The following is a 56,007-nucleotide window of genomic DNA, read 5'->3' as shown; positions in this document are numbered from 1 at the left end:
TCCAAAGTTTTACTTTGGAGTTTTTAGCTTCCCACGTATTTAACAACAAGGTGAGGATTAATTTCTCCTTCTTCCTTTCCCTTATCCATTCTCTGTTTCATCTTGTGCATACCGATGACATCATTCGTATGAAGGTGAATTTCATTTACATATAACCCCTCTGTACAAAAAGCTTCTACAAAATCCAGTCCATTTTTTGCTCCCCACCCCATATTAAAATCAAGGGAAAGAATATTCACATCATAATCCCGAACCATTTGCAAAGCACATTCTACTGTAGTTGCGGGCACATACCCGAACGGGCAACTTCTTCGATCATCCATATATACGTTCATTTTCTATTCCCTCTCTAATTTGAATATGCGGCCAATACATAACATATTGCCCCAAGACTAATAAAAGGACCAAATGGAATTGGTTTTCGTACTTCTATACATTTTAATACGATACCCACCCCAAAGAAACAAAGACTGAAACAAGATGCTAAAAATAAAATGATAAAAACGCCTTTCACTCCTACTATAAACCCAAGTAACGAAAGTAGTTTTATATCACCTCCGCCAAGCCCTTCTGGATATATCTTTTGCATGCAATATAACAAAATGAATATAACACCACTACCAACTATACTATCTGTCCAAGTAACTAATTGTACAAAAACACTTTCAAGAATGAGTAAAACGGCAAACGAAATTAAAATACAATCAGGAATTAACATATATAAGTAATCTGTAACTGAAATAATAAGAAGTAGCGAAAAAAGGGATAAAATGATAATAAGCTCTCGTTCTATTCCAATCATATACACGGTAAGAAGAAATATACTTCCTGTTATACATTCAAATGCTACATACATAATTGGAATTTTCCTCTTACAATTCCGTACAACAGCCTCTTTGTATATAAAATGAAATGATGGGGATTAGTTCTTTTGGCCTTAGCACATATTTGCAATAATAACAATGTGAACGCGGGGTAATAATAGACGCACCTAATGGAACCCTCATCGCAACTAGCATAAAAAAAGAACCAAACACCATCCCTGCTAACAGTGCATATAAATAAGTGAACATCCCTTCCTCTCCTTTCCCAAAAAACATAGCAAAAAAAGGAGAGAACTTCTACTTCATATTATCCTTTATTCTACTAAAAAGCAGGCCATTTTCTGGCCTGCTTTCCCCTCTTTTATACGATGAAATATACTGCTTTTAATGGTCCATGTACTCCGACAACAAGATTCATCTCAATGTCAGCCGAGTTACTTGGCCCTGTAATAAAGTTAATACAAGATGCCGCTGTCTCCCCATTTTCTACGCGTAAGTTCATATCCTGAACTGCTTGTGTAATACGAGGCACAAGTGTTTCACGTGGAATAATAGCAAAATATACAGTCGGTAAAAAGTGTAAAGAACGTCCTTGCCCTTTATGACTTTGTACAACAATTGTACCAGATTCAGCTAATGTATAATCACTAAATGCAATACCAATATTCGCTTTTTCAGCTAAACACATATTTTCGTCTTTTCTCTCTGGATCCCATACGTTTACTTCAACGTCTCGCTTTGGAAGTTCTTCTTTAAATAAAGATGTTAAACCATATGCATCAAAACGATCATCTGCTGATAATAAAATAGGTCCACCGCCGTTTTCCATGATTACTTTTTGAAGGTCTTCACCTAATCGGTCATTTGTCGTTTCTACTACAGTTGTATGAATGTTTGTACATTGCTTTTTAAACACTTCTAGTAATTCTTCTTGTGAACAATCTTTTAACGTTTCTATATTCACATTACTTTTCCATACTGGTCGCTCTACATCTTCTGTTTTACGCGCGCGCCCAAGTTCTTTTGCAATGTTATCTAGAAAGGCATCACGGTTTTGAATTAATCCTGTCATTATTTATCCCCGCCTTTCTTATGATCTTTATACCAATCACGGAATCGCTCTTTACTTGGAGCTGGGAATTCCCGAATATCCGTCCAGTTTTTAAGTGGTCCAACACCTTTTGATACACGATTACCAGATGTAAATGGACTCATTGCCGCTGGTGCCATTTTTGACCCCATTTTATATAAAGCAGCTGAAGAAGCACCCATACTAAACATTTTCATCGCTAGTTTTTCTGCAAGTGGTGCACGACCTTCTTGCTCAACAATAACTTGACGATGTTTTAATAATAAATCATGCAATGGAATTTTTACTGGACAAGCTTCTGTACATGCTCCGCATAAACTAGATGCATAAGGAAGCTCTTTGTAATCATCATATCCACCTAGAAGCGGTGTTAATACCGCACCGATTGGTCCTGAGTAAATCGATCCATATGAATGTCCACCAACGTGACGATATACAGGACATACATTAACACAAGCAGCGCAACGAATACATTGTAATACTGAACGGAATTCAGATCCCAGAATTTGAGAGCGACCATTATCAACAACAACTAAATGGAATTCTTCAGGTCCATCAACTTCCTCTTCTTGAATTGGTCCTGCTACCGTTACATAACTTGTTAATTTTTGACCTACTGCACTACGACATAGTAAACCAACTAAAACATCTAATTCTTCCATTGTCGGAACCATACGTTCCATACCCATTACCGCAATTTGTGTTTTCGGAATTGACATAACAAGATCTGCATTACCTTCATTCGTTACTAGACAAAGAGAGCCAGTATTTGCAACAGCAAAATTACAACCAGTTACACCAATTTCTGCATCCATAAATTTCTCACGAAGTTGTTTACGAACAAACTTTGTCATTTCATACGGGTCATCAGAATTTTCATAGCCTAGCTTTTCTTTAAATACATCGCGAATTTGCGTTCTATTTTTATGAAGTGCAGGTGCAATAATATGTGAAGGTGGATCGTTATCTACTTGCAAGATATACTCTCCTAAGTCACTCTCTAACACTTCACAGCCAATCTCTTCAAGCGCATGATTCATACTGATTTCTTCTGTTACCATCGACTTTGATTTTACTACTTTTTTCGCTTGTTTCTTTTTGGCAACGTCTTGAATATACTTTGCTGCTTCCTCTTTCGTCTTCGCAAAGTACACGTGTCCGCCTCTTTTTGATACATTTTCACTTAACTGCATTAAATAATAATCAAGATTTTCTAACGTATGTTGACGAATTTGTTCACCTAGTTCTCGCCACTCTTCCCAGTTTCCTAATTCATCTGCGGCTTTTAAGCGATTCGTATATAAACGCGTTTGTGCAGAAGAAACTGCTCCGCGCATAAACGAATCTTGAATTCCATCACCAACGCGATCATTAAATTTTTTCTCACTGATTTTCATAGACATAGCTTATGTTCCCCCTTCATGAGCGACTATTCAGTACCTCAGCAATATGCATTACTTTTACTTCTTTTCCTAAACGCTCAATACGTCCGCCAATGTTTAACAAACACCCACAATCTGCACCGATTAAATAATCTGCACCTGTTTCCATTACACTATCTACTTTTTCGTCTACCATTTGCTCAGAAATTGGAGTCATCTTAACTGAAAACGTTCCCCCAAACCCGCAACAATTTTGCACGTTTGGTAAATCTCTCACAGTTAATCCTTTTACATTTGATAATAAAATTCCTGGTGCTTCTTTTATTCCGAGCATACGTGTCATATGACATGATTTATGAATAGTAGCTATCCCTGGTAAACTTGCACCAACATCTGTAACTTTTAAAACATCTACAATAAACTGTGTAAATTCATAGGTTTTATCAGCAACTTTTTGTGCACGTTTAGCCCACTTTGGATCATCTTTGAAAACATGCGGATACTCATGAAACATTGTCGCACACGAACCAGATGGCGTAACGATATATTCTGCATCTTCGAAAGTTTCAATCATATGTTTCATCGCTTCTTTTGCTGCTTCTACATGGCCACTATTATAAGCAGGCTGGCCACAACAAACTTGTGCTTCTGGAAATTCAATTTCACAACCTAAACGCTCCAACACTTCAACTGTTGCTTTGCCGACATTTGTTTCGAACATATCGACTAAACAAGTAACAAATAAAGTAACTTTCATAACTATTACTCCCCCTTTTTACAACTCCGCCAACAAACATATGGTCATCAGATGAATGAGTAGAGAAGAAATAGGCTCAACCATAGCCTATCCTCTCCCTCTTCTAAAGAAAACGCTTACTTAATCTTTCTCTATTTTATCAGAAAATTAAATTTTTAAAAGATTAAATTACGAATTTATATCGTTTTTACCTGTGACAATATGTTCTACATTTGTTAAATGATCTAGCATTGCTTGCTGCGCTAATTCTACATCTTGTTTTAACACCGCATCATATATAACTTGATGCTCTTCTATAAGTCGTTCTGATGTCGTTTGTTCACCATATAAAATAATGCGTCTTGATTCACCAATCGTTTCAGCAATCATCTCTGAAACATGATTCATGAGTTCAAGCAAAATGTTATTATGCGAAGACTCTGCAATTCCCATATGGAATTGAAAATCGGCTTTTTCGCCAGCCTTTTCATCTCCAATGCTCTTTGCCATTTCATCTAACCAATGTTTCATATTTTGTAAATTATCTTCCGTACGTTTTGCCGCCGCTACTCGAACTGCCCCCACTTCAAGCACCTTTCGTACTTCTAATAAATTCAAAATATCTTCTTTCTTCATTAATAATCTATTGTTTAATGATTTCGTTAATGAAGAAGAATCGAAGTTCTTCACATATGTACCTTCTCCTTGTTTCATCTCAATTAAGCCCATCGCTCTTAGCGCACTTAGCGCTTCACGAACAGCAGATCTACCAACTTGAAACTGCTCAGCTAATTGATGCACAGGGAGTAGTTTGTCACCAGGTTTTAACGTACCATTTTTAATCATTGTTAAAATAGCTTCAGATACTTCTTCGTAAATTTTTTTCGGTTTAATAGATTTGTACTCCAGTTAAATCACCTCAGTATCTTCCAAACAACAATTGAAACGATTTATAAGAACTTTGCATCATAACTATTTTAGACCGAATTGATAAGAAGTACAAATGTTTTGTTCATAAAATAGTCAAATTTTCGATATTTATTACATATTAATTTATATTTTTACGTATAAAGTGAAACTTTAATCAGTAGGGGTTTTGTTCATCCCCCACTGATTATTAGCCCTCACCAATCGGGCTTTTACGGACAGCAGGGCCTCCACCTAACTTCTTTGCTTCCGTTGAATTTTGAGGTGAGGGTCTTACTGTCCGGCAAATAGCGGGATAAATATTTTCTTCAATATAAAGAACATGTCCTAAAAATTAGAACATGCCCCCCTCATCCTGTACATTCAGTTTAATAATAACTGTTGTTCCCTTATCTTTTTCACTTTCAATTTTCCAATGTCCACCATGTATATGAACAATTTGTTTCACAATAGCAAGGCCTAAACCTGTTCCACCGTGTTGACGACTTCTCGCTTTATCAACTCGGTAAAAGCGTTCCCCAAGATTCTCCAAATGCTCTATATCAATGCCAATTCCTGTATCTTTTATTTTCAATTCACAGTAATCATCGATTTGCTCTAAAGTTATAACGATATTTCCGTTTTGATTTGTATACCGTATCGCATTATCTAACACATTATGAAGCACTTGTTGCATACGATCCTCATCAATCATGACAATGATCTCTGGATTTAAATTGGTTGAAATATGAAGTTCCTTTTCTATAAACTTAATCTCATACGTATCTAATACGTCTTCAATCAGCTGTGAAAAAACGATAGGTTGCTTCTTTAACGGAAAGTGCTCACCTTCTAATTGTGCTAAGTCTAACAAGTCATGAACGAGACGCTGCATACGACCTGCTTCTTTATGAATTAGCTGCGTTACTTTTTCCTGCTGCGGTCCCTTGGCAACGCCATCTAAAATAGCCTCGCTATACCCTTTTATATAACTAAGTGGTGTTCTAAGTTCATGCGAAACATTTGCTAAAAATTCCTTACGCTTTACATCTTCTGTTTCTAATGAATTGGCCATTTTATTAAATGCTTTTCCTAACCGTCCAATTTCATCCTCTGAAGAAACTGTAATCCGCTCCGAGAAATCTCCCGTAGCCAAATGATTTGCAACCCGTTCCATTTGCGAAAGTGGCTTCGTAATTGCAATTATAATTTTTCTTCCAACCCATATAGTAATTAAAATCATAGCAATTGCTAACGGTGCTAAAATAAGACCCATATCATAGATTAAATCTTTTATACTTTTTAAAGGAATATACGAATAGACAATTCCGACTAATTTTTTATTTTCCAATACAGGGATGACAACCCCCATAATATTACGGTCAAAATGTTCTTCATATCCTATTTTTGTCACAGTTTTCCCATCTAATAGCGTTTGCCTATCTCCTTCACTTATAAGGGAATGATGATGCACATCAAAAGGCAAACATGCACTTAAATCACGCGGATTAGACACGAAAATAACGTCTGAACTAGATATTTGATCAAACGATCTTACTTTCTCTTCAAAAGTTGATATTCCTTCGTGCTTATCATATTGGGCAGCAAGATTTTTTCCTTCCATTACTAATGAGCCTTTTAAATTATCAACGTATAGTTTTTCATACGAGTATAAAGATACGAAATAAAGAAAGGACACTGTTACACATACTGCACATACTACTGTAAGCCAAAGTTTTTGTACCATTGTAAACATACGTTACACCTCGAATTTATAGCCTACACCCCAAACAGTTTGAATGTAGTTTCCACTTTCTCCAAGCTTCAAGCGCATCGTTTTCACGTGCGTATCTACTGTTCTTGTACTTCCGGCATAATCATATCCCCATACCTTTTCAAGTAATTGCTCCCGGCTAAATACTTGTCCTGTATGCTGGCAAAGAAAATATAGTAAATCAAACTCTTTTACAGTAAGAGAAATCGACTCACCATCCGCCTCGATTCTTCTACTTTTTTCATTGATAAGAATTGGTCCAAATTGAATCTCTTCTTGCTGTTCTTGTTTTGTATATCTTCTTAGCACAGCTTCCATACGGGCAACTAATTCACCCGGACTAAACGGTTTTACAATATAATCATCTGCTCCCATACGTAAGCCGTTCACCCTATTCCACTCTTCACCTTTTGCGGTTAAAAATATAATCGGCACATCTGACGTTTTTCTAATTTCTTTACAAACTGAAAGTCCATCCATTTCTGGCATCATTATATCTAATACAACGAAATCATAATGATCCGTTTCTAGTTTTTTAAGAGCCTCTTTTCCATTCTCAGCTTCTCCCCACTCATATCCAAAGTTATCCAAATACATTCCAACAAGCTGCCTCATATCACTTTCATCATCTACAACTAGTACTCTATATTTATTCATTGTCCTTCCCTTCCCTCTCTATGAGTTGAAACGGTCCTTTTCCGACTTTAATTGTTTGTTTTATTTTCAAATTCTTCATATCCATAACGCACACTTCATCACTATCATAACTTGCTACATATCCTTCTGCTCCGCTCTCCAAAAATGCAAATGGATTTGATCCTACTTCTACAGAAGCTATTTCTTTATATGTGCTAATATCAAACTTTCTAAGTGTATTCGACCCATGACTTAATGCATATACGTACTTACTATCCTTCGTTATATTCACAGGCATAAATGGAGCATGTAAAGAACGTACCATTTCTCCATCCTGCAAAGAATATACTAACACTTTCTCATTTACTTGATTTCCATCACCATGTCCGCCAATCCATATTTCTTTCCCATCAGGACTAATCGTTGCTCCTGTTGATGCTGGTGGAATCATAAAGGATTGAACAACCTCTTTTTTCTTCGTATCAATTGTCGTTAGTTTCGTATCATAAAAGTTTAATACAGATAACCGATTATGATACTCTACCATCGTTATAGGTCCTTTGCCTGTTGAAACATTTCCTGTCTCTTTCCCATTTATCGTAAAGAACCTTACCTTTTGAACATTTTGATCGGCAGCAAATAATTGTTTTTTATCTTCTGATACGACCACATTTACAATGCCCTTTCCAGTTTTATATTTTCCCACTTGCCTTCCTTCCGCTAGTGAATATACATACATATATTCTAATTGCTTACCGTATACAAGTATTTCCTCACCATTTGGAAGCAGTGTGATTCCGGCCATTGGCTCATTTAGTTCCCATGTCGTGATTAACTTTTTATCTTTTTTATCAATAAAACTAATACTGCCTTCTTTTATATTCGTTGTTATAATAACATTTTTATCTTTAGCAATTGGTGTATACGAACTTCCTTGACACCCTACTAATAGAAATAAAAAACAGAGAAGAAAAACATACTTTCTCAAAAGATTCCCTCCATCTTCGGATGATTTCGTTATAATTGTAAAATAACAAATAAATGTGTGGAAAGTGTGAAATTTTCCTTTCTTACTCAATTTACATATATAATGTACAACAAATAGAATTTGAGGTGTGTCAATTATGCTATTTCCTGATTTAGCGAATAAAATTGTACGAGAAGTACGCAGACTAATTACAGAAAATATTATTATCATTAATATAGAAGGCGTTATTATCGCAAGTACAGATACAGAAAGAATTGGTCAATTTCATGAAGGTGCACTCCGCTGCGCCAAACAAAAGAAAACCGTCATCATTACAAAAGAAGATGAAAGGCGATTGCAAGGTGTAAAGGCTGGGATGAATCTTCCTTTATTATTTCATGATGAAGTAATTGGTGTCATTGGAATTACAGGAGAACCTGAAAATATTTCACGCTACGGCGAAATATTGCGTAAGATGACCGAATTATTAATTCATGAAAACTACTTTTTAGAGCAACTAGAACTTGAGCACCGTTCTTATGAAGCTTTCGTCTTTGATTGGCTTCAAAATACAGAGTGGTCCCCGAGTTTTCTTGATCGCGCCAAAACACTTGGCATTGATTTATATAAGAAAAAACAACTTATTTTGTTTTCTATTGGCAAAAATGACACGATGCTCCAGCGTAAAATATGGCAACACATACGTAATATTTTAACAAAAGAGCATCTATTTGTTCGTTGGGGAAATGATCGTTTTATTTTATTTACAGCAACGAGCTCCAAAGAGCAAACTTATCAATTTTTAAAACGGTTAAAACAAGACTGCGAAACTTTATTTTCTATTCCTTTATATATCGGGATTGGACAAACAGTTACCTCAAACAATATGAACATATGTTACGAACAAGCATTACGCGCTCTTTCTGTATCATTGGAAACGAAAAAAATTGTATTTAATGAAGATTTACGTTTAGAAATGTGTTTACAAGATATTTCTGCCGAAACGCGTGAACAATTTCTAGAGCGTACCATCGAAAACTTATTATCATTTCCTGAGCTTATGCATACTTTGCGCTTATTTATCGATTATAACCAATCTTATAAACAGACGGCTAAACAATTACATATACACATTAACACATTACATTACAGGCTAAAAAAGATTGAAGAACATACAGGACTTGATCCAAAACAATTCAAAGACTTAAACGTTTTATACTTCGCACTCCTCCTATTAGATGATCATACAAAAAAGAACGATAAAACAGATTAATCTTTAGATGATTATACATAGAAAGAATCCCTCGACTTTTTTATCATTATAATGAAAGCACTGTTACCACGTTGTTTATTATAACTAAACACGTTAACAGTTTGAGGGGGATTTCCAATGTTAGAAAAGCAAATTATTCATTCATTCGTATCTATTGTTGGCGAAGATAATGTAGATACATCCAATATGGGGCGTTTAACTTATAGTTATGATGCCACTCCAAACTTCCAAGCAATGCCTGATGCAGTCATTGCTCCTCGTAATACAAATGAAGTAGCTGAAGTGTTAAAAGTATGTAACACTCACAAAATCCCTGTATATGTGCGCGGGTCTGGAACAAACCTTTGCGCAGGTACATGTCCACTTGAAGGCGGTATCGTCCTTATTTTCCGCCATATGAACAATATTTTAGAAATTGATGAAGAAAACTTAACAATTACTGTACAAGCTGGAGTCATTACACTTGATATTATTAAAGCGGTAGAAGAAAAAGGTTTATTTTATCCACCAGATCCAAGCTCGATGAAAATTTCTACAATCGGCGGCAATATTAATGAAAACTCAGGTGGATTACGCGGTTTGAAATATGGCGTAACACGTGATTATGTAATGGGGCTTGAACTTGTCTTACCAAATGGCGATATTATTCGCACTGGTGGTAAATTAGCAAAAGATGTAGCTGGTTACGATTTAACTCGTTTATTTATCGGTTCTGAAGGAACACTTGGCGTGGTAACAGAAGCTATATTAAAACTTGTTCCTATGCCTGAAACAAAGAAAACAATGCTTGCATTATATGAAGATATTAATGAAGCTGCACGTGCTGTTTCTTCTATTATTGCAAATAAAATTATTCCAGCAACACTTGAGTTTTTAGACCAACCGACAATTGAAGTTGTAGAAGAGTTTGCACAAATCGGTTTACCAACTGACGTAAAAGCAATTTTATTAATCGAACAAGACGGCCCACCCGAAGTAGTCAATCGAGATATTGAAAACATGGCTAACGTTTGCCGCTCTATGAATGCAGTTGATGTTCGCATTGCAAAAGATGAAACAGAAGCAGATGCGCTTCGTACTGCTCGCCGTAGTGCTCTATCAGCGCTCGCACGATTAAAACCTACTACAATATTAGAAGATGCGACTGTACCACGTTCACAAATCGCTCCAATGGTTGAAGCTATTAATGCCATTGCAAAAAAATATAATATTCCTATTTGTACGTTTGGACACGCTGGTGATGGTAACTTACATCCAACTTGTATGACAGATGCTCGTAATGCAGAAGAAATGCACCGAGCTGAACAAGCTTTTGCTGAAATATTTGCGAAAGCAATTGAACTTGGTGGCACAATTACTGGTGAACATGGTGTTGGTGCAATGAAAGCTCCATATTTAGAAATGAAATTAGGTAAAGAAGGTATTGCAGCTATGCAAGGAATAAAGCAAGCTTTCGATCCAAACAACATTATGAACCCTGGAAAAATGTTCGCGAAAGACACTCGAAAAAGGGTGGTGGTTGAGCGATGACCACATTAAATAAAGAAAATATTCAAAAAGAATTTAAAGAACGATTAAGTGAAGATGAGCTACTTAACTGTATGCGATGCGGTTTTTGTTTACCTACTTGTCCTACCTACATTCAATCCGGATATAAAGAGTCACATTCACCGCGCGGACGTATCGCATTAATGAAAGCAGTCGTTGATGGTTTAATCGAACCAGATGAAGATGTTGAAAATACATTAAACGTTTGTCTTGGTTGCCGTGCTTGTGAGCCTGTTTGTCCATCTGGTGTAAATTATGGACATTTATTAGAAGAGGCTCGAGATATTATTAATCAAAATAAAAAATTCTCAATGCCAGTGAAAGCTGTTCGAAAAGTCGTTTTTGAAGGATTATTCCCCCATCAAAATCGAATGCGAACATTAACCGGACTAATCGGATTTTATCAACGTTCTGGTTTACAAACGCTAACACATAAAACAGGTATTATGAAGTTATTCCCTGAAACACTTACAACGATGGATCTCGTTTTACCAAAAGTCCCTAAAATGAAAGCAATGAAAGATCGTCCTTCATTTTTACCTGCAGAAAGTACAAAGAAAAAACAAGTTGCATTCTTCACAGGCTGCTTAATGGATACGATGTTTTTAGAAACAAATAACGCAACGCTGAAACTTCTTCAATTAGCTGGTTGTGATATTGTTATTCCGAAAACACAAAGTTGCTGCGGTGCATTGCATGGACATGCTGGTGAAAAGAGTGGAGCAAAAGAATTAGCAAAGCGAAATATAAAAGCATTCGAAGATTTAAACATCGACTATATTATTACGAATGCAGGGGGTTGCGGAGCTTACCTCGTAGACTATGATTATCTTTTAAAAGATGATCCGAATTGGGCTGAACGTGCTAAGCAGTTTGTTTCTAAGATTAAAGATGTTACTGCTATACTAGTAGAACTAGACTTCCATAAGCGAACTGACTTACGACTCACGCCGCAGGTTATTACGTATCAAGACTCTTGTCATTTACGCAATGTTATGCGCACATCTTCTGAACCTCGTATGTTACTAGAGGCTATCCAAGGTGCAACATATCGAGAAATGAAAGATGCGGACCGCTGCTGTGGCTCTGCTGGTATTTACAATATTGTTCATTCAGAGTTATCAATGGAATTTCTAGATTACAAAATGGACCGTGTGCATGAAACAGACGCAGCAACCATTGTTACTGCAAATCCAGGTTGTTTATTACAAATGAAATTGGGTATTGAGCGAGAAGAGCTTTCTCATAAAATGAGAGGAATTCACATTGTGGATTTATTATTAGAAGCAATTGAAACTAACTCGTAATAACTCGTAACATACGTAATATTAGGAAAACGGCTATCTCCTTCGTCTATGTAAAGAGATAGCCGCTTTTTTGTCTGCTACAACATTAAAAATATGTTACTTTATTATAAAAAAGAACAACAGAAACATTACAGTTTTGTAAAAATCAATCCATTATATTCCTCAAAAAATCGCTCAAACCATTGATACAATAGGATTCTTTATTTTCTATTTAGGTAAATTTATCCAAAAACCCCCTCTTAAAACCAAGTATAAAAACACTATAAATTCCTTTTATACTCTATATTTCTCTTATTTTTGCTCCCTTCTTCTCTTAGGATAAATTAGGTAATTTTAAAGTCTATGAATTTTTTTCCATCTTTTTTCTCGCAAATTGTATGCTACGATGAATTTGTCAGTCAGACAGGCTGTCAAAAACAAATCGTGTGAAAACAAATTAAAACTTTATATAGGGGGACACACATCATGAAAAAGCGTGTTTTATTATCTGTAGCTGCTGCAACAGCTCTTACTTTAGGAGTATCTTCTCTAGATGCACAAGCTGCAACAGTACAACCATCTAACATAAAGGTTCAAAATATTCAGCATTCAAAAGTGATGATGAAGCAAATGAGCCAACAAGAACTACAAGCATTCTTACAATCTATGGGAGTTGAATCATTAGCACAATGGCAACAAGGAAACTTCCAACCAAACTGCTTCATTCCTGGTCAACAACCTACTGAAAATGTTGTAACTGAGCAACCAACAGCTAAGCCAGAAACTCAAAAGCCTGCTGAGCAAAAACCTGCCGAGCAAAAGCCTGCTGAAGAAGTTCAAAAACCAGAAGCTCAAAAGCCTGCTGAAAACAACAATACGCAAAAACCTGCTGAACAAAAACCTGCTGAGCAAAAGCCTGCTGAAGAAGCAAAATCTTTAAGCGAGTTCGAACAACGTGTTGTTGAATTAACAAACGCTGAGCGTGCAAAACAAGGTTTACCAGCACTAAAAATCGATACTGAATTAAGCAAAGTAGCACGTATTAAGTCTGAAGACATGCAAAAAAACAACTACTTTGATCATAACAGCCCTACATACGGGTCTCCGTTTGACATGATGAAGAAATTTGGTATTTCTTATACATCTGCAGGTGAAAACATCGCTCAAGGCCAACGTACACCTGAAGAAGTGGTACAAGCTTGGATGAACAGCGCTGGACACCGTGCAAACATCTTAAATAACGGCTTCACTCACATCGGTGTTGGTTATGTAGAAAGCGGCAACTACTGGACACAACAATTTATTACAAAGTAAATAGATTAAAAGAGTCTTCTCATAATGAGAAGACTCTTTTTTAAGTTTCATAACTTTCTATTATGTATGAATAGAAAATATATAACATAAATAGCATAGATCCACAGCTTATTACACTAAGCAATACATAAAATCCCCACTCTAAGTTCAAAAACAATGAAAACAATATGCCACATGCCATCACTTGAAAAATCCGTCTACTTACTAAACGAATTTTTTGTAATTTAATTGGGTCTTTTTCTTTGCCTTTTATTTTCTTAAATTCTTTACTTAGCATAAAAAGAAACATACTAATCCCAATCGTTAATCCTGTTTGAAAGGATATCAAATCCTCAAAATTAATAAAGAGGATAAGCATATGAATAAACAACATAAATAACGTAATTTTCTTTATAAATCCGTCTATAATACCATGCTCTCTTTCATTAAACTTAAATATATTATGTGAAATAATATACAAAAATCCATATGAAAAAATAATAAAACAAGGAATAAATGCTACAACAACTTGTTTACTCATAAACTCGTTTGGCTCACCATTTACATTCCAATGTACTGCCATACGAGTTGGTAAATAGGGATAGAGACATAGAGTAACTAAAAGACAAGCGAAAAATATTCCAAGTACATACTTATATTTGATCAAGTGATTCTCACCTCTCTTTTCTCTTAACGGCTTCGCTCCTTTTAGAGAAATCCCTGCAAAAATCTACTTTTTTCAAATTAAAACTTATACTTTACGCATTTTCTTTTTGAAATTCTCTTATTTTATTATCTAACTTTGTAGGAAACGGCACATCAACTTCAATCGCTTCTTTCGTAATTGGATGCAAGAAATTTATCTTCATCGCATGCAATGCTTGACTAGACATATATTTTGTTTGTCCACCATATAATACATCCCCAACTAGTGGATTACCATTATGGCTCATATGAACACGAATTTGATGCGTTCTACCCGTTTCTAATTGTAACGTTACGAAAGTCGTGTTTTGCTTCTTAAAATACTTTTCTACTTTATAATATGTGATAGCTTGGTCACCTTTTGGAGAAATACGACGCCTTGTAGCATGATGGCGATCCCTTCCAATAGCAGCATCAATCGTTCCTTGTTTCTTCTTTACTTTCCCTTCAACGAGCGCTGCGTACGTCCTTTTAATTTTTCGTTCCATTAATAAACGATCCATAATTGCACCAGCAATTCTATGCTTAGCAAATACGACACCACCTGTCGTATCTTTATCTAAACGATGAATATGACGCACCTTCGTCTCTAAACCTTGCATTTGAAAATGAAAAGCAACAAGATTTGCAAGCGTCCCGGTTCCACCTTTTTCAGCAGGATGTGTGTCCATTTTCTCTGGTTTATTTACGATGAGTACGTGATCATCTTCGTATACTACATGCAATTCACCATATTCTGGATCCACACCGTACTCTTCCTCCGCAAACATATGAACTTGTAACTTATCGTTCTCTTTTAAAAGCTCGTTCCATCTTCTTTGTTCTCCGTTAACCGTAACACCTTTTCCCATACGAAGCTGATGTAATAGCTTTTTCGGTATTTCCCATTCTACTTTTAATACCGATTCAATACTTATACCATTCCATTTAGCTGGAACGGTAATTTCACACCATTCGCCCTTTTTCTTTGTTTCCATACTGTTTATCACCTTATTTCTATTGATTCTCTCATTGTAACGGAAAACACACTTTGGTGCACCGTCAAAAATAGAGGACAGTCTTATAATAGACTGCCCCTCAAGCTCTAAGTCTTTTCATTTCTAACAATACTTCTTCAGCTTTTTGTTCATACGATAAATCTTTAAAGAAATCCGCCAACCTTTTATAGTCATTGTAAGCATCTAATAAATCGTCCATCCTTTCTATTTTCATCACTTGTTGTTTTTGTTTCATTTTTACTGGATAACGATAACCTGATACTTCTTGTATTTTGTAATACTCATCCTCTACTTGAACGACCTTTACAAGTTCTTCCTCCTCTGCATCCATCGTATACCCGTCAAATTCTCTAAGTAGTTCATAAATGATATGAGTCCATTCATCTTTTGGATAAAATCCCTTTTCTAACCGATAACCGACAATGCGATACATATGCCCATCGTTTTCTGCAAACTGTACTGTATCATTTAACTTAAACTTAAAATAACGAAACATTGCCTTCACCTACTTGTATGTAATGTTCTTATCACATACTATTTGCAAAATGTAGGTCTTGCTATTCATAAAAAAATGCTCATCAATATGATGAGCATTTTTTTACGATGATTTTTCTCGTTTTTTTCGAAATGGTAACCACCAATTCCAGTCTCCAAATAACTTCATTAAGCTTGGAACGAGCATAAGACGAATAATTGTTGCATCAAGAAATATTGCTAATGCCACGCCAAGCCCCATCTGCTTTACTGGTAAAATATCAGTAAATGCGAATGCACCCGTTACAACAATCATAATTAATGCAGCTGATGTAATGATTCTACTTGTTGAAACGAGCCCTTCTAACGTTGCTTGATCGTTATCTCCTGTTTCTTCATAGAGCTCGTGAATACGTGAAATAAGAAATACTTCATAATCCATACTAAGCCCAAATACGAGGCCAAAAATGAAGATTGGTAAGACAAACAGAACCGGACTCGCTTCTAAACCGAAATGACCACCTTCAAATAACCAAACAACAATTCCAATGGTTGCACTCAAACTAAGTATATTCATAATAATTGCCTTAATTGGAATGAGTATAGATCGGAATGCAAATAATAATATAACAAAGGTCGATCCAAATATAACAGACATACCAATTACAACTTTATCTTTAATTTCATCTTCTAATTCTTGTTGAAACGTCGTCATTCCGCCTAGATAATACGTAACATTCGTTTCTTTATAGTTCTTTTTAAAGTCACGCACCCACTGTTTTGCAGTCTCTGTACGTGGTTTTGTTTTCAAAAAAACTTCTATCGTCGTCTTATTCCCTTTTGTGTATGCTTCAAATACAGGAGTTAGTTTTGCTGCTTCTGGCGACTGCAATATTCCAGCAACTTGATCTGCTTTCATTCCAGTTAACCCGTCGTATAAACTTCTTACTTCATGTACTTTTTTATCATCTTTTAACTTTTGAACGACTTCTTCTATCTTTTGTAGACTTTCTTTTTCTTTCATATCTTTTTTCGTCTCTACAACTAACGTAACATCAGCGTGTGTTTTGACAGTTTTATTAAATGCTTCTTCATACTTTTCATATGCAATCCTTGTATCACTCTTTTCAGGTAAAGCTTCAACACTAGGGAACTGCAGATTAGCTGTACGTAACGGTAATAAGCAAATAACAATAAATGTTGTAACAACAACAATCATTGCAATTGGATGTTTCATCACAAATTGTGCAAATTTACGCCATGCTTTTGCCGGCGTATGTGCTACTTGATTCTTTTTTAATATTTTTTTACCGATTAACGATAATAACGCTGGAAGAAGTGTGAGTGAGAATAAAATACTCATAATCACAACAATCATTCCGCTAATTGCGACAGATTGAATATAATCTATCTTAAAGAAAAACAAACCGGATAACCCAACAAATACGCATAATCCTGAAAATACAATTGCACGTCCTGCCGTCTGATATGTAATTGCTATCGCTTCTTTTACCGTTCGTTTAGCAACTTCCTCTCGAAAACGGTTCACAAATAATAGCGCAAAATCAATAGATAGTGCAAGTCCAATCATCGGTGCAACGTTTAACACGAAAATAGATAGTTCTTTATCCACACCGATGAAATACAATATACCCATCGTGCTAATAACACTAAGCGCTCCATTCAAAATCGGTAAAATTGATGCCAAAAGGCTACCAAACGAAAATAGTAATACAAGAAACGCAATTGGTAATCCAATCATTTCTGCTACTTTTAAATCATTTTGCGTTCTTTCATTAATCTCTTGATTAATTTTCGGAAATCCTGTAGGTGTTACTTTTAATGCTACATTACTTTCTTTCTCAATCTCATTAGCAAATTGTAATGTCTTTTCCATTCTTTCTTTATTTGTTTTCCCGGAAAATAAAATTGTCGCATAACCGATGTCATCTTGTAGCATTTCTTTATTTTGGATTGGGTGATGGAAAGATTCATAGTTCTCTTTCTCTTGAACATTCTTTACAATTTCATCTATTCGCTTTTTAAATTCCTCATGCGAAGCATCTTTATTTTTCTCAAAAACGAGCAGAAGCGTATCTTGAGACTTCTTAAAATCTTTATCTAAAATTTCTTTTGTTTTTTGATAGTCTCCTTCCGTTTGGAAACCGTCACCACCTAATACTCCCGGTAGCTTTGGAGCAAAAATCCCAAGTGCGATTGCAAGCAACAGTAACGCTACAATTACTGTATAACGAAATTGATACAAAAAAGCTCCTAACTTCCCCCACTTATCAACTTTATGAACATTTGTCTTCACACATTTTCACCTACTTTAAATAATTCAATTGTCACTTATACTGTATCATATCTTTATACAAACAAAAAACGCCTAGGAACACTATAATGATAGTTTTTCCAGGCGTTTTTTCTATCTCTCTTTATTAAGCCCCAATCTCTCAGTAAGTAAACGATGATAGTAAATAGCGATAACTAACAAAATACCACCTACGCAGTAACCAGCTAAAATATCAGTTGGGTAATGTACATTTAAAATGACTCTACTTAATCCAATCGATAGGATTACTATACCCATCAAAATCGTTATGACACATTTCCCAGCTATGCTTTTCAAATTAGCAGCAATGATATAAGCAAGAAATCCAAATGTCATAATCGATAGCATTGCATGTCCACTAGGAAAACTATATCCAAGTGCATCTAACGCTTCATTTAATGATGGACGTTCTCTCTTTACAATCTCTTTTATCCCTTTATTCACAAGATGTGTTATTAAAATTCCCATTGGATACACAATCATCGCAGCATAATAACGCTGCTTCCAAAAAACAAGCAAACTTATAACGAGCGTAGCAGCTATCCCAATTGCTGACCCCAATTTTGTAAAGTACGAGAAAAATGTAAGGGAACTTTCCGTTTGTAGCCCTTTTACTAATCCGCGGACATATGTATCCATTACTGTAACGCCACCTGCATGTACGCGCCAAGCAACAATACTAAATACAGCAAATAATAAACCGATACATATTACCTCATACTGATGTAACTTCTTCTTCAAACGATTTCCTCCTACTATGAAAAAATGCGATTTCTACTTTAGAAACCGCATTTTCTTACTTATTTACCTTTTGTTTTTAGCTCTGTCCAGTAACGATCATAGTCTTTTAACTTATCGTCTACATCAACAAGCCATTCTGTACGATCTAACTCTTCTTTCGTTAAGAAAATCATGTGATTATCACGGTATTCTTTACTATGAAGAGGATGAGCTTTTTCATTTGGATTACTGTAACCAATTGACTCGTAGTTTTTCACACTTACTTTTTCATCAAGTAAGTAGTTCATAAACTTCTCAGCAAGCTCTTTATGTTTTGCACCTTTTGGAATTGCTAACGTATCAGCCCAAATTGTGCCACCTTCTTTTGGTACAACGTATTCTACATCTTTATTATCTTTTGCGATAAATGCTGCATCTCCAGACCAAACTGTTCCGATCCAAGCATCTTCTGTAATGAATTTTTGTTTAATGTTATCTGTATCAAATGCTAATAAGTTTGGAAGCAGCTTCTTTAAATCATCCGCTGCTGTCTTTAACTCTGCATCTTCTTTTGTACTGTTTGAGAACCCGTGCTTCTTAAGACCCACTCCTAATACTTCACGAGAATCGTTTAATAACGTTACATGTCCTTTATATTTCTCATTCCATAAGTCAGCCCAGCTTGTAGGTGCTTCTTTCACATACTTTTTATTGTATGCAATCCCTGTTACACCCCAAGTGTACACTAAAGAATATTTATTCTCTGGATCAAACGCAGGTGTTTTGAAATTAGAAACCATGTTTTCGATATTTGGGATATTCTTTTTATCTAACGGCGCTAATAAATCCATTTTTGCCATTGTTTTAACCATGTAATCAGATGGTTGAATTAAATCATACTTTGCGCCACCAGCTTGTAATTTCGCAAGCATTTCTTCGTTACTTGCGTACTTATCATAGTTAATTTTCACATTATACTTCTTTTCAAAATCTCTTAGCACTTGCTCATCAAAATTGTCAGCCCAGCTATAAATATTTAATTCTTCTTTCTTTTCACCACAACCAGCAAGCACACCAGCAACAAGGCTAAAGCTAATTGCTGCGCCAGCTATTCTTTTCATTAATTTCATCGGTTTATTACCCCCTCGTACTTTCTATATCGTTCGTATTATAAAGGAAGGTGTCCTCCAGAGTTTTCTTCACCATCTGCACCTTTGTTACGGAAGATTTCAGATAGAACCATTAATCCTACGATAGCAACAATTAAAATTGTAGAAAGAGCATTAATTTCTGGTGATACTCCGCGCTTAACCATACTGTAAATGTATAATGGCAATGTTGTTGATCCTGGTCCTGATACGAAGAAACTAATTACAAAATCATCAATTGATAATGTGAATGTTAATAATGCTGCTGAAATAACTCCCGGTGCAATTGCTGGGAACGTTACAAAACGAAACGTTTGCCAAGGCGTTGCTCCTAAATCATTTGCAGCTTCTTCTAAGTCACGTCCCATACTTGAAAGACGCGCAGCTAAAATAACAACAACAAACGAAATACTAAATGTAATATGTGCAATAATAATCGTTGTTTGTCCAAGTTCCATTCCTAGCTGACTGAAAAGAATTAGTAAAGATAATCCCATTAAAATATCAGGAATTAAAATTGGTAAATATACAAGGCCATTAATAGCCCCTTCGAAACGATATTTATAACGATGTAAAGCAATCGCAAAGAATACACCAAGTACCGTTGTCACAATCGTTGTTATAACTGCAATCGTAATACTATTTACAAATGCATCAATAACATCTTGTTTTTGAAATAAATCTGTATACCAATGGAATGTAAAACCTTCCCACTCCGCATTAATGCGAGAGTCGTTGAAAGAATAGACCATTAAAACCATCATTGGAAAATACAAGAATAACAAAATTAACCAAGAATAAGAAACTAAAAACTTCTTCATCTTTGCCTATTCCCCTCCGTTCTCATTATATTTATATACTTTCGTTGCACGATAATATAAGTAAATTAACAGAACAGAGAATAGAACAACGATAATCGATAACGCAGATCCAAACGGCCAGTCACGTGCACCTAAGAATTGGTTTTGAATAACGTTTCCGATTAATGCTACTTTCGATCCGCCCATCACGTCTGATACAACAAACATTCCGATAGAAGAAACGAATACTAAAATAGAACCAGTCGCAATTCCTGACATTGTCATCGGCACTGTTATATTCCAAAATGCCTTTATTGGTGTTGCTCCTAAATCATAAGCCGCTTCTAGCTTACGCTTATCCAGCTGCTCAATTGCTGCATACACTGGTAAAATCATAAATGGTAATAAAGAATAGACCATTCCGAGTATTACAGAAGGCGTATTATATAATAAATTTAACGGTTCACTAATAATGCCGAGTTTTAATAACAACGTATTCACAAGACCTTGTGAACGTAAAATAACAATCCATGCGTATGAACGAACAAGAAAGTTAATCCAAAACGGGATCGTTGCCAATAATAAAAGAATAGAACGATATTTGCGGTCAACAATTGTAATTGTATACGCAAATGGATAACCAATTAATAAACATATTACTGTAGTAATAACTGCAATCTTAACAGTTTCCCATAACGTTCCTAAGTACAATGGATCAAACACACGGGATATATTCTCCAGCGTAAATTGCATTTCTACTGTCCCGTAAGCTCCGCGCTGCATGAAGGCGAATCCTAATACGAATACGAGCGGGATTAGGAAGAAAATTAACAGCCACGCGACTGTAGGTAGTGCGAGTAATTTCCCTTTTTTCAATTTAAGGTCACCTCGTCCTCTTGCTCCCAGCCTACATATACATTATCTCCAATGCTCCACTGCGCTGCCTCTTCAGCAGTTTGATATGTCATTAGTAATTCTGATGTTTTCTCATCACGTACATAAAGCTTCTCCATATTTCCGACAAACTCGATATCTTCAATATGTCCAAGGTGGTATTCTTTTAAAATTGGTTCTTCAACCGAACGTACTTTCACATTTTCAGGGCGAATTGCTACATAGCCTTCCCCATTTTTCACAATATTATTTTCACCGATGAATGTCGCAACGAACAATGTTTTCGGCTTATTATAAATTTCTTTCGGCGTTCCAATTTGTTCGATATGTCCTTTATTCATAACGACGATACGATCGCTCATGCTCATTGCTTCTTCTTGATCGTGCGTTACGTATATAAACGTAATTCCTAAATTACGTTGTAAGTTTTTCAATTCACGTTGCAAGTCTTTTCGTAACTTAAAGTCAAGCGCTCCAAGTGGCTCATCTAATAGTAATACACGCGGATTATTTACAATCGCTCTTGCAATTGCAACACGCTGCTGTTGTCCACCAGAAAGCTTAGCAGGTTTACGATTACGGAACTCAAGTAACTGCGTTAAACGCATTGCCTCTTCAGCACGCTCTTTCTGCTCTGCTGCTGATACTTTCTGCATTTTCATACCAAAACAAATATTCTTCTCTACTGTCATATGTGGGAATAGTGCGTAATGTTGGAACACTAGGTTCATATGACGCTTATATGGCGGCAAATCGTTAATTCTTTCATCATCTAATAAAAGATTCCCTTTAGTTGGAGTTTCAAATCCTGCGATCATACGAAGTAAAGTCGTTTTCCCGCAGCCACTCGGCCCTAAAATTGTTAAAAACTCTCCCTCTTTAATATCTAAAGAAAGAGGTGGGATAATCACTTGATTTCCAAAATGTTTTTCAACTGCTTCAACTTTAATAATCTTTTTCATTTTCCCGTCCTATCTACCTTAAATTTTAAATTTTTATATTCATGAATAAATATTTATGTTCTATAGACTATTTTTTGTTTCGATCCAAACAAAAATGGTTATTTAGCAAGCGTTCGTTTCTATTCTTTATGTAGTATGTTTGATTCATTTTCGCATGATACATAACGTCGAACAGAAAAACCCCTTCCATCGCGAAGGGGCTATTATCATACGGCTACGCCTACTGATAAACACCATCATCATTTTAACAACTTTCGTATGAATTTTAAAGCACTTTTTGTAGAAGAGTAACGAATTTTCATGTCGAATGCTGTAGATTGGGCTAAAATGCTTTTATAATGTGAAAAAGTCCGAAAACTTTCTTTCCCATGATAACCCCCTAATCCACTACTTCCAACACCCCCAAAAGGTAAATATGGCGTGGCAAGATGGTAGACAACATCATTAATACAGCCTCCACCATATGAAATATTACTCGTCACTTTCTTTTGTACTTCTTTATCTTCCGAAAATACATATAACGCTAACGGCTTCGGATGTTGCTGGATTGTGCCAATTACATCTTCTATATTGTCGTACTCTATGATTGGTAAAATCGGACCAAAAATTTCATCTTCCATAACAGCATCTTGCCATGTAATATCCGCTAGCACTGTCGGTTCAATATGTAATGTATCTTTCTTATAGTTTCCACCAATTACGACTTGACCATCTTGTAAAAATCCACATAATCGTTCAAAATGACGCTCACTTACAATACGCACGTAATTTTCATTTTGCAAAGGTTCTTTACTATACTGCTCTGTGATTTCATGTCGCAGTGCCTCAACTAGCTGTTCTTTCACGGAAGAATGCACGTACATATAATCAGGCGCTACACATGTCTGCCCTGCATTTAAAAACTTACCCCAAACAATTCTTCTTGCTGTCATCTCTATCTTTGCATCTTTATGTACAATACAAGGACTTTTCCCGCCAAGTTCTAACGTAAGCGGCGTCAACTGTTTCGCTGCTGCTTCCATTACAACTTTTCCAACGCCAACACTACCAGTAAAGAAAATATAATCAATTGGTTCCCTCAGCAAAGATGTACTCTCTTCAATGCCACCTTCTACTACCGCTACAAGCTCTTCTGGGAATAATTCACCTAACATTCTCTTAAGCACTTTTGAAACGCTTGGCGTTAACTCTGACGGCTTTAAAACGATTGTATTTCCAGCTGCAAGTGCTCCTACAAGTGGTGCAATTGCTAATTGAAAAGGATAGTTCCACGGTGCAATAATAAGCGTCACACCATACGGCTCTGGCACTACTTTTCCTTTTGATCCAAAATGAGTGAGTGCTGTTCGAACTCGCTTCGGTTTACTCCACGATGACATATGTTTCAATTGAAAGGAAATTTCTTTTAATACATATCCAACTTCCGTTGTAAACGACTCGTGAACTGACTTATTTAAATCTAATTTCAATGCCTGAAATATTTCTTCTTCAAAACGCTGAATGCCTTCATAAAGCTTCTTCAAATTATTCTTTCTCATTTCGATGCTTCTCGTATGCCCTTTTAAAAAATATTCCTTTTGCCTACTTACAATAGAGGTAATACTCATTCACTCACCTTCTCCCACTATTTTTATCCAATTCTTTCATTATTTATATAGACTTCATATATAACAAATTTCTATTCTTAAAGTTACATTATATATGACTTTTTCAGCTATATAAAATTCATTGCTCACAAAAAAACTACCGAAAGAAAATCTCTCGGTAGTTTCACAGTATTAACGATATAAACGAACAGCACCTGCAGAATTATCATCAGCTTGTCCTACTACTTCAAACTTCAGACCAAGCTTCGGTAAAATACGTCCTGCATCTGGAATCTGTTGATTAATATACGTTTTCGAATCATCAAATTTCGGTACACCCGCTAAGCCATCATACGTATACGTTCCACGCGTTGGAGATACAACTTTCCAAGCTGGCGTTTTATCGAATGAGAATGCAGCATCAGCGATTTGGAATCGTGTACTACTTTCAATTGTCGGTTTACCATTTAAAGTCCCTACAATTGCTTCTGGATGAGAATCAACTACACCAAGGAAACCATGTCCTGGATGTAAACCAACCCAGTTATCTGCATAAGCTGAGTCTGCATACCATACAACCATACCTGAGTTATATTCTGGACCGCGAGCAAATTTCAATGCGCTATCTGATCCAGTATGGTTTCTCCACTCTACGTAGTAATTATGTTTTTTCTTCTCTGTTCCGCTAGATACAACGAAACCATCTAATTTTAATTGTGGTGTACCTTCTGCATCATCAGAGAATACTACTTTACCATCCACTGTTAATGAAGCATTATCAAGTAGGAAACCATTTAATGCTAAACCACCATCCGTAATGTACTCAAACGTTAATTTTACTTTTTTACCTTTGAATTGACTTAAATCATATGATTTGTCAATCCATTTTCCATTTGTCGAATCTGCATTTCCATTATTTGCTTTCTCGCCAAGTCTTTCAATTAACGTTTTTTGACCATCTTCTGTTACAGCATGTACTTCAAGGAAATCATACTCAGCTTCAATCTCATATAACGATTTGAAATCAAATTTCGCATTCGTTGCATTCGTTAAATCGAACAGTGGTGTTTCTAACGTTGTATGAAGATTGTCACCTTTTGTACTGTAGTAATACTGTTTACCAAATGCTGGTGCAATTGTTTTTACATCTTTATCTGGTAAGTTAACACGAATCATACCTGGACGGTTAGATTTCGTAACACTTTGATCTAAATATGTTGCTAGACCGATACCTTTATTTAATTTCTCGTAATCTACTTCTACGATATTTGCCCAGTTACCACCGATTGTTTTTTGGAAAAACTCTTTATTTTGTGGTGAGAAACTCGTCGGTGTTGTTCCAGCGATTTTACCCGCCCAGCTGCCGCCACTCATAACAGACCAAGCTTGAATTGGCTCACCATGACCCGTATAGTCTGTATCATACTCATCTGGAAGACCTAAATCATGACCATATTCATGCGCGAATACACCAACTGCGCCATCTTCTGGTTCAATTGTGTAGTCGAATGCTGCCATCTTTCCGCCCCAATATGGAACTTTCGCTTGTGTACCTTCAATTGCGAATGGTTTTGGTCCAACTGTCCAACGATGTGACCAAATTGCATCATCACCTAATTTACCACCGCCAGCTTCTTGTCCAACACCCGCATGAATAATCATTAAATGATCGATTAAACCGTCAGGTTGATTTTGATTTCCATCACCATTTACATCGTATTGATCGAACTGATCAAACTGTGATAAATCAAGACCGCTATCTACAGCTGCCTTTAATGCATCTTTTACTAGATCACGTGGTCCTTTTGGTCCTTTATTATCATGACCTGTAGCAGCATCTGCACCGTAATCAGCAGCTTTACCAGGAACTGTTAACCATTTTGTAACTGTTCCGTCTACTGTATAACTACCGCCAGATTGCTCTTCGTAATATTGTTTAAACGTTTCGATTTTGCTACCATCCTCTAATGCGAATGGCTCATTACCAAATAACATTTTTTCATAATGTTCTTTGTTAAAATCGTCAGTATACATATAACCAGGTTCTTTATCAATATTGTTATGTTTAAAGTCAGCGTACTCTACAAGTAAAACGAGTACTTTATCTTTACGAACTTCACCGTTATATTCTTTTCCCTTTGCTGGAGAAGTTGGTACTTTACCATTTAGACCACCCTTAACTGGGCCTGTCGCTGCAGGTGTCCCTGTTGCTGGCTGATTTAGTTTTTCTTTCGTGTCTGCTTTCGCATCTTTCACTTTCTTTAAAAAGTCAGATGCTTCTTTCGTAAGTTGATCCCCATTTGTTGCTTCTTTCCCAGGATTTTCACCCTTTTTGTTCTCTACATACTTTTCAACAGCTTTCTTTGTTTCTTTCTCTGAAGCTGAAGAATCAATTACCCCACGTTTTTTCAGTGCATCTGCTAAACGTTCTTCTGGAATTAAATGATCATCGACTGGGCTCGTAGCTGTCTTATTCACAGGTGTTTCAGCATATGCAGATTGAGTGCCAGCTCCGAATGAAAGGCCTAATACAGCTGTTAAAGCGATTGATGACAAAACTTTGAACGGTTTCTTGTTCATCCCATATTTCCTCCCCTAATAAATAATATGTATTACAAATTGAATTTTATTAAAAATTCAATATTTTTTCAATATTTAGTCATATTATGTAATGTTTTTAATATATTTGTAAAAATTTCATAGTTAGCATACGAATATATCACAATTCAACAATGTTTTCTGAAAATATTGAAAGTTTTTATCGAACAATTTATAATTTCCATAGAGGGAGTTTAATGGGGATTTTATCTTTGTTTCATCTACAAAATATTTGATAATTCACTATATAAAACACAAAATCCGATTGCATTATCATGTATTCTGTAGCAGCAATTATGACCGATAATTAGGGAGGAATTACATTTGTACAAAGATAAGACAGACGCACTGGATCAAGAATGGGTTGATTTAATACTTGAAGCTCTAGATGCCGGTATCGCCATGCAAGACATTGAGCAATTTTTCCAACGTATGAAGCCATCCAGTCAGGCTCAATAGGTTTGTTCTTTTTAACGAAGTTTATGTTATAATAATGACATCATAAGACAACTACATATTGATAGAAAGGTGCGCAAATATGATTGGAGAACGTATAAAACGCCTTCGTTTACAAAAAGGTATTTCATTAACTGAACTTGCCGAAAAAGCTGGCGTTGCTAAATCTTACATTAGTTCTATAGAACGAAATTTACAAAAAAACCCTTCCATTCAGTTTCTTGAAAAAATCGCAGCAGTTCTACAAATTCCAGTTGATACTTTACTTCATGATGAAACAACAAAGGAAACTAACCTAGACTCCGAATGGACACAACTCGTTAAAGATGCAATGAACTCTGGTGTCTCCAAAGAACAATTTCGTGAATTTCTTGAATTTACAAAGTGGAAGCAAAATCAAAAATAATAATAGAAAGAAGTGCTTACAACCAGCACTTCTTTTTCTTTATAAAAAAAAGCGGGAATACCCGCTTTTTTATTATTTTTCTTCCCCAGCTTCTTGGTTAGCATTGAATGTCCATTCTAAATTCAATGTATCACCTTGGAAGATATTTTGGTCTTTTCCGTCATCTACAAATTCAAATTGCACCCATAGATAATCCTCTGTACCAGCTGCTAATCCACCCTTTTCTCCCCACTCAGGAGCAAAGATGTCTTTAGCTAAAAGATCTGGATCCACATTTTGTAAGTCTGCTAAAGTTGTTTCGTATACAGGCTCACTTTGTTTATCCCAGTTCCAAAGGAATTTTACTTTAACGTGCTTACCAAAGTCTTCACCAGCATTATCACCTTTTGCATCTTTAACAGTATACTTTGTTGCTAATTTAACGTCTTTAATAGTTAACGAACCGCTGTTTTGTAATAAGAACTCTTTCTTAACAGAATCCCCTGGTTTTAAATCTTTAATATCTACAAGCGTCTTAGGGTTTAATGTAAGGTCTAACGTCCCAGCTGCAAATGTATTGTTTGATACTTCTTTATCGCTAAAGAATGCAAATGTTCCTCCACCAATTAAAGCTAACCCCAATGCTGCTGATGCAACTCCCATACCTAATTTCTTTTTCAGACTCACAATCAATTCCCCCTAGCTTTTTTTTATATTTTTATCACTTATTTTTCAATAAGAGATGTAAAGAAAACTATATTAGCTTAGCTAATATGTGTTCTTTTTTAAAAACCTTATGTTCATTATAACGAACAAACCTATATAAACACAACACATATTTATTAATATTTTCAGTTATTTTTATTTCTCAATATTATTTAGACTTTTCAGAAAAAAGAATGATAATTTATTTATTTTTTCACACTCAAATCATTTAATACTATAAGAAAAAAGAAAAATAAAGAAGTGAGGGCTAACGTTCCCTCACACTCGTATAAATATTACTAGTCTTACTTATTCGTTCACTCTCTCTTACACCACATTCTTGTTTTCTGACTGTTTCACTAAAGCAGTTACTCCGCTTTCTTCTGCTCTTCTAGCTTTTTCTGTTCTTCCGCTTTCTTTTGCTCTTCTACTTTTTTCTGTTCTTCTACTTTCTTCTGTTCTTCGGCTTTCTTTTGTTCTTCTACTTTCTTCTGTTCTTCTACTTTCTTTTGTTCTTCGGCTTTCTTTTGTTCTTCTACTTTCTTTTGTTCTTCGGCTTTCTTCTGTTCTTCTACTTTCTTTTGTTCTTCGGCTTTCTTTTGTCCTTCCGCTTCAATTGCAATGTTTAATTGTTGCTGAAGAGCCTGAATTTGCTCATCAATAGCTTTCAAGCTAATTTCTTTCTCAATATAGTCACGCTTCTCTTTGATACTGCGGAAGCCTTCATTTACATATATGGACACTTGCTGCATCGACTCATCTTTATTTACCTTTAATTCTTCTTGTATTTGATTGTAAGGAGCTTCTATTTCAGTATATACATTTTGCAGGGCTTCCTTCTCAGCAACAATTTTCTCACGCCCTTGTTGCCATACAGAAATCGCCTGTTTTATTTCTTCAATAGAAGTTGCTTTCGATTTTCCCTTCATCGTTCCATACTCACGCTCAATAAACTGTTTATGTTTCTCAGATTGCTCTTTTAACGTATTAACTGTTTTCGGAAATATAATTGCTGTAGAAAACGTCGCTTCTACTTTCGTTTCATGAATGAACGCCGCTTCTGTATGCGTCATAATTTGAGATCCTAAATAAAACGTAATAGAACACATACACGGCAATATAAGCATCTTTTTAAAATTACGCGGTCTTTTCAGCATCTTAATCTCTCCCATCGAACATTACGTTCTTTATACAGAACATTATCTATATTATAGTAAAGAACTATTAAAATTGATAGACAAATACTAGAAAAATAGAAAAAGGGCTATCCATGTGATAGCCCTTTTTGTTATTATCTTTCTTCACCTGCTGTTTGTTGTGCATCAAACGTCCAATTTAATTGTAACTTATCGCCTTGGAATTGATTTTGATCTTTTCCATTATCAACGAACTCAAATTTCACTTTGAATTTATCAGATTTACCTGCTGAAATACCTTTTTCATCCCAGAACCAAGCCGATAAATCATTATCTACAGCTGTAAGTGTGTCACCTTTTAATTTATCTAAAGTAGTTTGTTTCACAATTGTCTCATGCTTATCTACATTTTTTAAGAATGTTACTTTAATATGTTTACCAAAATCATCTTTATTATCTTTCTTTACATCTTCTACATTATAATCTGTTTTCAGTAAAACCTTTTTAATATCTAAAGAGCCTTTATTTTCTAGTTTAAATTCTTTTTCAATTGTATCCCCAGGTTTTAAATTCGATACGTTAACAACTGTTGATGGATTTAATGCTAAATCCAGTGTCCCAGCCGCAAATGTATTGTTTGACACTTCTTTATCACTGAAAAATGCAAATGTTCCTCCACCAACTAACGCTGCTCCTAGTACTGCTGATGTAATACCCATTCCTAATTTTTTCTTTAAAGTCATGTCCATATCCCCTTAATATATATATTTGTTAACTTCCTAAACGGAAAGTATAACCAAACGAACTAGACGGATTGTTCTACTTTTTTATCTTTCTTTTCTCCGTCAATGCTACGAATAGCCCCAAAAATAGAAATCGCGGAATATCCAAGTAAAAAGACTCCTGGAATAATAAGAAGTAATGCTGCTCCCGCTTTTGAATTCGCATAATTCAGTAAATAACCAACGTACGGAACTGTAATATCTGCATACTTTCCAACTACATTTTCTGCAAGTACTGGCTCTAAATCTGGTCCGTTGTTGTTATCCCCTTTTGTTTCATACATTACTTTTCCATTTGTATCTTTCACACCGATAATACGGTGAGTGATAATTTTTTGATCTTTCTCTTTAAAGGTAATAACATCACCTTTTTGATATTTAGAACCATCTTTGTTTGGTTCTATTGCAATGATTGATCCTGTTAAAAACGTCGGCTCCATTGATCCTGAAAGAACGCTCTTAAATTGATATCCCATCACTGTCGGATCACCACCGCTCGCTTTTGAAGAAATAACTACAAAAGCTAAAAAAACCATCAATGCAAATAAAACAAATGAGATCGCGTTGCTAATTACCTTCCAAATTAATTTCATCGTCTCTCTCCCTCTCCGTTGTTTTATATTATTTGAAGTATGCAATATCCATTACGTTCTTTAACAAGAACACAAGTAAATGATATAACGAACTTTAAGTTATTGCAATAAGAAAATTTACAATTATTAGTTATTTAAAGTATAAAAAAAAGACTGTGCCAAAATTTTACACAATCTTTTTATTAGTAATTTATTTACCTTCTGATTTCATTCCTTTTGTATTTCGGCGCAACACTACATATAAAATTGCTCCAAATAATACAATCGCACCTATCCCAACACTTATTACTTTAACATTTGAGTCTTTTACTGCAGGCATAGTTGTATCTTTTTTAGGCATCGCAAAAGTGACATCTTCTGTTGAAAGAACATTTACCGTCGCAATTGTTTGATTATTTTTCGTAATATCAACTGCACCAACTACCTCACCACGATGTATTCCTTTATGATATAAAGATTCTTTATCTAATGAAGCCGCCCGGAAAATAGTTTTCACATTTTTCCCTTCATCTTTCTTAAGCATAAGCTCCGCACTTTGTTCCAACTCAGAATTAACATCTTTATTTAAATATGTTGTTTTTTGATGCCAATTATGTTTATCGAGCACTGTTTGCTTCGTAAATTGACCGAAAGAATATTCCGCCATCTGCTTCAAATCTTCATAAATTTCAGGTCTTTGAGAAGCCATTACTACGCTTATAATACGGTTTCCATCTTTCTCATTTACTAAAACAAGTGTATTACGCGCTTCATTCGTAAACCCTGTCTTACCGCCAATGCTATATGGATTTTCAAAAAAATTAGATTTATTAAAAATAGACACCGTCTGCCTAGACGTCGTAACTGTCGTTCTTTTCGTATTCATCGCTTGTAAAATTTCAGGATACTTTTGCACACCCTTCGTAATCATAGCCATATCATACGGCGTCGTATAATGGTTCGGATCATGCAGTCCATTCGGTGTTACAAAGTGGCTATCTTTCGCCCCTAATTGCTTCGCTTTCTCATTCATCATATTAGCGAAATTCTCAACACTCCCGCCAATCCGCTCCGCAATCGCATACGACACATCATTCGCACTCAGCACCATTAAAATCATAAGCGCAGTATTTCTATTAATTGTCTCTCCAGGTTGAAACTCAATTTGATAATTACTCTTCTCTTGATCTAATGCTAATTGTGAAAATGTAAATTGATCCTCTGGCTTTGTATGCTCCATGAGTAAAATCGCTGTTAACACCTTCGTCGTACTAGCAGGATATGCTCGGTGATATGCGTTTTTGTCATACATAACATCTCCTGTTTTCGCATCAATTGTCGTTGCAAACTGACTAAAAACATTCGGTCCTTCTGCAGGTGGTGGTGCAACTTGTTCTGGATTTACTCCAATATTCGTCTCAGCACGCAATGTCATAGGTGTCAATAAAAACAAACAAATAACTGTAATAAAAACCAAAATTTTCTTAAAATTTAACATATGACTCTCCCTTTTCCATTTACTCCTCTAACAAAATAAGAAATCTACCAATCATATGTAATTTGTATTAAACTGGAAGAATTTTCACTATTTTTTACTATATCATATTTTTACGATAAAGAACATAAATATACAATAAAAATAAGAAGGAATTACTCTTTCTTATCCTTCTCATCTATCAACGAATCTATTAACTTTTGACTAGCTTCCTCGGGCGTAATCTCATCGGTTATCCCCATAAACGACCAACCTTTAGAATCGACCCACTCAACAAACTCTTGTAAAAATTCATCATGTGTAACATCCACATCAAGAATCGAGCCATTAATCGAAATCGTTCTATTTTTAGACACGCGCATCTTGAACGTTTTTCTTACCATTACAACTTTTCTCCCTCTACTTCTGAATATTTATAAAGTGAAACTTTCATCAACCCTCACCAATCGGACTTTTACGGCCATCCCGACCCCAACCTAACTTCTTTACTTTTGCTAAATTTCGAGGTAAGGGATCTTACTGCCCGCAAATAGCGAGATAAAATAATCATGTATCTCTGTTATACATGATTTTCAGTAAATTGTAAAAAGGATATATTGGCCAATTTAAATAGCAAAAATGAAAATCTCTTACCTACGTAAACGTAATACGACATACAATCGCTCATAAATTATTAAATAAATCCATAAAAATATACACTTTAAAACATAATTGAATAAGCCATTCTAGTCTTTTGGAAGATATTATCTAAAATAGTATACTAAACGGATAAAGGATATTTGAATAAAGAAACTGAGGCTTTCTATTTAGCTGGGCTCTTAAGTTGTAGACTTAGAGACTGATGCCGGAATTCATATTTAATTTCTATTTCTGTACATAATATCGTAAGAAAGAAGGTAGTACTGTGAAAACAACAGAAAATTTTACTGACAGGGCCGATATATATGCAAAATATCGCCCTAGTTATCCTAATGAATATATTGATTACTTGCTTTCAGCTAACCAACTGAAAGGAAATCGGATTGTGGCTGATATTGGTTCAGGTACGGGGATATTTAGCCACCAGCTGCTTGAAAGTGGTTTACATGTTATTGGAGTTGAGCCAAATGATGATATGAGAAAGATGGCTGAGCAATCGTTAAAACTATATTCTCGTTTTCAATCCATAAAAGCAACTGCTGAAAATACCACTTTAAAAGAAAATAGTGTAGATTTAGTAACTGTTGCCCAAGCATTTCATTGGTTTGATAAAGAGGCTTTCAAAATCGAATGCCAGCGAATTTTAAAACAAAAAGCAAATGTTGCACTTGTTTGGAATAGTAGAGGTTTAACTAGTCCACTTATTAAAGAGAATGCAGAAATTTTCCAGAAAACCTGTCCAAACTTTAAAGGCTTTAGCGGTGGAATAGATGAAACTCCAGAAGTATTTAACAACTTTTTTAAAGATGGAAAGTATGATTTTAAAGAATATCAAAATGATTTACTTTTTGATTATGAAGGGTTTTTGGGAAGGAATTTATCAGCATCTTATGCTCCGAAAGAAAATGACGAACAGTATAAAAATTTTATTTTTCTCCTATCAGAGCTATTCGAAAAATACAGTAAAAATGGAAAAATTATCCTCCCTAATTTAACACGAAGCTATCTAGGCAATGTATAAACAGCCTGATACACAGAGACTTTGAACGGAATTAAAACAAGTCTAACCCCTTCCTGAATGTAGAAAGAGGTTAGGCTTGTTTTGCATTTTACCACATCAAATTCAAATGACTTTCGTACAATAAAGTAGAATATATTAGAAAACACCTTAAACTGAGGAGGAACTCAATGGCGCATTGTACGTATTGTAAAACGAAATGGAAAGTAAAAGATGTATGGTCAATACTCGTGACATTTGAAAAAGATTGTCCGTATTGTTTTGGGAGGCAATATCTATCAAAAAAAACAGTGAACGCTATGCCAGAACTTATAAGCTTACCTTTACACTTCTTGTTCCCTTTTCTTGTTGATTTGAGTGATGAAGGTCCTTTAGATTGGTATCGGAAATAATATAACCTCTACATCTAAAGACTACTTTCTACTAAATTCGCTTCTCATCATTATTCCTTCATACATTACTCTCATAATCGCTTATACTTTCCCTTATGAAAATCCCGTAGCTCAGCAGAAAGGGCGTCCCCTGGACAAGGTTTATCAATTATGACTTTAATAAACGATGATATATGTATAAGCATTAGGTTCCAATCAAATATTAATTGAAACTCAACACTGCTTGTATTCTGTAATTCAGAATACAAGCAGTGTTTTTTATTATGCATTTTTGCATACAGTATGATTTTCTCTTGTAAATAGATAATAATGGTATATAATAAAACCAACGTTTTACCAATAAAAGGTAATAAAGAGTGGTGGGATAAGCAAATAACCAAAACGTATTAACAGATTTGTTCTATGTAAATCATGATACATATATGGAATCAAAACTATGAAATTTTATGTAGAGATTAGATTACTACAAGATGAAAGATTCATAGCGAATGCACTCGAGGAAAAAAGTGTTAGATTAGATTAATGTTATAAAACTACTTAATGTGATATCTATGGAACGAATTGAGAATATACTTAGGGGGAATTTCAAGTGAAAACATTTGGTAAAGTATTATTAACAGGAGCTTTAGCTTTAGGCGGTTTAACAGCTATGAACATTGATACACCGAAGGCACATGCTGACGGAGCAAGCGAGTTCTGTCGTTATATTTGTGGTCCTAGCAAAACGTTGAATGGATTCACAATTCAATTACACGCTACAGAGTACAGCTACGGCCAAAATATGATTGCAAAAATCACAAATGATAGAGCTGAAGATGTGCGCTATCGTGTAACTATTGAAAAGAAATGGGCAAGTGGCTGGGGTTACTATGAAACTGACTTCAATTTCGGCTCCGAATTACCAGCTGGAACAAACGAAGAATTTTACAATACAACTGGTTGGGGTGGACAACTTCCAGAAAACGGGGAATATCGTTACAAAGTTAAAATTACAAATGCTGACGGTTCTGTAGATACAATTTATACAGCTTCAATGACACTTACAGGAAGATAGCTCATGAACGAGCTCCATTATTTATACTTGTATTTTTGATGATATCATTGATAATTGCAGTGATATTATTATTATTATTGAAATAAGCTCTTCGGGGCTTATTTTTTATATACAAATTGGAATGATAACATTCAGAAAATTACATCTTTACACTATTAAAGTTTGTTGCTATTATAGGAATACATCAAATGTTACAATATTCAACAGATTATACAAATCCTCCGATTACACGAATGAAATGAAAACACATTGCTGATGGTAACATTTATAGTTGGGATCCCGTAGCTCAGCAGGGAGAGCGCCACCTTGACAGGGTGGAGGTCGTGAGTTCGAGCCTCTCCGGGGTCATATGAAAACCCCCTTGATAGTCAAGGGGGTTTCTTTATGTAGCAAATAAATGATTATTATTAAAACTAAATTTTTCCCTACTTCTTTTCTCCATTTTGGAGAAAGACATAAATTATATTAATCATCGCTCTACGTTGTTCGCTAGAACTCGATTCTTTACTCTCTTTTGGGAGCTTTTTAAAATTCTCTTTGAAAAATAGCCTAATACGGCAATTTTTATATTTATTTATATAAATTTCTCAACAAAAAAGATCTACACAGTTTAACTATGCAGATCTTTGTAAATTTAAGTTTAAAAATGAATAGACGAATCCTATTTTTGCCCTAACTTGATTGCCTTTTTGATATTACTAAATGCACCTTTACCATATATTAATACGCCACCGCGGTAAACACGACTCGTTAAACCAATCATCATACATATTGTTGCAATTAGAATTGCTAATGCTAGCGCAATCTCCCATACTGGGATATTGAGGAATCCAATTCGTACAAGCATAACAATAGGAGTGAAGAAAGGTACATAACTAGTAATGGTAACAACCATGCTGCTTGGGTTTGACATTCCATAAATCGCTATATACAAAGCAGCAAGTAACATAAACATCAGCGGCATAACAGCTTGAGAAGATTCCTCTATACGCGTAATGATAGAGCCAAATAGACAAGATAATGAGCCATATAATAAGAATCCTAATGTGAAGAATAGAATCCCATAAAACACTAGAGTTGGAGCAACAGAATTTAAATCAATACTATTTAAAATATCATTTTTCGAATCATTAATTGCTGTTTTATATCCAACAGTTGCGACCAAGCCCCAAATTATGATTTGCGTAATACCAGCCAATAATGTTGAGAATAGCTTCGCATATAAATGTTTGGTAGGCGAAATACTTGAAACAACTAACTCCATAACACGAGAAGATTTCTCTGTTGCAACATCTGTTGCTAATTGTGCAGCATACATTAATATCATTAGATAATTTAGCATGATAAAGACATTAATTAAAATCCCTACACCCTCAGTATGTTCTCCATCTTTAACCTTATCTGAAACCGTTTTGGTATGAATTTCTACTGGCGTTGTTAACACCTTTAATTCATCTTGCGATAGATTCAATTGCTGGGCGAAGTTAGAAGATTGTATTTGAGATAAAATCGTTTGAACCTTGCTAACATCTTGCTGATTTACATCCGTCTCAGTTATATACGTAGCCTTTAATTGTTTATTATTCAATTCCTCTACAACGATTGCATATGTATAATCACCATTTTTAACACCTGATTCTGCTTTTTGTTTATCCGTGCTACGTTTAACTTGTATCTTACTATCGACATTTTTAAACACTTGATGAATGGTTGAATATAATTCTTCTTTTTCTGTAACAACAACAACTTGATCGTCCTCGTTACCTGCAAACAAGTTATAAATCTTGTCAAAATTCATCAATCCTATAATTAACATAGAAACTATTATTGTAATAGCAAAATATGATTTTGATTTCACTTTAGATTTATAGTTTTGTAAAAAAATTGTCCAGAAACTACTCATTTTGTGCACCTACTTTCGCAATAAAGATATCATTTAATGTAGGCTCTTCTACTGCAAACTTTTTAACATACCCTAATTTTGTTATCTCTTTAAATAAAACATGTGACACTTCTTCATATGAAATTTTAAGAGTAACTGCATTTTTACGTTTCTTCATACTTTCTACACCTTTTATTTCTTTCAAATGGTCAAAGTCATGATCGCCAACGATTACAACGTTCTTTTTACCAAAATCACTTTTAATTTTGGCAATGTCACCCTGAACAACAGGTACACCTTTGTGCATAATACAAATGTGTTGGCATAACTCTTCCACATGTTCCATACGATGTGAACTAAAAAGAATTGACGACCCTTGTTTTTGCATATCAAGAACAGCGTCTTTTAACATTTCAACATTTACTGGGTCTAAACCACTAAATGGTTCATCTAAAATTAAGAGTTCAGGCTTATGTATAATCGCTGTTATCAGCTGGATTTTTTGCTGATTCCCTTTAGAAAGTTCTCCTACCTTTTTGTTCAGATGCTCAGTAATATTAAAACGCTCCAACCAATAGTGAAGTTCTTTTTCTGCATCTTTACTTTTCATGTTCTTTAGTTTTGCAAAAAAGTCAACTTGTTCTTTGACAGTCATTTTCGCATAAAGACCACGTTCTTCTGGTAAATACCCAATTTTATCTGTAACACCATAATTTATAGGTTTACCATTCCATGAAATGGTCCCACTTGATTTCGATAAAAGTCCAAGTATCATTCGAAATGTAGTCGTTTTACCTGCTCCATTCCCGCCCAAGAATCCAAATATTTCACCTTTCGGTATCTCGATATTCAAATTATTCACTGCAACATGCTCGTCAAATTTCTTTGTTAAATCTTTAATTAGTAAACTCATTATCCACACCCTTAATTCCCAAGATGATTTATTTATACAATTGTATATCCATAGTCAACTACAATATTTTGCCCTTTAATGGCGTCACTCTTATAAGACATTAAAAATAAGATGACATTTGTAGAATCTGAATTTTCAACAAATTCCCTATATGGAATCTTTTTTAATAACTTATTTCCTTCAATGGACTTCAAATAGCTTTCGTTATTATCGTTTATGCTATAGGACAGTGAATTGTATACCACTGTAATGATTCATTTTTTATCTTTCAAAAATGAATCATTACCAACAAATGTTATATTTCGCATTATAAGGTTAGCATAAGATTTTAAATATTTAATATGCAATTCTGCATATTTTAATACTCTCAATTATTTACATAGTGTTTGACCATCTTTATTTAAAGCAGCCCCCACATTTACAAAATTCACTTAAAACAAGAATTTGTTTATCCATACTTTTTCTATAATTTTTCATGGAAGAACTGAAATTAATTAGTACCCCTGTTAAACACCTAAATCTGATACTTAAACTAACTAATCTTCCTCTAATAAATTGTTGTCTTATTTAACTTCACAATTAATAGTATCCAGCAGGCATAGTCACAACATCTTCGTACACCTCCTCATTAAAGCTGAAGGAACACTAATTAAAATCTGGTCCAGAAATTTTACCTTTCTACGTTACAGGATCCGCATAAGAAAACATAGAATACAGTACCTCCTCTGTTACAACTAGCTTTATGTCTCGAATTCAAAAAACATAATATCTAATTTATATAATTAACTTCGTGCGTTCAAACCTCTCCAGGTTCATAAAAAAGAGACACCATATCAACCTTCTACGTGATATGGTGTCTCTTTTTATCTAATTCAATCACTTTCCACCAAACATCTTCTCCAACGACTTCGCATTAGCAAACAATACTTCTTTCAAGTTATCATCTGCAACGATTTTATAATCGCCATCTTTGTTTTTCTTTAAGTTCAAGGTAACTTCGCGAGTTGCCATTGCTGCATCTTTATCCGTTAAGTTTTTGATGATAGTTGAGGTCATTGTTTTTTCGATCGCTTTTTCAGATTGTTCTTTGTCTTCGCTAAATGCGCTAGCGAAAGCCATTGGCATAACTTCTCCCACTGCTTTTGTTACAGCAACGGATAGATCAGCAGATGTAATTTTCACTTTCACTTCTGCTTTGTCCTCCTTTTTCGATACTTCTTCTATCTTTTCAAATTTAAAGTTCTTTGTAATTGCACTTAGCATTGCTTTTGCCTCAGCATCATCTGTTTTTTCATTTAGTTTATTAAATTCCTTGTCACTCTCAACAAATGTACGAGCCTTTTCTACATCACCTTTTTGTATCGCTGTTAAAAATTCTTCTGTAGTATCTTTCGGATTTGCACACCCTGCTAAAACACCTGCTGTTAATCCTACTACCATCATTAATAGCAATAATTTCTTTATCTTTTGCACGTTCATTCTCCTCTTATCTTTTCTAGTAAGTCAGCATCATACAATATTATGAAACTGACATTACAAACATTTTTTAGTATAGCATTTATATGATTCGTTTTCTATTAATTCCCAAAAGATAAAGGACCTTGCAGCATTCCTACAAGGTCCCTCTTCTATCAATCTGTATCCGTAGCACAAATGAACCACATTTTCTGTTCCCTACTATCTAGCACCATCCAAGTAACATCCCACGCAACATCGTAAAACCAATCTGTCCAAGGGCGATAGCTTTCGAACACTTTAATATCTTCGTATCGATCTTGGAACATATATTGACATACATTGACTGCTAATTGTTTTGCGATAACTGGTCGTTCCTTAAATCCTTCATATGCTCCGCCCGACAAAATTTGAGCGGCAATGCTACCATCAAGCATGACTGCCCATCGCTCTTTAAAATGCAACTTATATTTTTCTGACGTATGTATTTTTAACTCTTCTAAGCTATTGATTATATCTAAAGAGTTAAAGATTCTTCTAAAGAAGTGCTCGTGTCCATCTTTCCAATATGGTATTTCTTTGAAAAAATTTTCGTTATGTACTTTAAAACAGCTTATAACCGCTCCGCCATTTACGTTTTGTTCCTTAAATGTATGTATGAGTTTCTCAATAGATGAGTCATTCGTTTCTATTTTTTCAAACGTTCCTGCTTTCCATCTCATAACGCCCACTACTCTCTATTAAAAATTTGTTTCTTCATTATAAATAACAAAATAAAAACCAGTAACTTTAATGTTGCTGGCTTATCTCTTATTCATATTCGAAACAACAACAACTGCTCCAAACACATAATGCCCTGCTACCATCCACATACTCCGATCAAAGATCATAAGCGATAACCAAAGCCATAGATTAATAGCAGCAAATAATAAATATAAAATGAAATCTCTCTTTTGTATTGCTCCTCTATTCATCAAAATGTAAGCGGCACCGATAGGAGGAAAAAGACAAATATTTTTCTTAACGACCACGGATATGAAGTTACTGTCTGCATATGAATCTCCTTTTCATCATAATACTTGCTTCAACATCGGCCTCACTACCCTATATTCATCACTATAAGTTTCCTTTATGATTAAAGGTGATTGAGGACCTTTTTCTTCCTCAATCATTGTGAATACTTCTGTTTTCTCTTGTAATGTATTAGATTCTCTATTTTTAATAGGTTTTTTACTTGTTTTAATTTTTTTTGTTACTTCACCAAGTTTTTGCCCAACTTCTTCTACTTTGGCAGGTTCATTCGTAACATAGTATTCTTGTTCGTCCCATACTAATATAGGTGGCACTTGTTCTCGTTTGTTACATATTATATAAGTAGTACTAGCTACAAGTAGTAGACAAGTTAATAAATAGAAGATAGTTTTTTTATTCATATACTACACTCCTTATCTATCATTTCATTGGATTATATAATATAAGTTATTTATAGTAAATGGATTTAGTGGTAATTTTTAGGTTTAACAATAAAAAAACCTTACCGCAGTAAGGTTCCGTTTTTACATTCTATAGTGACCGACTTATTAAAACAATCATTACAATAATCGCAATAAACATAACAACTAAACAGCCGATCATTTTATAAAAGCCTCTTTTCGTTAACGTCCCGCCTTGAACGTCTTTACGAATAAATAAGAATACTGCTAAAAATAATACAAGCCCAATGCCAAAAGCATACATCATTTGCATATGTTAATCTTCCTTTCTCTCTTCCATCTTAATATCTTTTTGCCAAAACAACAAATGAGATAAAAACGGTACTCATCGTAAGTGCCATAAGTATATTCAATAATTCAGTAGCAGATAGTGTAAGTATTTTTAAGTTTAAGCCGATAGAGAAAAGAAGATAATATGCTGTTAATGCAAAAAAGGTTACAAACATTCCTTTATAACGAATAAGTTTCATTCGCTCGTCTTTTTCTTTAAATTGCGGGTGCAAGTAGCTTAGACAGAAACTCATAATCATCATCCCAAGCAATGGATACGTTATAGCTGGCGGTGCAGAATGCGTCATTATACCTGTTAATATCATAAATCCACTCATAAATAGAAAAATAATCCCCATAATTACAAAGTACTTTTGTGAATAATTCATCCCTATTCCCCCTCTTCTTTTCCTTCATAAATAAATACATGTTCTATCGTTGTTTGAAATGTTTTTGCTATTTCAAATGCTAACGGAAGTGATGGATCGTATTTCCCCTTTTCAATTGAAATGATGGTTTGTCTGGAAACTCCAAGTTTCTCAGCCAACTTTTCTTGAGATAGTCCAAATTTTTTTCGGTATTCGACCATTTTATTTTCCAAGGAAATTTCTCCCTCCTTCCATATATCGAGTATATATGTAAAGTAAACTTTACGTCAAGGTTCCTTTACATTTATTCCAATCATTTTTCACTCTATTTATATAGAAGAAACTTGTTCGATTTGAGCACGTCTATTTTGTAATAAAACATGGAACACTGTATGTAATCGTTACTATATTTCCTCCTCACCTTTTTTAAAATTTAATATCTTCATATTTGTTTTATCCTTTTAAAATATTTCATTCTCTTCTTTATTAGATGAAATGTGTTATTGGTTTTACGGTGTTTTTTGGCATATTTATAGAAACTAACGGGTTATGAACCATTTTTTATGTTTAGCAACTTTTTTTGTAGAAATCCTTCATTTTCCTTTCGATATTTAACACTATCGAAATAAAGTTTACGATAAATTCATAATTTTTTATTTTTTATACTATATTCCGTTATATTGTTGTATAATATCTATGAAAGCGCTTATTATTTCAATATACATAATTCAAACTAAATTTCATCAAGACATTCTAACTATTATACCTATATTTAAATGCAACAATTATAGCTATTAGTATAGGCATACCAAATATATCCACCCCATTTTTCTGTAAAATTACTTTATAAAGTGAAAGATTAACTTGGGTGATAAGTTATTGTGAATGTTTTTTTACAAAACAGATAAGTAATAGTGTTTGGTATTATGTAAATTATTGTAATAACATAAGAGTAAAGAAAACATTTACATTGATTATTGATTCATTACTTATTGAAAAAGAGCAAAATGCACCTTTGTATGGAAAAGGATTATATGCATTGGGAGGTTTAAACAAATGACGAGGAAGAATACAACGACAAACCCTTGGGCCAAGTTCCACGGTCCGAACCTTGGTTATGTTATTGAGCAGTATGATCTTTACGTAACTGGAGCAGGTTCTGTTGATCCGGAATTACAAGAGCTTTTTGAAATTTTTGGAGCTCCTTCGTTTCAAGATGATGTCGTAACAGGGGACAACACAGCAACACATTTTTCTCCTCAAAACACAGGTAACATTGAAAAAATTCTTAAAGTCGTTCAACTTGTTGAGCAAATTCGTTCTTTCGGGCACACGTTGGCTCACATTAACCCGATGGAAGATGCTGCAAATGGACAATCACTTCTTGAGAAAGCAATGAGTGAACTGAGCGATGCTGACTTGAAAGCGATTCCAGCGAAAACAGTATGGCAAGATGCACCAGAAGGTATTCACACTGCACTTGATGTGATTCATAGATTAAAAGACGTTTATACAAAATCTTTAGCTTATGAATTTTCTCATATACAAGATAGTGAAGAACGCGCGTGGTTGCATCAAATGGTGGAATCAAATTCATTGCGTCAACCACTATCAAATAAAAAACGAACTGCTCTTTTAAAACGTTTAACAGCTGTTGAAGGTTTCGAGCAATTCTTGCATAAAACATTCGTTGGGCAAAAACGTTTCTCTATCGAGGGCGTTGATATGCTTGTACCTGTTTTAGATGAAATTGTTCTAGAAGGTGCTAAGAACGGCGTAGAGGATGTCATGATTGGTATGGCTCACCGCGGTCGTCTAAGCGTACTTGCTCACGTATTAGAAAAACCATATAGTCACATGTTTGCTGAGTTCAAACATGCAAAAATAGAAGGCGCAGTAGCCAATTCTGGCTGGACTGGCGACGTAAAATACCACCTAGGTAGAGAACAAGTCGTTAGTAACGAAGAAGTTAGCACTCGCGTGACATTAGCAAATAACCCGAGTCATCTTGAGTTCGTGAATCCTGTAGTAGAAGGTTTCGCACGTGCTGCTCAAGAGAATCGTAAAAAATCTGGTCTTCCAGATCAAGATACTTCAAAATCATTCGTAATTTTAGTTCATGGTGATGCTGCATTCCCTGGTCAAGGTATTGTATCTGAGACACTCAACTTAAGCAGATTGAACGCGTATCAAACAGGCGGAACGATTCATGTTATCGCAAACAATGCAGTTGGTTTTACGACTGATAGTTATGATTCTCGTTCTACGAAATATTCAAGTGACCTTGCAAAAGGTTTCGATATTCCTATTGTTCACGTGAACGCTGATGATCCGGAAGCTTGTCTTGCTGCTGCTAACCTTGCGATTCAATATCGCATGTTGTTCAAAAAAGACTTCTTAATCGATTTAATCGGTTACCGCCGCTACGGTCATAACGAAATGGATGACCCAGCAGTTACGCAACCACAAGTGTACAAAAAAATTAAAAATCACCCAACTGTAAGAGCAATTTATGCAGATCAATTACAAGCTGCTGATGTTCTAAATGCAGATGAAGTTGAAACAATTACGCAGTTTATACAAGAGCAATTAAAATCCGACTATGCACAAGTACCACCAGCTGATACGGGTGATGCAACAATTCACGTTAAAGTGCCAGATGTTGTTGCAAAAGGTATTCAACCAATCGATACTGGTGTTGAGATTGACTCACTTCGTGCAATTAATGAAGGTCTACTATCTTGGCCAGAAGGATTTAACGTATATCCAAAAGTGAAGAAAATTCTTGAGCGCCGTAAAGATGCTCTTGAAGAGAACGGTAAAATTGAATGGGCACTTGCTGAGTCGTTAGCATTCGCTTCTATTTTACAAGAAGGTACGCCAATTCGTTTAACTGGTCAAGATTCACAGCGTGGTACATTCGCACACCGTCATATCGTATTACACGATACTGATACAAACGAAACATATTCACCATTACACCGTTTACCAAACATTAATGCTTCGTTCTCTGTTCATAACAGTCCGTTATCAGAGGCTGCTGTTGTTGGTTACGAATATGGTTATAACGTATTCGCTCCAGAAACTCTTGTTATGTGGGAAGCGCAATATGGTGACTTCTCAAATACTGCGCAAGCATTATTTGATCAATATGTTTCAGCTGGAAGAGCAAAATGGGGTCAAAAATCTGGTTTAGTTCTTCTATTACCACACGGTTATGAAGGTCAAGGACCAGAGCACTCTAGTGCACGTCCAGAGCGTTTCTTACAGTTAGCTGCTGAGAATAACTGGACAGTTGCAAACTTAACGAGCGCGGCACAATACTTCCATATCCTGCGTCGTCAAGCATCTATCTTAGGAACAGAAGCTGTTCGACCATTAGTACTGATGACGCCGAAGAGTTTATTACGTCACCCACTTACGCTTTCAACTGCTAGTCAGTTAAGCGAAGGACGATTCCAACCTGCTTTAGAACAAGAAAACCTTGGTATGAAACCAAATAAAGTAAAACGTCTTGTTTTAAGTACAGGTAAAATGGCGATTGACTTAGCAGCAGAAATCGAGTCTGGTAAACATGAGTACAACTTAGACGAAGTTCATGTCGTTCGTATTGAGCAATTGTACCCATTCCCTGCTGAGAAAGTTCAATCTATTATTAAACGCTTTAAAAACTTAGAAGAAATCATTTGGGTTCAAGAAGAACCTCGTAATATGGGCGCATGGCATTACATGGCTCCAATTCTGTTCGAACTTGCTGGAGATAAAGTGAAAACAGGTTACATTGGACGTCCTGATCGCTCTAGTCCATCTGGAGGCGATCCATTCGCTCACAAAGCTGAGCAAGAACTAATTGTTGCACATGCTTTAGATGTGAAGTATAACTTCCGTCAAGATAAACAAGAAATTGAAGTTTACAGCAACTAAAAAGTAACAATGAAGGTTTCTAGCTTGTTCCTTGGGCAGAATATCTGCCCAAGGCCAGGCTAACAAATGGAGATTACCGAAGACAAAAGAAGAAAAAACACACCGTTAGGCAAATAAGGGGAGGACATTTAAAATGATCGAAATTAAAGTACCTGAGCTTGCAGAATCTATTACCGAAGGAACTATTTCACAATGGCTTATCAACGTAGGCGACAAAGTTGAGAAAGGTGGCAGCGTTGTTGAGCTTGAAACTGATAAAGTCAATGTAGAAATCATTGCAGAAGATTCAGGTATTGTATCGAAGTTACTAGGCGAACCTGGGGATACAGTTGAAGTTGGCGCAACTATCGCAATTTTAGATGCTAATGGAGCACCAGTTGCAGTAAGTACACCTGCTCCAGCTGCTGAGCAACCAAAACAAGAAACAGCTGAAGCACCGAAAGCTGCGGCTCCAAATGCTGAACAAACTACGGGTCTACAAGGCTTACCAAATACGAACCGTCCTATCGCATCACCAGCTGCTAGAAAAATGGCTCGTGAATTAGGAATCGACTTAAACGACGTACGTAGCACAGATCCACTTGGACGCGTGAGACCACATGATGTACAAGCTCATGCTGCAGCACCAAAAGAAGCACCAGCTGCTCCAAAGAGCCCAGCTCCTGCTCCAGTTGCAAAAACTGAATTCGAAAAACCAGTTGAGCGCGTGAAAATGTCCCGCCGCCGTCAAACAATTGCAAAACGTCTTGTAGAAGTTCAACAAACATCTGCAATGTTAACAACATTTAACGAAGTTGATATGAGCGCGATCATGGAATTACGTAAAGAACGCAAAGATGCTTTCGAGAAAAAACATGATGTACGTCTTGGCTTCATGTCATTCTTCACAAAAGCAGTTGTTGCAGCATTAAAACAATTCCCATTATTAAATGCTGAAATTCAAGGTGACGAGCTTATCATCAAAAAATTCTATGATATCGGTATTGCAGTAGCAGCTCCAGATGGATTAGTTGTTCCAGTTGTACGCGATGCTAACCAATTAAACTTCGCTGAAATCGAAAGTGAAATTCGTAATTTAGGTATGAAAGCACGCGATAACAAACTTTCATTAAAAGAACTACAAGGTGGTACATTTACAATTACAAACGGTGGTGTATTCGGTTCTCTAATGTCAACACCAATCCTAAATAGCCCTCAAGTTGGTATTTTAGGAATGCATAAAATCCAAGTACGCCCAGTTGCAATTGATAACGAGCGTATGGAAAACCGCCCAATGATGTACATTGCTTTATCTTACGATCACCGTATTGTTGATGGTAAAGAAGCAGTTAGCTTCCTTGTTGCTGTTAAAGATATGCTTGAAGATCCAAAGTCATTATTATTAGAAGGTTGATAGATTAAAATCTATTAAAGGCTGTAGAATGAATCATTCTACAGCCTTTTTTTATTGTGTTCATACGGGACAAATTTCATGACATAAAGTATTAATGTATGCCTAAACGTAAGGAGGATTAAAATGAATAACCTTCCAATTCATGCAAAACTTAAAGTAAATAAGGACACTTTCTTCCTCCCCGATTCAAACGGGGGTGTCTATTTTCGAAATAACGCCAGTTCATTTCGCATGGACGGTGATGGAATTTATGACTGGATTGAAAAATTAATGCCCATGTTTAACGGTAATTATTCTTTAGCAGAAATAACTGATGGACTCCCTCTCCCCTATCAAAATCGTGTATTTGAAATTGGAGAGGTTTTATATGAAAATGGTTTCGTTCGTGATGCAAATCAAGATGCACCTCATGAATTAAACAGTACATTACTCGACAGATATGCTTCACAAATTGAATTTTTAGAAGCTGATTCTCATTCAGGTGCTTTAAAATTCGAAACGTACCGCGGGGCAAATGTACTTGTACTTGGTTCTGGGGATATGCTTACTTCTTTAGTTTCTTCTTTATTAGAATCTGGTTTACCTACATTTCATTACCTCGTTACAGATCGGGATGAAACAAACTATGACAGAATACATGAGCTAATAGAACGTGCATATGAAGTTGATAACAGTGTACTCCTTCAAGAAATCGATACTACAATTGACCGTCCCTTGCATGAAGTGTTCGAACCTTTTGATTGGATTTTATATGTTTCCCAAAATGGAGACATTGATGGTTTACAAACAGTTCACACTATTTGTAGAGAAACGAAAAAGAATTTCATACCAGCTATTTGTTTATCTATACTCGGTATAGCTGGGCCTGTCGTAACGGAAAATCGTGATGAATGCTGGGAATCCGCATGGCATCGACTACATGAAACGAATTTACAAAATGAAAATTCATCTGATTCCTTCTCACCAATTACATCTGCAATGTTAACAAATGTAATCGTTTTTGAATTATTTAAGCATGTCGCAGATGATTCACATCGGGAAAAAGAAGCACAATTCTTTTTATTAAACTATGAAACACTTGAAGGAACGTGGCATTCTTTTATAAAACATCCTCTTGCAACTGATGAAAGTTTTACAATTGATACGATAGAAAATCTTTCTGAAAAACTTGAGCATCGGTCGAACCAACATACTTCAACTGATGTATTCCGATTTTTTGACTCATTAACTTCTAAAGAAGCCGGTATATTCCATGTATGGGATGAACAAGATTCATATCAATTACCGTTATCACAGTGCTATATTCAAGTAGCCACTCCACTATCAGATGGCCCAGCTCACCTTCTGCCTCTTATGACTTGCAGTGGATTGACTCATAATGAAGCACGCCGAGAAGCCGGTTTAACAGGAATTGAAACATATGTAGCAGAAATCATTCACCGCCTTATTCCTGAACATAACGATATCGGTATCGGTGCTGGAGAAACGATGACAGAAGGATTTTACCGGGCACTACAGCAACATTTAAACAATAAATTGTATGAGCGGCAGTCACATATGCTAGAAGAACTTACAACGATTGATTTAACTGATATTCACGATAAACATTGTAGATTTTATTACGAAGCTCTCTCTACAATTCATGAAACACCTAAAATCGCAATGAGTGAAGAGATTCTCAGTTTTCCAGCCGTTTGGGTTGGTATAAATGATAGATGGTACGGTGCATCTAATATTAATATGACGTTAGCGTTACGAAACGCACTACAACTATCACTCTTTCACGTTCAAAATGAAGAAATTCCTTACAGAGCTAATATTTTGTATGACTCATCTATTATTTTATATGACACTGATTCTTTTAGGGTGGAAATACAAGCGGAAGAAGAAATTCCAAGCGTACAATCTTTACAACTCGCCTTACAACATTTAGAAGAACATAATTTTTATCCATTCGTATTTGATTTAGCGATTGAACCATTTTTGAAAGAAAACTTAGACGGTGTGTACGGAGTATTAATTGCAAAGGAGGACGGTTTATGATTCAAAATATATTGCTTATAGGAGATGGCCTACTTGCAGACTATGTACATGATCAATTATGCGAACAATATTCCATCATTCGTCAACATACCCTTACCGAAGAACTCCCTGAAAATATTCATCTCGCTCTCGTATTACATGACGGATCTCCTTCTACTATTCATCATGATGCGGAACTTATTTTTCGCTCAAATCATATTCCGTGGCTTCGTGGTTTCACTTCATTTGGCGAAGGTATTATCGGTCCTTACATTCATCCTCTTACGCCCGGATGTTCCCATTGTTCTGATGGACGCCGTTTTATCGCTGGCTTTGATCAAAAAGAAATGTGGGAACTACAGCGGAAATATGCCTTTAAAGCCGAAAATGGAACGAGGCGTGATGTACGTGCCACCCAAAATGGAATGTTACAAATGTGCCATCTTATTTGCGCAGAGACAGAAAAAATATTAACTCATAACCATTCTTCTTTAGAAAATGAACTTATTTTACTAAATTTACAAACATTACAATGTACGCGGCATTCTTTTCTTCCAGATCCTCTCTGTCCTGTATGTAGTAATTTACCTGATGATACTGCGGATGCGGCGGAAGTTTCTTTACAACCGAGTTTAAAAGTAAGCACCGAAACGTATCGCTGCCGTTCCATTCATGAATTAAACACATTTTTAACGAAAGACTATTTAGATTATCGGATCGGTATGTTGAACGGCAAAATGCAGCATTCTTTATTGCCATTTGCTGACGTCATTATAAATATGCCATTAATGTTTGGAAATGAAGGTGTTGCAGGCCGAACTCATTCATTTGCAGTGAGTGAAGCAACTGCTATTTTAGAAGGTTTAGAACGATATTGCGGTATGTCGCCTCGCGGGAAAAAGACAAATGTGCATGGTAGTTTTCATGATTTAGAGGAACATGCACTAAATCCCCTCACACTCGGTGTACATACAAATGAACATTACAATCGTGATAATTTTCCATTTAAGCCGTTTGATCCTGATTATGAGCAAAACTGGGTATGGGGATATTCTTTATCACAAAACAGACCGCTTTTAGTTCCTGAATCAATTGCTTATTATAGCCTCGGTCATCGAGATGCTTTCGTGTATGAAACATCAAATGGATGTGCAATTGGCGGTAGTTTAGAAGAAGCGATTTTTCACGGCATTTTAGAAATTGTAGAGCGTGATGCCTTCTTACTCACTTGGTATGCCGAATTACCTCTTCCCCGCCTTGATCTGAGTTCAGCAAATGATACAGAATTACAATTAATGATTCAGCGGTTACGTACGATTACCGGATATGAATTACACGCTTTTAATGCGACGATGGAACACGGCATCCCGAGCTTATGGGTAATTGCAAAAAATACACGTGAAAATGGAATGAACGTTGTTTGTGCGGGAGGCGCTCATTTAGATCCTATTCGAGCTTTAAAAAGTGCCATTCAAGAAATCGCAGGCATGTTACTTATAACAGACGATGAACTCGAGCACAAAAGAGAATACTATGAAAAATGCTTACAAGATCCTTATTTCGTTAATAAAATGGAAGACCACAGTATGCTGTACGGATTGAAAGAAACGGAAGAACGTCTTCACTTCCTTTTACGAGAAGATGCACCAGTGCAAACGTTCCAAGAAATGAATGTATCACAGTCATTTGATATGGATTTAACATCCGATCTCCACCAACTTTTAAATCGTTTGCATCAATCTAATCTTGAAATAATCGTTGTAGATCAAACCGTTCCCCTTATAGAAAAGAACGGACTACACTGTGTAAAAGTCATTATTCCAGGCATGTTACCTATGACATTCGGCCATCACCTTACTCGTGTTACAGGATTAGATAGAGTCTATACCGTACCGATGACACTTGGATATAGCACTGAACCGTTAACAAATGAACAATTAAATCCACATCCGCACCCGTTTCCATAGTAAAGGAGGGATTTCATGCAGCTAGATACTTTTTTACATCATCTCCATTTCTCTATTGATGAAATTATGCCGAATCATGAGGTGGACTGGAAAGACGCACCGCTTCCTTATAAATTATATCGAAATGTACCTACCATCCCGCTCTCCTTAGAAATCCCATTATCTTTATCGAACTCTTCTACTACACCTACTCTAAATGAGATTGGTCACTACCTTTGGTATTCATTTGGTGTAACACAATTATGTCAGCTAAATAGCGAGAGAAATGTATTACGTAGATCCATTCCTTCAGGCGGTGCTTTATATCCGAATGAATTGTATATCTATTTAAAGATTGACGATTATCCAGACGGCATTTACCATTATGACGCCGCGCATCATCGACTTATTTTACTTCGCGAAGGAAATTTCGATTCTTATTTAGCAGACGCACTCGGTAATCGCTGTAATATACATGATTGTTTCGGTGCCGCATTCGTATCCACTATGTTTTGGAAAAACTTCTTTAAATACAATAACTTTTCATATCGCCTTCAAGGATTAGATAGCGGGGTTCTCATTGGGCAATTACTAGAATGTGCAAAACAGTTCGGTTATACGAACGGCGTATACTTTCAATTTCTAGATCGTGCACTGAACCATTTACTCGGATTGTCAGAAGGTGAAGAAAGTGTGTATGCCGTTATTCCTTTAAGTACAGAGCCAGAAACTAATTGGTTTCACAATGATTACCGTGAAAATAAAACAGTTACTTCTCATGAGTTGTTGCAACAAATTCCGCCGTTAGCACATGAACATTTCGTTCGCTCAAAACATGTAAATGAACATCCGATGATAACAAAAATAAATGAAGCTTCTATGATTGAATCGACAGAACACTTCCAAACACTACATCATGAAGAGCACTATCAACATAATACGTACGCTGTACAGCTACCGAAAGTAGAACGGTTATCGTATGATTTCCTACAACTTTGTAAAAAACGATATTCTCCTGATGCGGACTTTATTTTAACGAAATGGGATGCAGCTGAGCTCGCTACTTTACTACAAGAAGCGAGCCTCTCCTTCCCCTATTACAGCGACCTTGATGGTAAGTATGTAAATGAAAATGCACGCGTCTCCTTATATGGATGTTTTTATAACGTGAAAAATATTAAAAACGGGGCTTACGCTTATAACAGTAAAACACATTCCATACAACCAATTCGATATGGAGACCTTCGCTACCCACTTCAGTCTAGTATGACGATGGATAACGTAAACCTTTTTCAAGTACCACTTTGCTTACATGTAGTCGGAAAGAAAGATTACTATACAAATGCATTAGGCTATAGAGGATACCGTATTCACCAAATGGAAGCTGGTATCCTCGTTCATAAACTCGTTTTTGCTGCAACTGCTATGGGGATGGGCGGGCATCCTTTACTAAGTTTTGATACAAATTCATGTGATCAATTGTACGGAATTGATGCTGGAAATGAAACGTCTCTCATTCAAATTCCTGTTGGGGCGTATCGGGCGCGGGATTGGTTAAAAGGGGCTTTGCATAATTAGAAGCACGCCGGTAGACGGCGTGCTTTTTTTAAAGGACTTAATTTATAAAAAGCGAAATGAGTATATATTCTTACATAAAAGGAGAATGTAACTTGAACATTTTACAACGATTAATTCAGCAAGCAAAAAACCCTCGCGGGACAATTGGTTCTTCCATGCTTTGTATTATGAACGCTGCACATATGAGACTAACAAATTGGGGATTACAAAAAATACATATACGTAAAGATGCAATTACTTTAGATATTGGTTGTGGCGGCGGCAAAACAATACATACTCTTTCAAAACGAATTCCATTTGGGAAAATATATGGAATTGATTATTCAGATCAAGCTGTTGAAAACTCAAAGAAAGCCAATATACAGGACGTAAAAAAAGGAAAAGTAATCATTCATCAGGCAAGTGTCTCCTCTATTCCTTACAATACAAACTTCTTCGATCTCATAACCGCTTTTCAAACACACTACTTTTGGCCCGATGTGGAACAAGATATAAAAGAAATATTTCGCGTCTTACAACCGAATGGATCTTTTTTATTAGTAGCTGAAACTTTCAAAATTCAATATCATATGGAGAAATGGAAAACGAATGAAGAATTAATAAACCTATTTTATAAAACAGGATTTACAAGTGTGAAATGCTATGAAGAAAGAGGTTGCCTTTGTGTAATAGGAATTAAGTAAAAAGCAGACCCTTTGAGGTCTGCTTTTTACTAGATTAACTTAAAAATACTCTTAATTTGTCTAGCAAATAACCAATTTTTCGTACCGTAGTTATCATTTAAACTATCTAAATTGATAGATTGTCCGTTAGCAAACTTTAATTCTAACGTTGTATTTTTGTCATTTGTTTTTAAATTATTATTTGTAATGTCATCATACTTTAATTTTTCAATTTCAATATATTCGTCTTTTTCTTTTCCAATCACGACATGGTCTTGGAAGAAGAAAAATACTTCTACTTTTTTACCGAAACAAAATACATTTTTCGTATAAATTAATGTCGCGTTATCAAGTCCGACACATACTTCTTTCATTTCTTCCACAACGTGTCCAAAGTCTTCTTCATGTCTTGTATTTGATTCAACAATCCATTCTTCGATTGTTTTCATATTAATTGCCATACTGCGCCCCCTGGTTCGTTCATTGCTTTATTTAAAAATAAATACTATATGAAAATATAAGCGATAAGTACTATGTTTTCAAGGGTAAACGGTATATTCGAAATAAAGTTAAATTTCAAAGTAATATACTAGGTGCATCGATTTCATTATATTTCAAACGTTTGAACGAGACATTCTTCATCATCAATTAACTGTGTTTTCTCATCAAATTCGATGTTTAGCTCCCCATATACTTTCTTCCAAAAAGAAACTGCTGGTATATTTTTCACAAGTTCGATAACGAAATACTGCCCTCGTTTCTCTTTTAGTACATTCGCAATAACTTGTTTACCGATTCCTTTCCCTTTGTACTGATTCAATATGAAAATGTCATTTATACCAAAGTCGTTTTCCTTCTTCAAAAAAGGACGTTCCAGTAGTAATAAAAATCCTACAATATCATTATCACTTTTAATAAAATACGGAGTGATTCCGTCATTTTCCCAAAACATGTGCAAATCTTCGTATTCGAAAAATCCATTTGCCTCAATCGTTATATTAGGAGTGAATGTAGAGAGGTCATGAAGATATAGTGCATACAAATTACGCAATATTTCTTTTTCTGATTCTTGAACTATTTGAAGTGTTACAAACATTTTTAAAGATCCCCTTCCCTATATGTAACTGTTTCTTCCTCTTTATTATTCGCTAAAAAAGTTTACCTACCTTTGCAAAAAAAATAGCACTTTAAAAAGTGCTATTCCGCTCTCCTTGCCGCTTGCTGAATTGGGTCCCACACGCTGTTATATGGTGGTGCATAACTTAAATCGACATCTTCTAAATCATGAATGCTCATTTTATTGAAAAGTGCCATCGCGATCACATCAATACGTTTATCTACGCCTTCTTCTCCAATTACTTGCCCGCCCAATAATTGTTTCGTATCGGAGCTATATAGTAATTTCAAGTAAAGTGGTTTTGCATTTGGATAATAGCCCGCCATATTTGTAGAATCTACTTTGACCGTTTTATACGGAATGTGTAGCCCTTTTGCTTCTTTTTCATTTAACCCTGTTCTTGCGAGTGTCAAATCCATAAATTTAATAATGCCTGTGCCTAACGTACCTTTAAAAGCTCTTCGTTTATCAAGCATATTCAGTCCAGCAAGTCGCCCTTGCTTATTGGCAGTCGTTCCGAGCGGGATATGATCATGAATTTCCTTTATAACGTGGTAATGTGTTGCGCAATCACCGGCTGCATATACGTCTTGCACATTTGTTTGCATATATGCATTTACTTCGATTGCTCCTTTATGATTCTTACGTATATTTGTCCCTTCAAGAAAATCAGTATTTGGCTTCACTCCAACCGACACTAAAACAAGATCTGCTTTATACGTACCTTTATCCGTTTCGATTGCTTCTACTCGTTCATTTCCTTTAAATGCTTTTACATTTTCATTCGTTAAAATTTCAATATGATGCTTATCTGCTTCTTTATGTATGTACTCTGCCATATCTGCATCATAAATCGTACCGATATGATCATTTCGCTCAATCATTCTTACTTTCTTACCAAGTTCGACGAATGTTTCTGCCATCTCAAGTCCAATAGCACCACCGCCAATAATCGTTACATCTTCAACTTTATTCGTTTCTAGCGTTTTTAATATGCGCTCAGCATCAGGAATTGTTTTTAAAAGATGAACGCCTTGTAATTCCCGTCCTTCCCATTCTGGCATAACAGGACGCACTCCAGTCGCAATTAATAATCGATCATATGGAAATTCAAAGACATCCTTCGTCTTCGTATGCTCTGCGTACACCATTTTCTTTTCCGTATCTACTTTCGTTACTTCATGACGCACTTTCGCATCAATTCCATATTTCTCACGAAACGTCTTTACGTTGCGCGCGATTAACTTTTCAGTTGAAGCGATAGCACCACTAATGACATACGGTAATCCACACTGAGCGTATGAATAAATTTCACCTTTTTCTAAAGTTACAACATTTGCATTTTCATCGTTTCTAACAATTTGCATAGCCGCACTCATACCAGCTGCATCTCCGCCAATAATGACATAGTTCAC

52 protein-coding genes, 1 tRNA gene and 2 pseudogenes are annotated in these 56,007 nt (G+C 35.5%); 16 read left to right on the top strand and 39 right to left on the bottom strand.

The features are described 5' to 3' along the window. Nucleotides 1-23: 23 nt before the first annotated feature. From OXT04_RS23020 to OXT04_RS22980, 9 genes and pseudogenes are all read right to left on the bottom strand, one after another. Nucleotides 24-335: a cyclic-phosphate processing receiver domain-containing protein gene (locus OXT04_RS23020; protein ID WP_267417862.1), complete on the bottom strand. Its 312-nt coding sequence runs from the start codon at nt 333-335 to the stop codon at nt 24-26. 14 nt (nt 336-349) lie between these two features. Continuing rightward, a pseudogene (locus OXT04_RS23015) lies at nt 350-1,073 on the bottom strand (prepilin peptidase). 112 nt (nt 1,074-1,185) lie between these two features. After that, nucleotides 1,186-1,896, bottom strand: a complete 711-nt coding sequence (locus tag OXT04_RS23010; RefSeq protein WP_000147180.1) for a LutC/YkgG family protein — start codon at nt 1,894-1,896, stop codon at nt 1,186-1,188. Then, on the bottom strand, nt 1,896-3,317 hold the full coding sequence (locus OXT04_RS23005; RefSeq protein WP_000061930.1) for a LutB/LldF family L-lactate oxidation iron-sulfur protein: 1,422 nt from the start codon (nt 3,315-3,317) through the stop codon (nt 1,896-1,898). Before OXT04_RS23005 ends, OXT04_RS23010 begins: the two co-directional genes overlap by 1 nt. 16 nt (nt 3,318-3,333) lie before the next feature. Beyond that, nucleotides 3,334-4,053, bottom strand: coding sequence for a (Fe-S)-binding protein (locus OXT04_RS23000; protein WP_000869147.1), 720 nt, complete (start codon nt 4,051-4,053; stop codon nt 3,334-3,336). 168 nt (nt 4,054-4,221) lie between these two features. Then, nucleotides 4,222-4,911 carry a FadR/GntR family transcriptional regulator gene (locus OXT04_RS22995; protein ID WP_254904515.1) on the bottom strand — a complete coding sequence of 230 codons (690 nt, stop codon included), beginning with the start codon at nt 4,909-4,911 and terminating at the stop codon, nt 4,222-4,224. Between the two features lie 382 nt (nt 4,912-5,293). Further along, a complete protein-coding gene (locus OXT04_RS22990; RefSeq protein WP_000494810.1) occupies nt 5,294-6,694 on the bottom strand; it encodes a sensor histidine kinase in 1,401 nt (466 codons plus the stop codon). A 3-nt stretch (nt 6,695-6,697) separates the two neighbouring features. Continuing rightward, on the bottom strand, nt 6,698-7,369 hold the full coding sequence (locus OXT04_RS22985) for a response regulator transcription factor (protein WP_001046397.1): 672 nt from the start codon (nt 7,367-7,369) through the stop codon (nt 6,698-6,700). Next, nucleotides 7,362-8,336: a YncE family protein gene (locus OXT04_RS22980; protein ID WP_001234155.1), complete on the bottom strand. Its 975-nt coding sequence runs from the start codon at nt 8,334-8,336 to the stop codon at nt 7,362-7,364. Before OXT04_RS22980 ends, OXT04_RS22985 begins: the two co-directional genes overlap by 8 nt. A gap of 136 nt (nt 8,337-8,472) precedes the next feature. Here OXT04_RS22980 and OXT04_RS22975 point away from each other — a divergent pair, with 136 nt between their 5' ends. From OXT04_RS22975 to OXT04_RS22960, 4 genes are all read left to right on the top strand, one after another. Then, on the top strand, nt 8,473-9,588 hold the full coding sequence (locus OXT04_RS22975) for a CdaR family transcriptional regulator (protein WP_000898640.1): 1,116 nt from the start codon (nt 8,473-8,475) through the stop codon (nt 9,586-9,588). Between the two features lie 117 nt (nt 9,589-9,705). Continuing rightward, nucleotides 9,706-11,118, top strand: a complete 1,413-nt coding sequence (gene glcD, locus OXT04_RS22970) for a glycolate oxidase subunit GlcD (protein ID WP_000890756.1) — start codon at nt 9,706-9,708, stop codon at nt 11,116-11,118. Continuing rightward, complete coding sequence (locus OXT04_RS22965) at nt 11,115-12,443, top strand: (Fe-S)-binding protein (RefSeq protein WP_016513121.1); 1,329 nt, start codon at nt 11,115-11,117, stop codon at nt 12,441-12,443. Before glcD ends, OXT04_RS22965 begins: the two co-directional genes overlap by 4 nt. A 465-nt stretch (nt 12,444-12,908) precedes the next feature. Continuing rightward, the gene (locus OXT04_RS22960) at nt 12,909-13,736 is read left to right on the top strand and encodes a CAP domain-containing protein (protein ID WP_016513122.1); all 828 of its coding nucleotides are present in this window, start codon (nt 12,909-12,911) and stop codon (nt 13,734-13,736) included. A gap of 40 nt (nt 13,737-13,776) precedes the next feature. On the opposite strand, the gene OXT04_RS22955 is transcribed toward OXT04_RS22960, so the two are convergent. The 11 genes from OXT04_RS22955 to inhA1 form a co-directional block, all read right to left on the bottom strand. Continuing rightward, nucleotides 13,777-14,382: a DUF1648 domain-containing protein gene (locus OXT04_RS22955; protein WP_000599010.1), complete on the bottom strand. Its 606-nt coding sequence runs from the start codon at nt 14,380-14,382 to the stop codon at nt 13,777-13,779. Nucleotides 14,383-14,473: 91 nt separating this feature from the next. Beyond that, the gene (locus tag OXT04_RS22950) at nt 14,474-15,397 is read right to left on the bottom strand and encodes an RluA family pseudouridine synthase (RefSeq protein ID WP_000448355.1); all 924 of its coding nucleotides are present in this window, start codon (nt 15,395-15,397) and stop codon (nt 14,474-14,476) included. 100 nt (nt 15,398-15,497) lie between these two features. Then, nucleotides 15,498-15,914, bottom strand: a complete 417-nt coding sequence (locus tag OXT04_RS22945; RefSeq protein WP_000490302.1) for a hypothetical protein — start codon at nt 15,912-15,914, stop codon at nt 15,498-15,500. A 102-nt stretch (nt 15,915-16,016) separates the two neighbouring features. Then, nucleotides 16,017-18,209, bottom strand: a complete 2,193-nt coding sequence (locus tag OXT04_RS22940) for an MMPL family transporter (protein ID WP_000856400.1) — start codon at nt 18,207-18,209, stop codon at nt 16,017-16,019. Between the two features lie 111 nt (nt 18,210-18,320). Beyond that, nucleotides 18,321-18,968: a phosphatase PAP2 family protein gene (locus OXT04_RS22935; protein ID WP_016513124.1), complete on the bottom strand. Its 648-nt coding sequence runs from the start codon at nt 18,966-18,968 to the stop codon at nt 18,321-18,323. Between the two features lie 59 nt (nt 18,969-19,027). After that, a complete protein-coding gene (potD, locus tag OXT04_RS22930) occupies nt 19,028-20,077 on the bottom strand; it encodes a spermidine/putrescine ABC transporter substrate-binding protein PotD (RefSeq protein WP_000772490.1) in 1,050 nt (349 codons plus the stop codon). Nucleotides 20,078-20,115: 38 nt separating this feature from the next. Then, nucleotides 20,116-20,916 (bottom strand): spermidine/putrescine ABC transporter permease PotC, encoded by an 801-nt coding sequence (gene potC, locus OXT04_RS22925; RefSeq protein WP_000714190.1) that lies wholly within the window; start codon nt 20,914-20,916, stop codon nt 20,116-20,118. A 6-nt stretch (nt 20,917-20,922) separates the two neighbouring features. Then, nucleotides 20,923-21,771: a spermidine/putrescine ABC transporter permease PotB gene (gene potB, locus OXT04_RS22920; protein WP_000715500.1), complete on the bottom strand. Its 849-nt coding sequence runs from the start codon at nt 21,769-21,771 to the stop codon at nt 20,923-20,925. Beyond that, the gene (gene potA, locus OXT04_RS22915; RefSeq protein ID WP_000720335.1) at nt 21,768-22,751 is read right to left on the bottom strand and encodes a spermidine/putrescine ABC transporter ATP-binding protein PotA; all 984 of its coding nucleotides are present in this window, start codon (nt 22,749-22,751) and stop codon (nt 21,768-21,770) included. Before potA ends, potB begins: the two co-directional genes overlap by 4 nt. Before the next feature lie 239 nt (nt 22,752-22,990). Then, nucleotides 22,991-24,358, bottom strand: coding sequence for an aldehyde dehydrogenase (locus OXT04_RS22910; protein WP_267417851.1), 1,368 nt, complete (start codon nt 24,356-24,358; stop codon nt 22,991-22,993). Nucleotides 24,359-24,529: 171 nt separating this feature from the next. After that, nucleotides 24,530-26,917: a M6 family metalloprotease immune inhibitor InhA1 gene (inhA1, locus tag OXT04_RS22905; protein WP_061660516.1), complete on the bottom strand. Its 2,388-nt coding sequence runs from the start codon at nt 26,915-26,917 to the stop codon at nt 24,530-24,532. Nucleotides 26,918-27,259: 342 nt separating this feature from the next. On the opposite strand from inhA1, the gene OXT04_RS22900 reads away from it, so the two are divergent. Together OXT04_RS22900 and OXT04_RS22895 are read left to right on the top strand one after the other, a co-directional pair. Continuing rightward, nucleotides 27,260-27,394, top strand: coding sequence for an anti-repressor SinI family protein (locus tag OXT04_RS22900; RefSeq protein ID WP_267417850.1), 135 nt, complete (start codon nt 27,260-27,262; stop codon nt 27,392-27,394). A gap of 79 nt (nt 27,395-27,473) precedes the next feature. Next, nucleotides 27,474-27,797 (top strand): helix-turn-helix domain-containing protein, encoded by a 324-nt coding sequence (locus OXT04_RS22895; protein ID WP_000578885.1) that lies wholly within the window; start codon nt 27,474-27,476, stop codon nt 27,795-27,797. Nucleotides 27,798-27,869: 72 nt separating this feature from the next. On the opposite strand, the gene calY is transcribed toward OXT04_RS22895, so the two are convergent. From calY to OXT04_RS22865, 6 genes are all read right to left on the bottom strand, one after another. Then, on the bottom strand, nt 27,870-28,463 hold the full coding sequence (calY, locus tag OXT04_RS22890) for a biofilm matrix protein CalY (RefSeq protein ID WP_000053715.1): 594 nt from the start codon (nt 28,461-28,463) through the stop codon (nt 27,870-27,872). Nucleotides 28,464-28,849: 386 nt separating this feature from the next. Continuing rightward, nucleotides 28,850-29,653 carry a DUF4047 domain-containing protein gene (locus OXT04_RS22885; protein ID WP_086387357.1) on the bottom strand — a complete coding sequence of 268 codons (804 nt, stop codon included), beginning with the start codon at nt 29,651-29,653 and terminating at the stop codon, nt 28,850-28,852. Nucleotides 29,654-29,772: 119 nt separating this feature from the next. Beyond that, nucleotides 29,773-30,360 carry a CalY family protein gene (locus OXT04_RS22880; protein ID WP_000172852.1) on the bottom strand — a complete coding sequence of 196 codons (588 nt, stop codon included), beginning with the start codon at nt 30,358-30,360 and terminating at the stop codon, nt 29,773-29,775. A gap of 62 nt (nt 30,361-30,422) precedes the next feature. Beyond that, complete coding sequence (gene sipW, locus OXT04_RS22875; protein WP_000767802.1) at nt 30,423-30,992, bottom strand: signal peptidase I SipW; 570 nt, start codon at nt 30,990-30,992, stop codon at nt 30,423-30,425. Nucleotides 30,993-31,182: 190 nt separating this feature from the next. Beyond that, entirely contained in the window at nt 31,183-32,469 is a 1,287-nt protein-coding gene (locus tag OXT04_RS22870) for a D-alanyl-D-alanine carboxypeptidase family protein (protein ID WP_267417845.1), read from the bottom strand. A gap of 152 nt (nt 32,470-32,621) precedes the next feature. Next, complete coding sequence (locus OXT04_RS22865) at nt 32,622-32,849, bottom strand: hypothetical protein (RefSeq protein WP_000251856.1); 228 nt, start codon at nt 32,847-32,849, stop codon at nt 32,622-32,624. A 521-nt stretch (nt 32,850-33,370) separates the two neighbouring features. On the opposite strand from OXT04_RS22865, the gene OXT04_RS22860 reads away from it, so the two are divergent. The 4 genes from OXT04_RS22860 to OXT04_RS22845 all read left to right on the top strand — a co-directional run bounded on the left by OXT04_RS22860 (nt 33,371) and on the right by OXT04_RS22845 (nt 35,917). Next, the gene (locus OXT04_RS22860; RefSeq protein ID WP_267417843.1) at nt 33,371-34,126 is read left to right on the top strand and encodes a class I SAM-dependent methyltransferase; all 756 of its coding nucleotides are present in this window, start codon (nt 33,371-33,373) and stop codon (nt 34,124-34,126) included. Nucleotides 34,127-34,293: 167 nt separating this feature from the next. Beyond that, on the top strand, nt 34,294-34,515 hold the full coding sequence (locus OXT04_RS22855) for a hypothetical protein (protein ID WP_000929654.1): 222 nt from the start codon (nt 34,294-34,296) through the stop codon (nt 34,513-34,515). A 589-nt stretch (nt 34,516-35,104) separates the two neighbouring features. After that, nucleotides 35,105-35,569 carry a hypothetical protein gene (locus OXT04_RS22850; RefSeq protein WP_267417840.1) on the top strand — a complete coding sequence of 155 codons (465 nt, stop codon included), beginning with the start codon at nt 35,105-35,107 and terminating at the stop codon, nt 35,567-35,569. 275 nt (nt 35,570-35,844) lie between these two features. Continuing rightward, nucleotides 35,845-35,917, top strand: a tRNA-Val gene (locus tag OXT04_RS22845). A gap of 313 nt (nt 35,918-36,230) precedes the next feature. Here the strand turns inward: OXT04_RS22845 and OXT04_RS22840 are convergent. The 10 genes and pseudogenes from OXT04_RS22840 to OXT04_RS22795 all read right to left on the bottom strand — a co-directional run bounded on the left by OXT04_RS22840 (nt 36,231) and on the right by OXT04_RS22795 (nt 42,183). Further along, complete coding sequence (locus OXT04_RS22840; protein ID WP_069605293.1) at nt 36,231-37,472, bottom strand: ABC transporter permease; 1,242 nt, start codon at nt 37,470-37,472, stop codon at nt 36,231-36,233. Next, on the bottom strand, nt 37,465-38,364 hold the full coding sequence (locus tag OXT04_RS22835; protein ID WP_267417836.1) for an ABC transporter ATP-binding protein: 900 nt from the start codon (nt 38,362-38,364) through the stop codon (nt 37,465-37,467). The genes OXT04_RS22840 and OXT04_RS22835 overlap by 8 nt, the downstream gene beginning before the upstream one ends. A gap of 32 nt (nt 38,365-38,396) precedes the next feature. Continuing rightward, nucleotides 38,397-38,609, bottom strand: a complete 213-nt coding sequence (locus OXT04_RS22830) for an SDR family oxidoreductase (protein WP_257142769.1) — start codon at nt 38,607-38,609, stop codon at nt 38,397-38,399. 631 nt (nt 38,610-39,240) lie between these two features. Next, nucleotides 39,241-39,837, bottom strand: a complete 597-nt coding sequence (locus tag OXT04_RS22825; RefSeq protein ID WP_139213194.1) for a DUF4878 domain-containing protein — start codon at nt 39,835-39,837, stop codon at nt 39,241-39,243. A gap of 158 nt (nt 39,838-39,995) precedes the next feature. Beyond that, complete coding sequence (locus OXT04_RS22820; protein ID WP_267417824.1) at nt 39,996-40,541, bottom strand: hypothetical protein; 546 nt, start codon at nt 40,539-40,541, stop codon at nt 39,996-39,998. Nucleotides 40,542-40,622: 81 nt separating this feature from the next. Then, nucleotides 40,623-40,873 (bottom strand): annotated as a pseudogene (locus tag OXT04_RS22815) (hypothetical protein). A gap of 16 nt (nt 40,874-40,889) precedes the next feature. Then, a complete protein-coding gene (locus tag OXT04_RS22810; RefSeq protein WP_097822204.1) occupies nt 40,890-41,252 on the bottom strand; it encodes a hypothetical protein in 363 nt (120 codons plus the stop codon). A gap of 130 nt (nt 41,253-41,382) precedes the next feature. Then, entirely contained in the window at nt 41,383-41,565 is a 183-nt protein-coding gene (locus OXT04_RS22805; protein WP_001178303.1) for a DUF3976 domain-containing protein, read from the bottom strand. 28 nt (nt 41,566-41,593) lie between these two features. Next, complete coding sequence (locus OXT04_RS22800; RefSeq protein ID WP_001109901.1) at nt 41,594-41,971, bottom strand: hypothetical protein; 378 nt, start codon at nt 41,969-41,971, stop codon at nt 41,594-41,596. Between the two features lie 2 nt (nt 41,972-41,973). Then, on the bottom strand, nt 41,974-42,183 hold the full coding sequence (locus OXT04_RS22795) for a helix-turn-helix transcriptional regulator (protein WP_000428506.1): 210 nt from the start codon (nt 42,181-42,183) through the stop codon (nt 41,974-41,976). A gap of 823 nt (nt 42,184-43,006) precedes the next feature. Between OXT04_RS22795 and odhA the strand changes: the two genes are divergently transcribed. The 6 genes from odhA (at nt 43,007) to OXT04_RS22765 (ending at nt 53,496) form a co-directional block, all read left to right on the top strand. Then, on the top strand, nt 43,007-45,874 hold the full coding sequence (odhA, locus tag OXT04_RS22790) for a 2-oxoglutarate dehydrogenase E1 component (RefSeq protein WP_090975847.1): 2,868 nt from the start codon (nt 43,007-43,009) through the stop codon (nt 45,872-45,874). 133 nt (nt 45,875-46,007) lie between these two features. After that, the gene (gene odhB, locus OXT04_RS22785) at nt 46,008-47,267 is read left to right on the top strand and encodes a 2-oxoglutarate dehydrogenase complex dihydrolipoyllysine-residue succinyltransferase (protein WP_000569893.1); all 1,260 of its coding nucleotides are present in this window, start codon (nt 46,008-46,010) and stop codon (nt 47,265-47,267) included. A gap of 123 nt (nt 47,268-47,390) precedes the next feature. After that, nucleotides 47,391-49,310, top strand: coding sequence for a putative thiazole-containing bacteriocin maturation protein (locus OXT04_RS22780; RefSeq protein ID WP_110496200.1), 1,920 nt, complete (start codon nt 47,391-47,393; stop codon nt 49,308-49,310). Further along, nucleotides 49,307-51,256 carry a TOMM precursor leader peptide-binding protein gene (locus OXT04_RS22775; protein WP_224980881.1) on the top strand — a complete coding sequence of 650 codons (1,950 nt, stop codon included), beginning with the start codon at nt 49,307-49,309 and terminating at the stop codon, nt 51,254-51,256. The genes OXT04_RS22780 and OXT04_RS22775 overlap by 4 nt, the downstream gene beginning before the upstream one ends. Nucleotides 51,257-51,271: 15 nt before the next feature. Beyond that, on the top strand, nt 51,272-52,813 hold the full coding sequence (locus OXT04_RS22770) for a SagB family peptide dehydrogenase (protein WP_267417795.1): 1,542 nt from the start codon (nt 51,272-51,274) through the stop codon (nt 52,811-52,813). 92 nt (nt 52,814-52,905) lie between these two features. Continuing rightward, nucleotides 52,906-53,496, top strand: coding sequence for a class I SAM-dependent methyltransferase (locus tag OXT04_RS22765; protein ID WP_063546875.1), 591 nt, complete (start codon nt 52,906-52,908; stop codon nt 53,494-53,496). A gap of 29 nt (nt 53,497-53,525) precedes the next feature. On the opposite strand, the gene OXT04_RS22760 is transcribed toward OXT04_RS22765, so the two are convergent. The 3 genes from OXT04_RS22760 to OXT04_RS22750 form a co-directional block, all read right to left on the bottom strand. Beyond that, nucleotides 53,526-53,936 (bottom strand): DUF3908 family protein, encoded by a 411-nt coding sequence (locus OXT04_RS22760; RefSeq protein ID WP_072939689.1) that lies wholly within the window; start codon nt 53,934-53,936, stop codon nt 53,526-53,528. Nucleotides 53,937-54,082: 146 nt separating this feature from the next. Then, nucleotides 54,083-54,571 carry a GNAT family N-acetyltransferase gene (locus tag OXT04_RS22755; RefSeq protein ID WP_106081458.1) on the bottom strand — a complete coding sequence of 163 codons (489 nt, stop codon included), beginning with the start codon at nt 54,569-54,571 and terminating at the stop codon, nt 54,083-54,085. A 101-nt stretch (nt 54,572-54,672) separates the two neighbouring features. Beyond that, on the bottom strand, nt 54,673-56,007 hold the full coding sequence (locus OXT04_RS22750; RefSeq protein WP_098566887.1) for a CoA-disulfide reductase: 1,335 nt from the start codon (nt 56,005-56,007) through the stop codon (nt 54,673-54,675).

The organism is Bacillus sp. GC_Bacil_1, assembly GCF_026540675.1.
GTDB classification, from domain to species: domain Bacteria; phylum Bacillota; class Bacilli; order Bacillales; family Bacillaceae_G; genus Bacillus_A; species Bacillus_A cereus.
The sequence above is the reverse complement of the archived record's forward strand: the minus strand, read 5'-3'. Positions and strand labels throughout refer to the sequence as shown.

Bases quoted from the DNA above. Each gene is read 5' to 3' on its own strand.
- OXT04_RS23020 (WP_267417862.1), bottom strand. From the start codon at position 335: ATGAACGTATATATGGATGATCGAAGAAGTTGCCCGTTCGGGTATGTG.
- OXT04_RS23010 (WP_000147180.1), bottom strand. From the start codon at position 1,896: ATGACAGGATTAATTCAAAACCGTGATGCCTTTCTAGATAACATTGCA.
- OXT04_RS23005 (WP_000061930.1), bottom strand. From the start codon at position 3,317: ATGTCTATGAAAATCAGTGAGAAAAAATTTAATGATCGCGTTGGTGAT.
- OXT04_RS23000 (WP_000869147.1), bottom strand. From the start codon at position 4,053: ATGAAAGTTACTTTATTTGTTACTTGTTTAGTCGATATGTTCGAAACA.
- OXT04_RS22990 (WP_000494810.1), bottom strand. From the start codon at position 6,694: ATGTTTACAATGGTACAAAAACTTTGGCTTACAGTAGTATGTGCAGTA.
- OXT04_RS22985 (WP_001046397.1), bottom strand. From the start codon at position 7,369: ATGAATAAATATAGAGTACTAGTTGTAGATGATGAAAGTGATATGAGG.
- OXT04_RS22975 (WP_000898640.1), top strand. From the start codon at position 8,473: ATGCTATTTCCTGATTTAGCGAATAAAATTGTACGAGAAGTACGCAGA.
- glcD (WP_000890756.1), top strand. From the start codon at position 9,706: ATGTTAGAAAAGCAAATTATTCATTCATTCGTATCTATTGTTGGCGAA.
- OXT04_RS22965 (WP_016513121.1), top strand. From the start codon at position 11,115: ATGACCACATTAAATAAAGAAAATATTCAAAAAGAATTTAAAGAACGA.
- OXT04_RS22960 (WP_016513122.1), top strand. From the start codon at position 12,909: ATGAAAAAGCGTGTTTTATTATCTGTAGCTGCTGCAACAGCTCTTACT.
- OXT04_RS22950 (WP_000448355.1), bottom strand. From the start codon at position 15,397: ATGGAAACAAAGAAAAAGGGCGAATGGTGTGAAATTACCGTTCCAGCT.
- OXT04_RS22945 (WP_000490302.1), bottom strand. From the start codon at position 15,914: ATGTTTCGTTATTTTAAGTTTAAGTTAAATGATACAGTACAGTTTGCA.
- potD (WP_000772490.1), bottom strand. From the start codon at position 20,077: ATGAAATTAATGAAAAGAATAGCTGGCGCAGCAATTAGCTTTAGCCTT.
- potC (WP_000714190.1), bottom strand. From the start codon at position 20,916: ATGAAGAAGTTTTTAGTTTCTTATTCTTGGTTAATTTTGTTATTCTTG.
- potA (WP_000720335.1), bottom strand. From the start codon at position 22,751: ATGAAAAAGATTATTAAAGTTGAAGCAGTTGAAAAACATTTTGGAAAT.
- OXT04_RS22910 (WP_267417851.1), bottom strand. From the start codon at position 24,358: ATGAGTATTACCTCTATTGTAAGTAGGCAAAAGGAATATTTTTTAAAA.
- inhA1 (WP_061660516.1), bottom strand. From the start codon at position 26,917: ATGAACAAGAAACCGTTCAAAGTTTTGTCATCAATCGCTTTAACAGCT.
- OXT04_RS22895 (WP_000578885.1), top strand. From the start codon at position 27,474: ATGATTGGAGAACGTATAAAACGCCTTCGTTTACAAAAAGGTATTTCA.
- OXT04_RS22885 (WP_086387357.1), bottom strand. From the start codon at position 29,653: ATGGGAGAGATTAAGATGCTGAAAAGACCGCGTAATTTTAAAAAGATG.
- OXT04_RS22880 (WP_000172852.1), bottom strand. From the start codon at position 30,360: ATGACTTTAAAGAAAAAATTAGGAATGGGTATTACATCAGCAGTACTA.
- sipW (WP_000767802.1), bottom strand. From the start codon at position 30,992: ATGAAATTAATTTGGAAGGTAATTAGCAACGCGATCTCATTTGTTTTA.
- OXT04_RS22870 (WP_267417845.1), bottom strand. From the start codon at position 32,469: ATGTTAAATTTTAAGAAAATTTTGGTTTTTATTACAGTTATTTGTTTG.
- OXT04_RS22865 (WP_000251856.1), bottom strand. From the start codon at position 32,849: ATGGTAAGAAAAACGTTCAAGATGCGCGTGTCTAAAAATAGAACGATT.
- OXT04_RS22855 (WP_000929654.1), top strand. From the start codon at position 34,294: ATGGCGCATTGTACGTATTGTAAAACGAAATGGAAAGTAAAAGATGTA.
- OXT04_RS22840 (WP_069605293.1), bottom strand. From the start codon at position 37,472: ATGAGTAGTTTCTGGACAATTTTTTTACAAAACTATAAATCTAAAGTG.
- OXT04_RS22835 (WP_267417836.1), bottom strand. From the start codon at position 38,364: ATGAGTTTACTAATTAAAGATTTAACAAAGAAATTTGACGAGCATGTT.
- OXT04_RS22820 (WP_267417824.1), bottom strand. From the start codon at position 40,541: ATGAGATGGAAAGCAGGAACGTTTGAAAAAATAGAAACGAATGACTCA.
- OXT04_RS22810 (WP_097822204.1), bottom strand. From the start codon at position 41,252: ATGAATAAAAAAACTATCTTCTATTTATTAACTTGTCTACTACTTGTA.
- OXT04_RS22805 (WP_001178303.1), bottom strand. From the start codon at position 41,565: ATGCAAATGATGTATGCTTTTGGCATTGGGCTTGTATTATTTTTAGCA.
- OXT04_RS22800 (WP_001109901.1), bottom strand. From the start codon at position 41,971: ATGAATTATTCACAAAAGTACTTTGTAATTATGGGGATTATTTTTCTA.
- odhA (WP_090975847.1), top strand. From the start codon at position 43,007: ATGACGAGGAAGAATACAACGACAAACCCTTGGGCCAAGTTCCACGGT.
- odhB (WP_000569893.1), top strand. From the start codon at position 46,008: ATGATCGAAATTAAAGTACCTGAGCTTGCAGAATCTATTACCGAAGGA.
- OXT04_RS22780 (WP_110496200.1), top strand. From the start codon at position 47,391: ATGAATAACCTTCCAATTCATGCAAAACTTAAAGTAAATAAGGACACT.
- OXT04_RS22775 (WP_224980881.1), top strand. From the start codon at position 49,307: ATGATTCAAAATATATTGCTTATAGGAGATGGCCTACTTGCAGACTAT.
- OXT04_RS22770 (WP_267417795.1), top strand. From the start codon at position 51,272: ATGCAGCTAGATACTTTTTTACATCATCTCCATTTCTCTATTGATGAA.
- OXT04_RS22760 (WP_072939689.1), bottom strand. From the start codon at position 53,936: ATGGCAATTAATATGAAAACAATCGAAGAATGGATTGTTGAATCAAAT.
- OXT04_RS22755 (WP_106081458.1), bottom strand. From the start codon at position 54,571: ATGTTTGTAACACTTCAAATAGTTCAAGAATCAGAAAAAGAAATATTG.